The organism is Bradyrhizobium campsiandrae (assembly GCF_014529705.1).
In the GTDB taxonomy this organism is placed as follows: Bacteria; Pseudomonadota; Alphaproteobacteria; order Rhizobiales; family Xanthobacteraceae; genus Bradyrhizobium; species Bradyrhizobium campsiandrae.
The window spans coordinates 1-57,671 of the sequence record NZ_JAANIH010000018.1; the positions used below are offsets into that span (position 1 = coordinate 1).

Sequence of the window (57,671 nt, forward strand, 5' to 3'; positions counted from 1 at the left end):
GGGCGGGGGAGAGGGGTGGCCCGGGAAAAGGTGTTCGTTGTCGCGAAGAAGATCTTTTGCGCGATCGATAGAATCCCCGTGTGGGCCCCTCTCCCTAACCCTCCCCCACAAGGGGGGGAGGGAGCGCAGTGTGCCTCACTGCGCGACCGAATAATCCCTCGCTCCTCACGCCCCCACCCGCACTACCTGCCATGCGCCGGCGTTCATGGACAAATAACCGCTGTGCCCGATAGTTTGCGCTTCCCTGGGAGTGAAACGGAACTGCGATGGTCGACGTTCTCGCCGCACCGCAACAAGGCAAGGCGGACAGCGCGCTGCGCACGCTGACCGGGATCTCGATCGCGCATTGGGTCAGCCATTTTCATCTGCTGGTCCTGCCGATGCTGTTCCCGTTCCTGAAAGTTCAGCTCGGCGTCGGCTATGTCGAGCTCGGCTTTGCGCTGACTGTGTCGGCCGTCGTCTCCGGCCTGACGCAGGCGCCGACCGGCTATCTGGTCGACCATTTTGGCGCGCGCAAGATCCTGCTTGGTGGACTGACGCTCGGCGGACTCGCGCTGATCATGCTCGGCCTGCATCTGAGCTACGCCTCGCTGATCGCCTGCGCCGTGCTGCTCGGCGTCGCCAACAGCGTCTATCATCCCGCCGACTACGCCATTCTCGCCGAGCACATGGACGAGGCGCGGATGGGCCGCGCGTTTTCTGTCCACACCTTCGCCGGCTATTTCGGCGGCGCCGTTGCACCGGCAATCGTCGCCGCGCTGATCACGGTCTCCGGCGGCGTCGGCGCGCTGCTCGCCTCGGGCGCGATCGGCGTGCTGGTGGTGCTGCTGCTGATCGTGATGGCCATTCCCGATGCCGGCGCGCACAAGGCCAAGCCCGGCAACGCGGATGCGCCGAAGCAGGCGGTGATCACGCCGGCGCTGATCACGCTGACCGCGCTGTTCATGCTGCTGAGTCTGTCGGTGGCCGGCATCAACAATTTCGGCGTGGTCGCGCTGATGAGCGGCTATGGCGCCACCTATTCCGTCGCCAATGTCGCGCTGACCGCATTCCTCGGCGCCAGCGCCGCCGGCGTGCTCGCGGGCGGCTTCCTCGCCGATCACACCGAGCGCCACGGCTATGTCGCCGCCGCCTGCTTCGCCGCCAATGCGGCCATCGTGCTGCTGATCGCGCTGGTGACGCTGCCCGGCTGGGCGCTCACCGCCACGATGGCCATCGCGGGCTTCCTCTCCGGCGTGATCGCGCCGTCGCGGGACATGCTGGTGCGCAATGCCGCGCCTCCGGGCGCGGCAGGTCGCGCCTTCGGCATCGTCTCCACCGGCTTCAATCTCGGCGGCATCGTCTCGCCGCTGCTGTTCGGCTGGATCATGGACCAGAGCGCGCCGCACTGGGTGTTCGGCGCTTCGGTGATCTTCATGGTCGCCACGGTGGTGCTGTCGCCGTTTACCGAGCGGAAGACGCAAGCCAGGGCTTGAGGCGCAGGTTAAGCTGTCGTCCCGGCGAAGGCCGGGACACATACTCACGAAGGTAGTCGTGGCGCGAGCTGGTCATTGCCAGTCTTCGCCAAACTAAGAGTTGTGGTTATGGGTCCCGGCCTTCGCCGGGACGACAAGAAACAACAAACCGGGAAGAAACACCATGAGCACCCCTGATCTCGTGATCCGCGGCGGCACTGTCGCGGACGGCAATGGCGGCGAGCTGTTCGAGGCCGACGTTGCCATCACCGGCGGCAAGATCAGCGAAGTGGGCAAGGTCGCAGCCAAAGGCGCCGAGGAGATCGATGCGCGCGGCAAGCTGGTGACGCCGGGCTTTGTCGACGTCCACACCCATTACGACGGACAGGTGACCTGGAGCCAGGACATCACGCCATCCTCGCAGAACGGCGTCACCACCGCGATCATGGGCAATTGCGGCGTCGGCTTTGCACCCTGCAAGCCTTCCGACCACGTCAGGCTGATCCAGCTGATGGAGGGGGTCGAGGACATTCCCGAGCCGGTGCTGAGCGCCGGCATTCCCTGGGCCTGGGAGAGCTTTCCCGACTACATGGACTGGCTGTCGAAGCGCGATTTCGACATCGATGTCGGCGCGCAGCTGCCGCACGCGGCGCTTCGGGTCTACGTCATGGGCGAGCGCGGCGCGCGCCGCGATCCCTCCACCGCCGAGGACAATGCGGCAATGGCAAAGCTGGCGGGCGAAGCGGTGCGATCCGGCGCGCTCGGCTTCTCGACCTCGCGCACGCTCAACCACCGCACCTCGACCGGCGATTTCACCCCGACCCTGAAGGCCGGCGAGGACGAGCTCACCGCAATTGCCGGCGCGATGCACAGCCAGGGCCGCAGCGTGCTGCAATTCGTGCTGGATCTCTCCACCATCCACGAAGACCTGCCGATGATGCTGCGGGTGGCCGACAGCACGAAGTGCCCGATCTCGTTCTCGATCACGCAGAACGACAGATCGCCCAATCGCTGGCGCCAGACGCTGGACGAGATCAACGCGGCGGCCAAGCGTGGACTCTCCATCACCGCGCAGATCGCGGCGCGTCCGGTCGGACTGTTGCTGGGACTCGAGCTGTCGCGCAATCCGTTCCAAACCCATCCGAGCTACAGGAGAATCGCGCATCTGCCGCTGCAAGAGCGGCTGGCGCAGCTGCGTCAGAGCGAGGTGCGCAAGGCGATCCTGAGCGAGACGGCGACGGCAACCGACGATCCGCTGTTCTTCCGTCCGAATTACGACAAGATGTTCCTGCTCGGCGATCCCCCCGATTACGAGCAGCCGCCGGAGAACGCGCTGGGTCCGCAGGCGCGCAGGCATGGACGCCAGCCGGAGGAACTCGCCTACGACGCGATGCTGTCGGACGAAGGCCGCGGCATGCTCTACGTGCCGTTCCTCAATTATTCCGACGGCAATCTGGATGCGACGCGCGAGATGCTGATCGACCCGCAATCGGTGCCGGGCCTGTCCGACGGCGGCGCGCATTGCGGCATCATCTGCGATGCCAGCTTCCCGACCTATCTGCTGACGCACTGGACGCGCGACCGCACGCGCGGCGAGAAGCTGTCGATCCCCTTCGTGGTCGCGGCGCAGTCACGCAAGACCGCGCTGTCGGTGGGGCTGACCGATCGCGGGCTCATTGCTCCCGGCTACAAGGCCGACGTCAACGTGATCGACTACGACCGGCTGCACCTGCATCCGCCGAAAGTGCATTACGACCTGCCGGTCGGCGGTCGCAGGCTGTTGCAGGATGTCGACGGCTATGACGCCACGATCGTGTCGGGCGTGGTGACGCGGCGGCAGGGCGAGGCCACGGGCCGCCGGCCGGGGAAGCTGATTCGCGGCGCGCAGGGGGTGAATTGAGGGGAGCCAGCATATGAGGCGCGAGGGCCGCGCCTCATTCTCGCTGTCGTCCCGGCGAAGGCCGGGGACGACGACTGCAGATGGAGCGGGCAGTTCGCCTCCCTCACGTCGGTGAGACCGCGCGCTTCAGCGCGGCGGCTTCGCGCGGGGCCGCACCCCGCGTCAGCCTCGCCTTTTCCGTGTTGGGCCAGAGCAGCAGCAGGCCGATGACGCCGGAGCCGATCATCACCAGCGCGTTGATGGTGAAGCCGGTCATGTAGCCGTCGAGCATGTTGCCGGCGCGCTGGATCACGGTGCCCATCACGTTCGGCGCAATGATGCCCGAGAGCGTGTAGAGCGCGCCGTAGATCGCGATGACGGCGCCGCGCTGCGATGCCGGCGTGAACTCGCCGAGCATCGGCGGGCAGACGACATAGATCGCACCGCACAGGCCCGAGCCGATCACGAGCAGCGCGATCTGCAGACCGGCGCCCGAGACGTGCGGCATCGACGCCAGGATCAGGCCGCCGATGATCAACGGCACCGAACCAAGCACGCCACGCGAGATGCGCGTGGTGTAGCCGCGCGCCATCATCACCTGCGAGATCCAGCCCGTCAGAATGACGATGGTGGCGCCGAACACCCAGGGCAGGATCGAGATGAAGCCGGCCTGCTGCTGCGAGAAGCCGAGACCCGTGACGATGAACGCGGTGAACCAGGTCAGCCCGAGCGAGAGCGCCCAATAGGCGCCGAAGGTGGCGATCACCGAGCCGAGGAAAGTGCGCGAGGTCAGAAGCTGGACATAGGGTATTTTCGGCTCATTGACAGCGAGCGCCTGGGTGTCCTCGAGCGGACCCTCCTGACCCAGCGCCAGCCAGGCACAAACCCAGATCAGGCCGACCACACCGAGCGCGCCGAAGGCGTAGTGCCAGGAATGATTGACGATGACCCAGTTCAGCGCCGGCACGGCCAGGATCACACCGAAGGCCGAGCCCTGCGACAGAATCGCGGTCGGCAGCGTGCGCTTCTCATCGGGGAACCATTTGTAGATCGCGTGCGCGGCGACCGAGAAAGCAGGTCCCTCGCCCGCCCCAAGCACGATGCGGCAGATCAATAGCGTCGTGAAGGAGACGGTCCCGACCATCGGAAACTGCGCCAGTGCCCAGATCACCGCCAGGGTCAGCAAGACGTAGCGAGTCGCCACCTTGTTGACGATGAAGCCGACCACGATGGCCGAGATCGAAAACAGGAAGAAGAAGGAGGATCCAAGCAGGCCGAATTGCGCAGGCTCGAGCTTCATGTCGGTCATGATCGGCACGCCGGCGAGGCCGACGACGATCTTGTCCGCGAAGTTGACGACCATGAAGAGAAAGAGGAGAAAAGTGACGGTCCAGGCGCCCTTCGGTGTTGCCTTGGGCGTTTCCTTTGAAGCCCCTGCCGTCTTGACTGCCGCGGACGGCGTTCCCTGAGCGCTCATCATTCTCCCCGTATGTTCCTTCGGCACTTCTGATTTGGCCGTCTCGGCAAGCTAACAACGGCTTGAACGGCAACGCAACCCCGGCATTTCCGCAGCAAGTGTGCTACGCAGCATCGAGTAAATTCCGTCCGGCGAATTGATCTTGCTGAGTATCCGAAATCTCTCGAAGACCTTCACCTCGGCCAGCGAGCCGGTCCATGTGCTGCGCGGGGTCGACCTCGACCTCAAGGCCGGCGAACGCGTCGCGCTGACAGGCGAATCCGGCAGCGGCAAGAGCACGCTGCTGCACCTGATCGCGGGGCTGGACGGCGCCGATGGCGGCTCGATCCGGCTGGGGGAGACCGAGATCACGGAGCTTGCGGACGCCGGCCGCGCCGCGCTGCGGCGCGACCGGATCGGCCTGGTGTTTCAGCAATTCAATTTGATCCCGAGCCTGTCGGTTGCCGACAACCTCGCCTTCCAGGCGCGCATCGCCGGCCGGCATGATGCGGCCTGGACCAAGGAGCTGGTCGAACGGCTCGGGCTCGGCGGCCTGCTCAAACGTTATCCAGAGCAATTATCAGGCGGCCAGCAGCAGCGGGTCGCGATCGGGCGGGCGCTGGCGACCAAGCCATCGCTGCTGCTCGCGGACGAGCCGACCGGCAACCTGGACGAGGCCACCGCCGACGACGTGCTGGCGCTGACGCGCGATCTCGTCGCACGCACCGGCTGCGGCTTCCTGATGGTGACGCACAGCCTGCATCTGGCCGGCACGCTCGACCGTCACATCGTCCTCCATGCGGGACGGATCGCATGAAGCGCGCGCTGTGGGTGCTCGCCGTGCTGCTGAGCCATTGGCGGCGACACCGGATGCAGTTCGCCACGCTGCTGATCGGGCTGATCGCCGCGACCGCGCTGTGGAGCGGGGTGCAGGCCATCAACCAGCAGGCCCGCACCGCCTATGACCGCGCGGCGGCGACGTTTGGCGGCGTGCGCACGGCCATGCTGGTCGCGCCCAATGCGGCGACCTTCCCGCAAGGCCTGTTCATCAAGCTGCGCCGCGCAGGCTGGCCGGTCTCCCCGATGCTGGAAGGCCGGGTCCAGATCAATGGGCGCGCGATGCGGCTGCTCGGCATCGAGCCGGTGACGCTGCCTGTCGATGTCGGCAATGCGCCGCGTCTCGGCGCGGCTGATCTCGCGAGCTTCATCGCCGCGCCCGGGCAGACGCTGGTGGCGCATGAGACGCTGGGCGATTTGCAGGACAGCGAAGGCGCGACGCCGTCGATCAGCAGCGGCGCAAAGCTGCCGCCGCTGCGTGTGCTGCCGCAGCTCGTGCCTGACGTGCTGGTAGTCGATATCGGCGTGGCGCAGCGTCTGCTGAACAAGCCGGATCAGGTCTCGCGCCTCCTGATCGGCAAGGCCAAGGGCAAGCCGGCGCCGCTCGCAAGCATCATTGGCGACCAATTGCAGCTGATAGAGCCGACCGCGGAGACCGAGCTGGAACAGCTGACCGACAGTTTCCATCTCAACCTCACCGCCTTCGGCCTGCTGTCGTTCTTCGTCGGCCTGTTCATCGTCAACTCGGCTGTCGGCCTTGCCTTCGAGCAGCGACTGCCGATGCTGCGCACCTTGCGCGCCTGCGGCGCCTCGGCGCGGCTGGTCAATACCGTGCTGGTGGTCGAGCTGGTGCCGCTGGCATTGGTGGCGGGCCTGATCGGGCTCGTCTGCGGCTATGTCATCGCAGCGGCGCTGTTGCCCGATGTGGCGGCGTCGTTGCGCGGGCTCTATGGCGCGCAGATTCCGGGACAGCTCTCCTTGCGTCCGGAGTGGTGGCTCGCCGGCATCGGCATCAGCGTTCTAGGTGCGATCGTGGCCGCCGCGACCAGCCTGATCAAGGCGATCAGGATGCCGGTGCTGGCGACGGCGCAGCCGCGGGCCTGGCAGCAGCGGCAGCGCCGCTGGCTGGTGCTGCAAAGCTGTGCGGCCTGCGCTGTGCTCGCGGTCGCACTGCTGCTGCTGCATTACGGCCAATCGCTGATCGCGGGATTTGGCGTGCTCGCCGCGCTGATGCTCGGAGCGGCGCTGATCCTGCCGGCGCTGCTCGAGATCCTCCTGCTCGCCGGCCAGCGACTTGCGCGCGGGCCGCTGGCGCTGTGGTTCTGGGCGGACAGCCGGCAACAGCTCTCGGGACTGTCGCTGGCGCTGATGGCGCTGCTGCTCGCGCTATCGGTCAATGTCGGCGTCTCGACCATGGTGGAAACGTTCAGCCGCACCTTCGTCGGCTGGCTCGATGGACGGCTCGCCGCCGACGTCTACATCAGTGCGGCCGACAATGCGCAAGCCATTGCGATCCGCGCCTGGCTGAAGGACCGTAGCGAGGTGCAGGCGATCCTGTCGGGCGGGCGCGCGGAGACGCAGGTTCAGGGCCAGCCGGTGGAATTACTCGGCCTGCCCGATCACGCGCTCTACCGCGAGCGCTGGCCGCTGTTGGAGACAGCGCCGCGCGCCTGGACGCAGCTGGTGCCTGGCAATGCCGCCTTCATCAGCGAGCAGCTCAGCCGCCGGCTCAACGTTCGCGTCGGCGACGTCATCGAGGTGCCGGCGCCCGGGGGGACCTGGGAGCTCGACATCGTCGGCATCTATGCCGATTACGGCAATCCCAAGGGACAGCTCGCGGTCAATGTCGCCGCACTGATGCGGCAGTTTCCGCAAACGCCGCAGACGCGTATTGGATTGATCGTCCCGCGCGACAAGATTCCTGGCCTGATCGCAGACTTGCAGAATCAGTTCGCGCTCGACGACCGCGCGGTGGCCGACCAGGCGACGGTGAAGGCGGAATCGGTCCGCATCTTCAACCGTACCTTCGCGGTGACCTCGGCGCTGAATGCGTTCACGCTCGGCGTCGCCGGCATTGCGTTGCTGACCAGTCTCCTGACGCTGGCGAATTCGCGCCTGCCGCAGCTCGCGCCGTTATGGGCAATCGGCCTCACCCGGCCGCGCCTGGCCGCGATCGAGCTGACCAAGACGCTGTCGGTGGCGCTGTTCACCTCGCTGCTGGCCGTGCCGCTCGGGCTGCTGGTGGCGTGGTGCCTGATTGCGATCGTCAACGTGAAGGCATTCGGCTGGCGGCTGCCGTTCCATGTATTTCCACTGCAGCTGGTCGAGCTGGTTGCGGTGGCGCTGATCGCCTCGCTGCTGGCCGCGCTGCTGCCGATGTTGCGGCTGGCGCGGATGCAGCCGGCAAATCTGGTCAAGGTGTTTGCCAATGAGCGCTGACCGGATTTCTCGGCGAACTTTCGCCGGCGGCATCGCCGCACTCGCGCTCGCGCGCCGCGCCGGCGCGCAAGGCTATGCCGGGCTCGGCGAGACCGCCGACGGCTTTGCGAATGTCACGCCCGGTAAGACATTCGCCTTCCCAGCCGACCATGGCCCGCACCCGGATTTTCGCATCGAATGGTGGTATCTGACGGCGAACCTCGTCGACAGCAGCGGCGCGGCCTGCGGACTGCAATGGACGCTGTTCCGCCAGGCCGCAAAACCGGGGCCTCAAGGCGTAGGCTGGGCCAATCAGCAGATCTGGATGGCACATGCCGCGGTGACGCGCGCCGACACCCACCGCTTCAATGAGCTGTTTTCGCGTGGCGGCATCGGGCAGGCCGGCGTCGAGGCGAAACCGTTTGCGGCGTGGATCGACGATTGGGAGATGAAGGGGTCCGAACGCACCGACGATCGCACCCTGTCGCCGGTGACGCTGAAGGCCTCAGGCACGGATTTCCGCTATTCGCTGACGCTGCAAGCCGATCGGCCGGCGGTCCTGCAGGGCGATGGCGGCTACAGCCGCAAGTCCGAGCGCGGCCAGGCGTCGTACTATTACAGCCAGCCGTTCTACCGCGCGCGCGGCATGCTCACCATCGACGATAGACAGGCCGAAGTCTCGGGCCAGGCCTGGATGGACCGGGAATGGAGCAGCCAGCCGCTCGACACTGATCAGACCGGCTGGGATTGGCTGTCGCTGCACCTGTCCTCCGGCGAAAAGCTGATGCTGTACCGGCTGCGCCAAAAGGACGGCAGGGGTTACCCGTTCGGCAACTGGATCGGCGCCGATGGGAGCACGCAGATGATTGCGGGGGCCGCTATCCAGATGAGTCCGAAGGCCACCGCGGACGTGGCGGGCCGCAAGCTGCCGGTGGAATGGCAGATCGCAATTCCGTCGCGCGCGTTTTCGATTGCCTGCAAGCCGCTCAATCCCAAGGCCTGGATGGGCACCGGCTTCTCCTATTGGGAAGGGCCGATCAGCTTCGCAGGCACGCATGACGGCGTTGGCTATCTCGAGCTGACTGGGTATTGAAGCGCAGCTACAATCACCGCGGTCGTCCCGGACAAGCGCGCCCCCAGGCGCGCGCCGATCCGGGACGACAGAGAGTTTGTCGCGCCAGCGTTAGCTTCACTTCGTCAGCGGGCAGCCGCTGTCCTTGGCGGAGAAGAAGGCCTTGTCGCCGGGGACGGTCGCGATCTCCTTGTAATAGTCCCACGGCTTCTTCGATTCGGCGGGCTTCTTGACCTCGAACAGATACATGTCGTGAACCATGCGGCCGTTGTCGAGCACCTTGCCCTTGGCGAAGGCATCGTCGACCGGCAGCTCCTTCAGCTTCTTGGCGACCGCCTCGCTGTCCTTGGTGCCGGCCGCCTTCACCGCCTTCAGATAGCTCAGCGTCGCCGAATAGGTGCCGGCGTGGATCATGCTCGGCATCCGCCCGGTGCGCTTGAAGAAGCGCTCGGAGAAGGCGCGCGTGGTGTCGTCGTGATCCCAATAGAAGCCTTCGGTCAGCACCAGGCCTTGCGCCGCCTGCAAGCCCAGACCATGCACCTCGGCGAGCGTCATCAGGAGGCCCGCAAGCTTCTGACCGCCGGAGACGATACCGAATTCGGCGGCCTGCTTGATCGAATTGGTGGTGTCCTGGCCGGCATTGGCAAGACCGACGATCTTCGCCTTCGAGCTCTGCGCCTGCAGCAGGAAGGAGGAGAAGTCCGAGGAATTCAGCGGCACGCGGACCGAGCCGAGCACCTTGCCGCCACTGGCGGTGACGATCTCGCTGGTGTCCTTTTCCAGCGCATAGCCGAACGCATAGTCAGCCGTGAGGAAGAACCAGCTGTCGCCGCCCGCCTTCGTCAACGCACCGCCAGTGCCGACCGCGAGTGCGTGCGTGTCGAACGCCCAGTGGAAGCCGTAAGGCGAGCATGCAGAACCGGTGATGCTCGACGTGGCCGCACCGACCACGATGTCGATCTTCTTCTTTTCCTTCGACAGATCCTGCACCGCGAGCGCCACCGACGACGTCGTCAGCTCGGTGATCATGTCGACATTGTCGGCATCATACCAGCGCCGTGCGATCGACGTGGCGAGATCGGGCTTGTTCTGGTGATCGGCGGTGATCATCTCGATCTTCTGGCCGAGCACCTCGCCGCCGAAATCCTCGATCGCCATCTTGGCCGCTTCGACCGAATATTTGCCGCCGTAATCGGCATAGACGCCGGACTGATCGTTGAGAATGCCGATCTTGACGCCTTGTCCCGTTGCTTGCGCGAAAGCGGGCGCGGCCAGCAACAGAGCGGACGTCGCGACAGCGGCCAAAAGTGCTGATTTCATCTGTTATCTCCCAGCATTGTTCTGTTTTGAAATCGCGCGGATACTAGTGAAGAAGATCGGCCGTGCCCATGGGTTTTGTGTTGGTCGTTAGTATGGGCAGCCGTTCGTCAAACAACCGCTGTCGTCCCGGCCTTCGCCGGACGACAGCGAGGGTGTGGATACGTTGGTGGTCATTGCCAAAAGCTAAGAAGCCACCATCGTCCCCTTCTCGTTCCGTCCCTCGGCCAGGTTCCGCACCACCACATAGAAGATCGGCGTGAACAGCAGGCCGAACAGCGTGACGCCGAGCATGCCGAAGAAGACGGCAACGCCGACGGCCTGGCGCATCTCGGAACCCGAGCCGGACGAAATCACCAGCGGCAGCACGCCGAGGATGAAGGCGAAAGAGGTCATCAGGATCGGCCGCAGGCGCAGGCGGCAGGCCTCGATCACGGCTTCCAGTCGCGGCTTGCCTTCCTTCTCGATGTCGCGCGCGAACTCGACGATCAGGATGGCGTTCTTCGCCGCGAGCCCCACCAGCACGACGAAGCCGATCTGGGTCAGGATGTTGACGTCCTGGCCCATGATGCGCACGCCGATGGTGGCAGCGAGCAGGCACATCGGCACGATCAGGATCACCGCAAAGGGCAAGGTCCAGCTGCCATATTGCGCGGCGAGCACGAGATAGACGAACAGCACGCAGATCGGAAACACGTAGAGGCCGGCATTGCCGCCGGTGACCTGCTGATAGGACAGATCCGTCCACTCGAAGGTGAAGCCGCTCGGCAAGGTGTCGTCGGCCAGCTTCTTGATGGCGTTGAGCGCGGTGGTCGAGCTCACGCCCGGCGCCGGCTCGCCCTGCAATTCGGATGCCGCATAGAGATTGTAGCGCGCGACGCGGTCAGGACCGGTGACATCCCTGAAGTCGACCACGCTGCCGAGCATCACCGTGTCGCCCGCGGCGTTGCGCGTGCGCAGGCGCGCAAGGTCGGCAGGTTCTTTCCGGAACGGGAAATCAGCCTGCGCGGTGACGTGATAGGTGCGGCCGAACAGGTTGAAGTCGTTGACATAGGTCGATCCGAAATAGGTCTGGATCGTGTCGTTGATGCTCGAGATGGGTACGCCGAGCTTCTGCGCCTTGGTGCGGTCGATGTCGACGAACAGCTGCGGCGTATTGGCCGAGAACGGCGAGAACACCGTGGGGGCAAGGAGCGCGGGCGATTTGCGCGCAGCGGCGACGAGCTCGTCGGTCGCGGACGCCAGCAGTTCCGGCCCGCGGCCCTGCCGATCCTGGATGCGGATGGTGAAGCCGCCACCGGTGCCGATGCCAGGCACGGCCGGTGGCGGAATCACGATGATGAAGGCGTCCTGGATCGCAGCGAGGCGTTTTCGGAGTTCGCCGGTGATCGCGTTGGCGGTCAGGCCCTTTTTCAGACGGACCTCGGGCTCGTCGAACACAGGGAAGAGCGCCGCCGCGTTGCCGGCCTGCGTTCGTGTCGCGCCGGAGAAGCCGGCAAAGGCGGCAACCCGGACGATGCCCGGCGTATCCAGCGAAATCCGTTCGATCTCCCGCACGACCTCAGTGGTTCGCGCCAGCGACGCCGCTCCCGGTAATTGCACCGAGATGATGACATAGCCGCGGTCCTGCGCCGGGATGAAACCCTGCGACGTCGTCCCGATCAGCCAGCCTGCGCTGCCGATCAGCACGACATAGATCAGCAGCATCACCACCGCGTGTCGGATCACGAAATTGGCGAGAGCAGCGTAGCCATGCGAGAGCCGGTCGAACAGGCGGTTGAAGGCCCCCGTGAAGGCGTTCCAGCCCCGCGCGAGCAGATTCCAGGCAGCGGGCGGCCGCTTTTCCTCATGTGGGGTGAGGATCTGCGAAGCCAGCGCCGGCGACAGCGTCAACGAGCAGAAGCAGGAGATCGCGGTCGCAACCGCAATCGTGACCGCGAATTGCTGGAAGAATTGCCCGGAGATACCGCCCAGGAATGCCGTCGGCACGAACACCGCGCACAGCACAAGCGCGATCGAGACCAGCGCGCCGCCGACCTCCTCCATGGTCTTCAGCGCCGCATCCCGGCGGCTGAGACCATGCTCGAGATGCCGTTCGACATTCTCGACCACGACGATGGCGTCGTCGACCACGATGCCGACCGCAAGCACGAGCCCGAACAAAGTGAGATTGTTGATGGAGAAGCCGAGTGCCGCCATCACCGCGAAGGTGCCCACCAATGACACCGGGATCGCGATGATGGGAATGATCGCCGGCCGCCACCCTTGCAGGAACACCAGCACGACGACGACGACAAGCAGCATGGCTTCGTAGATCGTCTTGATCAGCTCGTGGACGGACTGTGCGATGAACTCGGTCGGGTTGTAGCCGATGTTGAAGTCGAGGCCCTTTGGAAAGCTTTCCTTCAGCTTCGCCATGGTGTCCGAGATGCTCTTTGCCGTCGCAAGCGCGTTGGATCCCGGTCGCTGCGTCACCAGCATGGCGACCGCGGATTTGCGCAGCAGGAAGCTGTTGGTCGAATAGGCGAGCGCACCGAGCTCGATGCGCGCGACGTCGCGCAGGCGCACCGTGCGGCCGTCGGAGCCGGCCTTGATCAGGATGTCCTCGAACTGCTTCTGGTCTTTTAGTCGCCCCGTGAACACAAGGTTCGGCTGGAAGGCGCGGTCGGCAATCGGCGGTTCGGCAATCTGGCCGCCGGCGATCTGCACGTTCTGAGCGCGGATCGCGGCCAGCACCTCGGTCGAGGTCAGGCCGAGATTGGCAATACGATCAGGATCGAGCCAGAGCCGCATCGAATAGTCGCGCGCGCCAAACATCTGGATGTCGCCGACGCCGTCGATGCGCAGCAGCTGGTCGCGAACCTGCAGCAGCGCGTAGTTGGAGATGTAGAGCTGGTCGAAGGTGTCGTCGGGCGACAGCATGAACACGACCATCAGGATGTCGGGCGAGTTCTTGCGGGTGACGACGCCGTTGCGCTGCACCTCGTCCGGCAGCTGCGGCTGCGCGATGGCGACGCGGTTCTGCACCAGCACCTGCGCCTTGTCGAGGTCGGTGCCGAGCTTGAAGGTGACGGTGATGGTGAGCTGGCCGTTCGAGGTCGCCTGGCTGTAGAGATAGAGCATGTCCTCGACGCCGTTGATCTGCTGCTCGATCGGAGCAGCCACGGTGTCGGACACGGTCTGGGCAGAGGCGCCCGGATATTGCGTGGTGACGACCACGGTCGGCGGCACCACTTGCGGATATTCGGAGATCGGCAGCGTCGAATAAGCGAGCGCACCGACGATCAGGAGCACGATCGACAGCACCATCGCGAGGATGGGCTGGTTGATGGACAGGCGGCCAAGATTCATGACTTGTCACCAGCCTTCGCACCGGTCTTGGCACCGGCCGGCGCCTGAGCGGGAGACGGGGCGACCTTGGCGCCGACACGGGCGCGCTGGATGCCGTTGACGATGACGCGGTCCTCGGCCTTCAGCCCTTCGCGGATGACGCGGAGGCCGTCGTCGAGCGGCCCGAGCACCACGGGTCGTGCCTCGACGGTGTCGTCGGGCTTCACCACGAACACGATCTTGCGCGACTGGTCGGTGGCGACCGCGACGTCGGGGATCAGCAGCGCCTCATAAGGCGCGCTGCCGATCAGGCGGACGCGGCCGAACTGGCCGGGCAAGATGGAAAGATCGGTGTTCTTGACCACGGCGCGGCTGCGCAGCGTGCCGGTGGAGACATCGAGGCGGTTGTCGAGGAAGTTGACCGAGCCCTCATGCGATGGCTTGGTCTCGCCGGCGAGCGTCACCTGCACGGGGTTCGCGGTGTCGCGCGAACTTGGGCGTTTTCCCTCGAACCACAGCTTGCTGTATTTGATGAAGGTCGTCTCATCCATGTCGAAATAGATGTAGATCGGATCGAGCGAGACGATCGAGGTCAGCAAGGTCGAGGTGCCGGTGTCGCTGCCCTGCACGAGGTTGCCGGGGCTGACGAGATGGCGGCTGACGCGGCCGGTGAGCGGCGCGGTGACATGGGTGAACTCGATGTTGAGCCGGGCGGCCTTCAATGCGCCCTCGGCCTGGGTCTCCGCGGCGTGCGCGGCCTGGAGGGCCTGGCGTCGCTGATCGACGACCTGTTCGGAGACGGCGCTGGTCTGGACCAGGTTCAGGCCGCGGTCGAGCTCGCGCTTGGCGAGCTCCACCTTGGCGCGGGCATCGGAGAGCTGGCCGTCCGCTTGCTCGGCCACCGCCTCGAACGGACGTGGATCCATGACATAGAGCAGATCGCCCTGATGTACGATCGCGCCGTCCTGGAACTCGACGGAGTTGACGAAGCCACCGACGCGCGGGCGCACCTGCACCTCTTCGACCGCCTCGAAGCGACCGGTGTACTCGTCCCAGTCGGTGACGGTGCGCTTCACCGGCTCGGCAACGGTCACAGGCGGGGGCGGCGGCGCGGCCGCTTGCGAGCTCGGCTGTCCGCAACCGCTGAGCGCAAAGGCCGCGGCAAGAAGACCGACGATGGCGTAGGGCCTGATCTGAACGAAATCGTGCGTTTTGGCAAATTGCTCGCTTCCGTCCGATCCACTCATCCCAGGTCCTCGCATGAAAGCCACTGAAAAATGCAGGGTACGCCCGTACCCGCGGGCGGCACAAGATGGGTGGCCATGATGAACTCTTCAAGACGTGCACTTGCGCAAAGCTCGGCTGGATATCCTAGCCTGATGGCGGGTTGACACACGCTCCCTCTCCCCGCTTGCCGGAAGAGGGAGAACAACAGCCAGCGTCTTCACACATGACGAAGGCTGACAGCTCGGCTAGATTAGCCCTTGCAAAACAAGACGAATTGTCCCGGGAGGACAGACGTGCATCAGGGGCGTGTCGTTTACGGCGCGATCGAGGAGGTCGTGTTCGGCCATCCGGCGGCTGGGGCCATCGTCGCGCAAATGGACCGGCTGGGAGCCCGCCGCGCCTTCCTGATGGTATCAGGAACTCTGAATCGCCAGACCAACGAGATCGCAAAAATCCGAGACGCGCTGGGACCGCGCTGCGCCGGGCTGTTCGATGCGATGCCGGCACACACGCCGCGGGAGGCAGTGATCGCGGCCACCAATGCCGCGCGCGATGCCGGCGCTGACTTGATCGTCACCGTGGGCGGCGGTTCGATCACCGACGGCGCCAAGGCGGTGCAGCTCTGTCTTGCCAACGGCATCGATACGATCGACGGCATCAACCGCATCCGCGTGCACAAGGGCGTCGCACCCGAGATGACCGCACCGACCGTGCGGCAGATCAGCGTGCCGACCACGATTGCCGGCGGCGAGTTCTCCTCGATTGCCGGCGTCACCGACCGCAGCACGCATGTGAAGCAGATGCTGCGGCATCCGCTTGCCGTGCCGCGTGCGACCATTCTCGATCCAGCCATCACCGTGCACACGCCGCAATGGCTGTTTCTGTCGACCGGCATCCGCGCCATCGACCATTGCGTCGAGGCGATCTGCTCGCACGAGACCCACCCCTACGCCGACGCGCAGTCGGTGAAGGGCCTTGCCATGCTCGCCGACGCGTTGCCACGCGTGAAGGCGGATCCTGCCGATCTCGATGCGCGGATGGACGCCCAGATCGGCACCTGGCTGTCGATGGGCGCACTCGCGGCCGGCGTGCCGATGGGCGCGAGCCATGGCATCGGCTACGTGCTGGGCGCAGCCTTCGACGTGCCGCACGGCTACACCTCCTGCATCATGCTGCCGGCGGTGATGCGCTGGAATGCGAGCGCCAATGCCGAACGGCAGATGATCGTTGCCGCCGCGATGGGGTTTCCCGGCCACGACGCCGCCGACGTGCTCGACGCCTTCATCCGCGCGCTCGGCATGCCGCGCAGCCTCACCGAGATGCGCATCTCGCCCGAGCATTTCGACGCCATCGCCGAGCAGGCGATGCGCACCAACTGGATCCCCCGCAATCCGCGCAAGATCGAGACTGCTGCGCAGGTGCGCGAGATCCTTGCTCTCGCCGCATGACATTTAGCCCGGAGGACTGATGTACCCAGGTCTGCATGCCCGCCTGCGCCCACTGCAACCCGCCTTCATCATGGCCGCGACGGGCGAGGCCGTTACCTATCGCGAGCTGGACGCACGCAGCAATCGCCTTGCCCATCTGTTCCGCCGGCACGGATTGAAGCGGCTCGATCACTATTCGATCTTCATGGAGAACAATGCCCGCTACCTCGAAGCCTGTGCCGCGGGCGAGCGGTCGGGGCTGTATTACACCTGCATCAATTCCTTCCTGACGCCGGGCGAACTCGCCTATCTCCTCGTCAACAGCCAGTCGAAGATTCTGATCACCTCGGTGGCAAAACTCGACATCGCACGCGAGGCGATCCAGGCCTGCCCCGACATCAAGCTCTGCATCGTCGCCGACGGCCCCGGCGAGAGCGACCGGATCGTCGGGCTCGCGGATGTCACCGCCGACCTGCCGAAGACGCCGATTGCGGATGAATGGCTTGGCACCGCGATGCTCTATTCATCCGGAACGACGGGACGGCCAAAAGGAATCCTGCGGCCACTGCCGGAAGAGCCGCCGAAGCACAATCTGCCGCTGTTCGACTTCCTGACCAAGCTTTGGCACTACCGCGAAGGCATGGTCTATCTGTCGCCGGCCCCGCTCTATCACTCGGCGCCACAGGCCGCGGTCAATCTCACGATCCGTATGGGTGGGACCGTGATCATCATGGAGCATTTCGATCCGGAGCGTTACCTCCAACTCGTCGAGCAATGGGGCATCACCCACAGCCAGCTGGTGCCGACGATGTTCTCGCGGATGCTGAAGCTGCCGGAGGAGGTGCGCAAGCGCTACGACCTCTCCTCGCTCGAGATCGCGATCCATGCCGCAGCGCCTTGCCCGGCGCTGGTCAAGGACGACATCATCAAATGGTGGGGACCGATCGTCCACGAATATTACGGCGCCACCGAAGGGCTCGGCTTCACCGCGTGCAACAGCGAGGAATGGCTGAGCCACCGCGGCACCGTCGGCAAGGTGCTGCTCGGCGATCTCCATATTCTCGATGAGAACATGCGGGAATGCCCGACCGGCACGCCCGGCCAGGTCTGGTTCAAGACGGGCTCGCCATTCGAATATTTCAACGACCCGGAGAAGACGCGCGAGGCGCGCTCGGCCGACGGCAGCATGAGCACGGTCGGCGATGTCGGCTATGTCGACGAGGATCGCTTCCTCTATCTCACTGACCGCGCCACCTTCATGATCATCTCCGGCGGCGTGAACATCTATCCGCAGGAATGCGAGAATTTGCTGATCACCCATCCGAAGGTCGCCGACGCCGCGGTGTTCGGCGTACCCAATGCCGATCTCGGCGAGGAGGTGAAGGCGGTGGTGCAGCCAATGCCAGGCGTGGTGCCGGGGCCCGCGCTTGCCGAGGAGCTGATTGCCTTCTGCAGCCAATCGTTGTCGCGGCAGAAGGTGCCGCGCTCGGTGGATTTCGAGAAGGAGTTGCCGCGGCTGCCGACGGGGAAACTCTACAAGCGGCTGCTAAGGGACCGGTACTGGGGCAACAAGACGTCAAGGATCGTGTGAGGACGAGCCTGCAAACTGCGCTGTCGTCCCGGCGAAGGCCGGATTTGCGGACGCAGCTACGCGCGCCACGCGCAAAGGAACTGCGCGTTCGCACCTGCACTCTCTCGTTGTGAACATGCAAGGCTCCTGCGGCGTTACGTCATCCAAATTACCAAGGCCCCAAAGAGCTTTGGCCGGTTGCCTCCGTCCACACGCCTCGGCTATCGTCGCATCAAACAGGCCGTAAAGGGCCCAAGAGACTAATGTCCGGGGAGGACCGAGGATGTGGAGCGTGCGGGCGCTTGCCGCAACGGCGGCGCTATCTTTGCTGGCGTTTTCGACGACGACCTTCGCGAGCGAACCGAAACAGGGCGGGATCCTGCGGATGTATCACCGCGACAGCCCCGGCAACGCGTCGATCCACGAAGGCGCGACTTACTCGCTCAATGTTCCCTTCATGCCGGTCTTCAACAACCTCGTCATCTACAAGCAGGACGAGGCGCAGAACACGATGGACAATATCGTGCCGGAACTCGCGGAGAGCTGGGCGTGGGTCAATGACAACAAGACGCTGACCTTCAAGCTGCGTCAGGGCGTGAAATGGCACGACGGCAAGCCGTTCACCTCCGCCGATGTGAAGTGCACCTTCGACATGCTGATGGGCAAGTCGCAGCAAAAGTTCCGGCAGAACCCGCGCAAGGCCTGGTACGAGCAGGTCAACGATGTCGCCACCAACGGCGACTTCGAGGTCTCGTTCAACCTGAAGCGACCGCAGCCGTCGCTGCTGGCGCTGCTGGCCTCGGGTTACACGCCGGTCTACCCCTGTCACGTCTCGCCCGGCGACATGCGCACGCATCCGATCGGCACCGGGCCGTTCAAGTTCGTCGAGTTCAGGGCCAATGAATCCATCAAGCTGACCCGCAATACCGACTACTGGCGCAAGGGGCGGCCCTATCTCGACGGCATCGAATTCACCATCATTCCGAACCGCTCGACCGCGATCCTTGCTTTCGTGGCCGGCAATTTCGACATGACCTTCCCGACCGAAGTGAGCATTCCGCTGCTCAAGGACGTGAAATCGCAAGCGCCGAATGCGATCTGCGAGGTCGAGCCGAACAACGTCTCGACCAACATCATCGTCAACTCCTCCGCGCCCCCCTTCGACAATATCGACATCCGCAAGGCGATGGCACTGGCGCTGGACCGCAAGGCGTTCATCTCGATCATGTTCGAGGGCCAGGGCGATGTCGGCGGCACCATGCTGCCGCCGCCAAACGGGCTGTGGGGCATGCCCAAGGAGATGCTGCAGACCATTCCGGGCTACGGTCCGGACGTCAACGCCAACCGCGAGGAAGCCAAGAAGCTGATGCAGAAAGCGGGCTACGGTCCGGAGAAGCACCTCGCAGTCAAGGTCTCGACCCGCAATATTCCGGTCTACCGCGATCCCGCCGTCATCCTGATCGACCAGCTCAAGAGCATCTATATCGACGGCGAGCTCGACGTGGTCGAGACCGCCAACTGGTTCCCGAAGATCGCGCGCAAAGACTACATGCTTGGGCTCAACCTGACCGGCAACGCGGTCGACGATCCCGATCAGTCCTTCTACGAGAACTATTCCTGCGGGTCCGAGCGCAATTACACCAATTACTGCAACAAGGAGATCGAGAAGCTGTTCGATGTGCAGTCGCAGGAGACCGACATCGCAAAACGCAAGAAGCTGGTGTGGGACATCGACAAGAAGCTGCAGGAGGACGTTGCCCGCCCGATCATCTTCCACGCGCGCACCGGCACCTGCTGGCAGCCCTATGTCAAGGGCGTGACGGTCATGACCAACAGCTCCTATAACGGGTACCGGTACGAAGACGTCTGGATGGACAAGTAGCGCGCGAACGGTTCTGCGGAGGGCGGAGGATGTTTGCCTATCTGGTGCGACGCCTGCTCCTGATGCTCGTGACCCTGTTCGGGATCTCGGTCGTCATCTTCTTCCTGTTGCGCATCGTACCCGGCAACATCGTCGACATCCTGTTCGCCGCGGCCGGCTATGTCGATCCCGCCGACAAGGTCGATCTGGAGAAGCAGCTCGGCATCGACCAGCCGCTGGTGGTGCAATATCTGCACTGGATCGGCGGCTTGCTGCATGGTGACCTCGGCTATTCCTATGTCTCGGAAAAGCCGGCGCTGCAGGAGATCCTGCCGCGTATCCCGATCACCGCGCGGCTCGCAGGCCTCGCACTGCTGTTCTCGGCCTCGATCGGCATTCCGCTCGGCGTCATCAGCGCGGTCAAGCAGGGCTCGCGGATCGACTACGCCTTGCGTGTGGTGAGCCTGAGCGGATTGTCGCTGCCCTCGTTCTGGCTTGGCCTGCTGGTTCTGACCGCCTCCGTCGCCATGTTTGGGCAGATGCCGATCTTCAACGCCAATCCGCGGAGTTTCGGCGAGGCATTCGCGACCTATTGCATTCCGGCGATGGTGGTCGGCTTCCGCAGCTCGGCGCTGACCATGCGCATCACGCGCTCATCGATGCTCGAGGTGCTGCGGCAGGACTATATCCGGACCGCCCGCGCCAAGGGCGCATCGGATGCGGCGGTGAACTATCATCATGCGCTGAAGAACGCGATTCTGCCCGTCATCACCGTGATCGGCATCGAGGCTGCCTTCCTGATCGGCGGCCTCATCGTCACCGAGACCGTGTTCAACATCCCTGGCGTCGCCCGCTTCCTGGTCGAGGCGATCCGCTGGCGGGATTATCCGATCGTGCAGAACCTCGTGATGTTCATCGCGGTCGTCGTGGTGTTCGCGAATTTCACCGTCGACATGCTGTACGCGGTGTTCGACCCGCGCATTCGCTACACGGATTAGGAGATCAGCTTGGCCGCGATCGACTTCGACGTTGAACTGAGGCGGGCTGGCGCGCATGCCACCGGCGGCTGGCGGCGCATGCTGTTCATGGCCCAGCGCCATGTGCTCGGCGCGGCAGGGCTGATCATCATGACGCTGTTCGTGCTAACAGCCGTCTTCGCCGACTTCATCGCGCGCTACGATCCTCTCACGGTCGATGCCGCACGCGCTCTGGCGCGTCCGAGCTGGGCGCATTGGATGGGGACGGACTCCTTCGGCCGCGACGTCTTCAGCCGCATCATCCATGGAGCGCGGATCTCGCTCGCGGTCGGCATCGGCTCGACCGCACTCGGCGGCACGATCGGCGTGTTCGTCGGGCTGACATCCGGCTATCTCTCCGGCTGGGTCGATCTCATCTTCCAGCGCGTCTCAGACATCTTGCAGGCGCTGCCGCTGCTGGTGCTGGCGCTGATCATGACGGCTGCCCTCGGCCCATCGCTGCCGAATGTCATTCTCGCCATTGCCATTCCGCTGATCCCGACGGTGTCGCGCGTCACCCGCGCCAACACGCTGGCGCTGCGCGAGCAGCCGTTCGTGGAGGCAGCGAAGTCGATCGGCATGAGCGAGGTGCGGATCGCGCTGCGGCACGTGCTGCCGAACACGCTGGCGCCGCTGATCGTGCTTGCGACCGCCCAGCTCGGCTCGACCATCCTGACCGAAGCCTCGCTCTCCTTCCTCGGCCTCGGCATTCCCGAGCCCTATCCGTCCTGGGGCCGCATGCTGTCGGAATCCGCCGCCGAATATGTCCGCACCGCGCCGTGGCTGGTGATCTTCCCGGGCATTGCGATCAGCCTCGCGGTGTTCGGCGCCAACCTGTTCGGCGACGCGCTGCGCGACATCCTCGATCCCCGGCAGCGCGGCTGATGGCTGATAGATCCGATCTCGTGCTCGACGTGAAGAACCTGAAGACGGTGTTTTTCACCAATTCCGGCCTGTTCAAGGCCGTCGACGACCTCTCTTTTACCGTGAAGCGCGGCGAGACGCTGGCGATCGTCGGCGAGTCCGGCTGCGGCAAGAGCGTCACCGCGCTGTCCTTGATGCGCTTGGTGCCCGACCCGCCCGGCCGTATCGTCGATGGCTCCGTCTTGCTGGAAGGCACCGATCTCTTGGCGCTGAATGAGACCGAGATGCGCAAGATCCGGGGCAATCGCATCTCCATGATCTTCCAGGAGCCGATGACATCGCTCAATCCTGTGATCCGGATCGGCGATCAGATCATCGAGGCGGTGCGGCTGCACCGGAATCTATCCAGCAGGGAAGCGAAGGACATCGCGGTCGAGATGCTGCGGCTGGTGCGCATCCCCGAGCCGGCGCGGCGGGCGAAGGAGTATCCGCATCAGCTCTCCGGCGGCATGCGCCAGCGCGCGATGATTGCGATGGCGCTGGCGTGCCGGCCGGCGCTGCTGATCGCGGACGAGCCGACCACGGCACTCGACGTCACAATCCAGGCGCAGATTCTGGCGCTGATCCTCGATCTGCAGAAGGAGCTCGGCACCGGGCTCGTGCTGATCACGCACGATCTCGGCGTCGTCGCGCAAGCCGCACAGCGCGTCATCGTGATGTATGCGGGACGGAAGGTCGAGGAAGCCGGTGTCGAAGCGCTGTTTGCCGCGCCGAGGCATCCCTATACGCGCGGGCTGATGGCCTCGATTCCCGCCGTGCCCGCGCCAGGCGTTGCCGCGCCGGCGCGGCTCAACGAAATTCCCGGCACCGTGCCGTCGCTGGTGCGGCTGCCGAAGGGCTGCGCCTTCGCGCCGCGTTGCCCGCTCGCGGTCAAGCGCTGCGAGGCCGAATATCCGCCGCTGACCGATTGGGGCGGGGGGCATCTCGCCGCCTGCTGGCGCGCGGCTGACGTGGCGGAGGTGGCATGAGCAAGATGCTGCTCGAAGTCACCGACCTTAGGAAGCATTACCCGGTACGGGCCGGCGTGCTGCGCCGGCAGGTCGGCACCGTGCACTCGGTCGACGGCGTCTCGTTCTCCCTTGGTGCCGGCGAAACGCTCGGCCTTGTCGGCGAATCCGGCTGCGGTAAATCGACCGTGGCGCGCAGCGTGCTACGGCTGGTCGAGCCGACCTCGGGCCAGATTCGCCTGGATGGAGAAGACATCACGCATCTGTCCAAGACGGCGCTGCGGCCGCATCGCCGTTCGATGCAGATCGTCTTCCAAGACCCGTTCGCCTCGCTCAATCCGCGCATGACCGCGGGCGATATCGTCGGCGAACCAATCGCGGTCCACGGGCTCGCGACCGGTCAGGCGCTGGAGGCGCGCGTCGCACAGCTGTTCGAGCAGGTCGGCCTTCGCCCCGACCAGATGCGCAACTTCCCGCATCAATTCTCCGGCGGCCAGCGCCAACGCATCTGCATTGCGCGGGCGCTCGCGCTCGAGCCGCGGCTGATTGTCTGCGATGAGCCGGTCTCGGCACTCGACGTCTCAATCCAGGCGCAGGTCATCAATCTCTTGATCGACCTGCAGAAGCAGCACGGCTTCTCCTATCTCTTCATCGCCCACGACCTCGCCGTGGTCGCCCATATCAGCCACCGTGTCGCAGTGATGTATCTCGGCCGCATCGTCGAGATCGCGGGCAAGGACGAGTTGTTCCGCAATCCCAGGCATCCCTACACGCAGGCCCTGCTCGCCTCGGTGCCGATCGCCAATCCGCTGGCGAAGAAGCTCGCGCCGCTTGTGGACGGCGACGTGCCGAGTCCCGTCAACCCGCCGCGCGGCTGTGCGTTTCATACGCGCTGCCGATTTGCGATGGAGCGGTGCAGGACGGAGCGCCCGGTGCTGAAGGGTAACGAGCACCAGGTCGCGTGCTTGCTCAATGAGGGAACTGGGCGGGGCCAATAGGCCGCAGCGCCCGGATCACCGGCCAGGCCGCCAGCGCGGCGGCAAGATGCTTGAGCGTGTGACCCGAGACAAGGTGCCCCGTCACTTCGAATATGGTCACATCGCCCAGTTCGAACAGCTTGGCCATCACATAGAAGACGATCACGCCGCCGAGCGGCACACCGACCGCGCCCGGCCGCGGCCGTATCGACGCCAATCCCACCGCCAGCGCCATGCCGCCATACTGCACGACCGCCCATGGCGTGAGATTCTCGCGTGCCACCCAGGCCGCGAGCAGGCCTGCAACCATCATCAGCACCAGCATGGCCTCGCCGGCGCGCACGCTGATGCGCTCGCTGGCTGCGATGCCAAGGAAGCCCGCGAACGCCACCGCCATGCCGAGACGGTCGGCGATGAGCCGTTGCGGCATATCGGGGGCGAGATGATAGAAGCCTGAGCCCAGGCAGGTGAGGATCAGTCCCACGAAGAACCAGCTCGTACCCACCGGCGCATCATGGCGCCCGCGCAGCCGCTCCGAGCCCCAGACGCCCATCGCGAGGAAGGCGAGGTTGCTCAGCACATCGCCAGCGTTGGGGATGCCCAGCCAAGCGCGCATGTCGACGAAGTGCGGGATGTGCCACGCCGCGGCGGGCAGCACGGGGGCGAAACAAGCCGCCAGCGCGAGGACCGAGAGCGCGGCGAGCAGGTATTTTTCGCGGACAGTCAGCACGGGCCGACTGGGCATCGACAGCGGCAGGGCATCAGTCGCTTGGGCTTGGTCAGACGGGCGCATGCAGGCCTCCGGATTGAACATTGTTCAATATTAGTAGAGCGAAATTGAACTTTGTTCAATAGCCATTGCACACGCGCCTATTATGAACCTATCTCATTGATATTGTTTATATTTATGAGTATGACGAGGCCGAGTGGCAAAGCAGAGCAGCTCGAAATCGATGGAAAGTCGTGGGCCACGGCGCTTTGCGCCTTCGCTCACTCGACGAGACCGCTTTCGCGGCGCTACGTCCCGATCTCCGCCACGATCCTGCCCGTCGTCACCTGCTCGCCCTCCGCCACATCGATCGCGACGACGACGCCGTCGATGCCAGCCTTGTGGACGTGCTCCATCTTCATCGCCTCCAAGGTCAGCAGCGGCTGGCCAGCGGTGACCAGATCGCCCGGCTTGACCAGGACAGCGACGACCCGGCCATTCATCGCGGCACGGACCTTGCCGTCGCCGCCATTGCTTGCTGCGGCTTTCGGTGCGGCGAGGGTGAGATCGATGATCGCAAGCGGAATGCCACGATGCTGGACATGGAGCCGGTCGCCGTCGCGCAGGAATTTTGCGTTGTCCATCACGCCGTCATGGCGAAAGCGAATGGCGTCGGCCTCAAGCTGCTCGATGTCGAAACTGTCCTGGCGACCATCAGCCGCGACAGTGTAGCTGCCATCGCGCTCGCGGATGATTTCGAGCTCGCGCGTGTGACCGGCAATCTCGATCTTCGCAGGCAGCGGGAACGTTGCCGACAGGCTACGGCCGCTCCGCCAGGCCGGCGCGCGCGGGTTGGTGACGTAGAGCAGCAGGCCCGCCAGCGCCGTATCGAATGCGACATTCGACGACGACGCCAGCAATTGGTCGCGATGCGCGCCGATGAAGGCCGTCGTTGCCTCGCCCCTGGCAAAGCCGGGATGGCGCAGGCACGACAGCAGGAACGCCTGGTTGGTGGTGACGCCGAGCGCTGTGAGCTGCTCCAGGCCGACGATCAGTCGTCCCCTCGCCTCCTCGCGCGTGGCGCCATGGCTGATGATCTTGGCGATCATCGAATCGTAGAATGGCGGGATCTCCGAGCCCGATTGCAGCGCGTGCTCGACTCGAACGCCCTCGGGCACCTGCCAGCGCGCCATGCGGCCGGACTGCGGCATGAAGTCCTGCGCGGCATCTTCCGAGCAGAGCCGTACCTCGATGGCATGGCCCGAAAAGCGGATGTCCTGCTGCTTGACCGGCAACGGCTCGCCGCGCGCGATGCGCAATTGCAGCTCGACGAGATCGAGACCGGTGATCGCCTCGGTGACGGGATGCTCGACCTGGAGGCGCGTGTTCATCTCCATGAAGTAGAATTCGCCGCTGGCATCGAGCAGGAATTCCAGCGTGCCCGCGCCCTCGTAGCGCAGCGCCTTCACCGCCGCGACGGCGACCTCGCCCATTTTCGTCCTCAGCTCCGGCGTCACCGCTGGTGACGGCGCCTCCTCGATCAGCTTCTGATGCCGCCGCTGCACCGAGCAATCGCGCTCGCCGAGATGGATGGCGTTGCCGTTGATATCGCCGAACACCTGGATCTCGATGTGCCGGGGATTCTGGATGGCGCGCTCGAGAATCACGGTGGGATCGCCGAATGCCGCTTTCGCCTCCGAGCGTGCGCTGCGGAGGGCATCGGGAAACGATGCCGCATCGGTCACGAGCCGCATGCCGCGACCACCGCCGCCCGCGACGGCCTTGATCATCACGGGGAAGCCGATCTTTCTCGCTTCAGCGAGCATGACCTCGTCGCCCTGGTCGGCGCCTTGGTAGCCTGGCACGACAGGCACGCCGGCCTTCTTCATGATCTCCTTGGCGCCGGCCTTGTTGCCCATCGCCTCGATCGCCTGCGGCGACGGGCCGATGAAGACGAGGCCGGCATCCTTGCAGGCCCGCGCGAAATCCTCGTTCTCGGCGAGGAAGCCGTAACCGGGATGCACGGCATCCGCGCCGCTGGCCTTGGCGGCGGCAATGATCGCCGACATGTTGAGATAGGATTGCGCCGGCAGCGCTTCGCCGATGCGGACGGCCTGGTCGGCCTGCTTGACGTGGAGCGCATCGCGGTCCGCATCCGAATAGACCGCGACGACGCCGAGGCCGAGCTGCCGCGCGCTGCGCATCACGCGCAGGGCAATCTCGCCGCGATTGGCGACCAGGACCTTGAAGAACGGCCGGTGCTGCACTGATCCGTTCCTCATGGGCGGGCGACCGAGAATTGCATGCGCTGGGGCGTCCGTGCATCGCCCTCGCGGCAGATTGCGAGCGCCTCCGACAGTACCGCGCGGGTGTCGCGCGGATCGATCACGCCGTCATCGAGCACGCGGGCGCTGGTCGAAAACACGTCCATCTGGCCGTCGAACACGCCGATGATCTGGGCCTTCATGGCATCGAGCTTTTCCTTTTCGACCGGCTTGCCGCGGCGGGCGGCAGCAGCTTCGGTCACGATCGCCATGGTCTCTGCGGCCTGCTCGCCGCCCATCACGGCGGTCTTGGCGTTGGGCCAGGAGAAGCAGAAGCGCGGATGGAAGCCGCGGCCGCACATGCCGTAATTGCCGGCGCCGAACGAGGCGCCGCAATAGAGGGTGATCTGCGGCACCATCGCCGAGGTCACCGCCTGGATCATCTTGGAGCCGTGCTTGATCATGCCGGCTTCTTCATAGGCTTTGCCGACCATGTAGCCGGTGGTGTTGTTGAGATAGAGGATCGGCGTGCGGGTCTGGCAGCAGGCTTGGATGAAATGCGTGGCCTTGTTGGCGCCGGCAGGGTCGAGCGGGCCGTTATTGGTGATGATGCCGATGGCCTGGCCCTCGACGCGGGCATGGCCGCAGACGGTGGCAGGGCCGTAATTCGGCGCCATCTCGGTGAAGTCGGAATCATCGACGATGCGCGCGATCACCTGCTTCATGTCGACCGGGCGCTTATGGTCCATCGGCATGATGCCGAGCAGTTCGTCCTGATCGTAGCGCGGCGGCTTGAACTCGGACATCGCCTTGCCAGGCCGCTCCCATTGCAGCGCCGCCATGATCTCGCGCGCGATGCGCAACGCGTCGCGATCGTCTTCGGCGAGGTAGTCGCCGAGGCCGGAGATTTGCGTATGCATCTCGGCGCCGCCGAGCTCTTCCTCCGTCGCGATCTCGCCGGTTGCAGCTTTCAGCAGCGGCGGCCCGGCGAGGAAGGCTCGGGTGCGACCGCGGACCATGACGATGTAGTCGGAGAGACCGGTCTGATAGGCGCCGCCGGCGGTGGACGAGCCATGCGTGACGGTGACGACCGGCAGGCCTGCCGCCGAGAGTCGTGCCAGATTGCGAAAGATATTGCCGCCGCGGATAAAATCCTCGACGCGGTAGCGCAGGAGATTGGCGCCGGCGCTTTCGACGAGCTGGACATAAGGCAGCTTGTTCTCCAGCGCGAGCTCCTGCACCCGCAAGGTCTTGTCGAGGCCATAGGGCTGAAGCGCGCCGGCATCGATGCCGGAATCGCTGGCGCTGACCATGCAGCGGATGCCCGAGACGAAGCCGATGCCGGCGATGACGCCGCCGCCCGGCACGCTCTTGCTCGCATCCGGCACGTCGAACATGTAGCCGGCGAGCGTCGACAGCTCGACGAAGGGCGCGCCGGGATCGAGCACCAGCGCGACGCGCTCGCGCGGCAATAGCTGCCCCCGCTTGTGAAAGCGATCCTTCGCCGCCGCCGACGCTACGCGCGTGCGCTCTTCCAGCGCGCGCATGCGGTCGATCAGGCCAAGCATGCCATCGCGGTTGGCCTGGTAGGCGGCACTGCTGGGGGAAATGGTGTTTTCGAGAATGGACATGACTTTATCCTACCCGTCATTGCGAGGAGCGAAGCGACGAAGCAATCCAGAGATGTATCTGCGGAGACAGTCTGGATTGCTTCGCTTCGCTCGCAATGACGGCTGGGGCTACATTCAGCGATTCGTCCCAAAGATCTTCCGCGCCTCCGATGGGCTCGCGATTTCGCGGCCGGCGCGCCGGGCGCAGGCGGCGATGGCCTCGATCAGCTGGCCGTTCGAGGTCACCTTCCTGCCGTCGGCGAGATAGAAGGCGTCCTCGAGGCCGGTGCGCAAGTGACCCCCGAGCTCGGCGCAGCGCTGGTGCAGCGGCCAAATCTCTTCGCGGCCGATCGCGGTGACCTGCCAATGTGCTTCGGGCCGCTTCAGCTTGAGCAGGATCGGCAGCAACTCGGGATCGGCGGGCATGCCGGAGGCGACGCCCATCACGAAATTATACTCGAGCGGCCCTTTGTACATGCCGACCTGGTGGTACATGCCGACGCAACGCACGATACCGACGTCGAAACATTCGAACTCGGGGATGGTGCCGACCGCGTTCATGACGTCGAGATAGTCCTTCACCTTCTCGACCGCGTTGTCGAACATCATCGGCGGCCAGGCCCAACTGTTGTCGGCCTTCACCTTCAGATAGTTCAGCGAGCCGGCGTTGCAGGCGGCGATCTCCGGCTTGGTCTCGCGGATGCAGTCGAGCGCGCCGCTGTAGTTCGGCCCTGACACGCCGGAGGTGTGGTTGATGATGACGCCGGGGCAGGCTTGCCGGATCGCCTGCTGGATCTCCCTGCTGACCGCGACCTCCCAGGACGGCAAATGCCCCTTGCCCGGCGCCTGCTGACGCAGATGGATGTGCATGATGGACGCGCCGGCATCGAACGCAGCCTTAGCCTCGCGCGCCATCTGCTCGGGCGTAACAGGCACGTTGTGCTGCTTCGGGTCGGTGAGCACGCCGTTCAGCGCGCAGGTGATGACGGCCTTGTCGCTCATGCCAATGATGTCTCGCAACGTTGAGAATTCAACGCTTGGATCATCTGACGCAGGGCATGCGGCTTCTTGCGCGGAGAAGCTGGGAAAAACGACGAATTCGTAGGGTGGGCAAAGGCGCTCTTGCGCCGTGCCCACCATATGCTGCTGATTGAGAGAGATGGTGGGCACGCTTCGCTTTGCCCACCCTACGACACCGAAGCTAGCTCGCCTCCGCCAACCGCACCGTCTCGTTGCTGCGATAGATCGCCAGATCCCGCGAGCCGACGAAGATCGCGCGGGGTTTCAATCCGTAGAAGCGGCGGATCGAATGGCTGAAATGCGTCGAGTCGGGATAGCCAATATCCTGCGCGAGATGGGCGAGGTTGAGGTCCTGGTTGGCAAAGTGCAGCAGATGCCGCGCACGCTTCCAGGCGCGGAAGGAGCGGAAGGAGATGCCGGTCTCCTCCTTGAACAGATGCAGGAAACGCGAGGCGGAGAGGCCTGCTTCCGCCGCGCACGTGTCGGCCGTCACCGGCTCACCCGAAAAGCGCCCGATGCGAGCGACCGCACGCATCACCCGCGGGTCGAGCACGCGGCGCGGCAGCGCCTCGCCAAAGCACATCTCGTCGAACTCGGCCGTGGTGATGTCGCCGTAGCGGCGCTGGCGCAGCAGCGCGTAGGCGGCGAGGATCTTGCGGGCATAGGCGGCGCGGTCCGGTCCCGTCAGCCGCTGGGCCAGGGCCTCGATCACGCCATCCGGCATGCTCTCCGGCTCGAGCGTGACGCTGATCGCAGTGCGGTAATCGCTGGCGATGGAATGCCGCTGGTTCGGCAGGGTGACGAACAATTCGCCGGTGGCGAGAACGTCGTCGATGGTCAGATGCAGGCTGCCCTTCACCGCGACATAGACGTGGCAGCAGCCGGGGGTTCTCTTGCGCGGCCGTCCAAGCAAGCCGGCATAAAACACCCGCTCCGGCGTGATCAGCATCAGATGGTCGGATTCGCGACCGTTATATTCCATGGGGCTCCTCCTCGCGCGGCTCTCTGGCCGCTGCGGATGGAGGTCACCTTAGCGCAAATTTGGGCGCTGTCACGACGCGATAGCGCTGTCATCGCGCGCAAAAGATTACCATTTTCCGGGACGACGATCGGTCGCAACCGGAACCGCGATGAGACCGCAGTCCCATCCTGCGGAATGTTTATGCCCTGACGCGCGGCGCTACATTCTGTTCAATGCCGGCCTTCTGCTCCGCAGCAACGGCGCGCTTGAAACCATCGCGCTGCTGCAGGCGCGCCCAATAGGCTGCGACACCAGGCCCGAAATCCTTGGCGAGACCGATGCTGCTGGCCAGCCGAAGCGCATAGCCGATCACGATGTCGGCGGCGGTGAAGCGGCCGGCGCACAAGGTTTCGGCATTCGCCGTCGCTGCTTCGACCGCGCGCAGCCGTCCCAGAAACCACTTCGCATAGTCGGTGGCGACCTGCGGATTACGGCGCTCCTCCGGCTCGAGCTGGGTGTAGCGGAGCACCAGCGTTTGCGGGAAGGTTAACGTCGCGTCGCTGAAATACATCCAGTTCAGGAACGCGCCATAGGCGGGATCCTCAGGACCGACCATCAGCGGGCTCGGGCCGTATTTGATGCCGAGATAGTGGCAGATGCCCGAGGACTCCGTCATTCTGGTCTCGCCGTCGACCATAAAGGGAATCGTGCCGAGCGGATTGAGCGCGAGGTACTCCTTGGCGAACACCCGCGGCGGGAACGGCAGCATCTTCAGCTCATAGGCCAGCCCCATCTCCTCCAGCATCCAGAGCGGGCGGAACGAGCGCGCGGCGTCGCAGTGATAGAGCGTGATCATCAGGCATTTCCCTTATTCCCCGGCAGCGTGCCCATCATCTTGCACAGCACCATCAGCATGACCTCGTCGGCGCCGCCGCCGATCGAGGTCAGGCGGCTGTCGCGATAGGCGCGGCTGACCGGCGTCTCGTTGGTAAAGCCCATTCCGCCCCAATATTGCAAGCAGGCGTCGGTGAGCTCGCGGCCGAGCCGGCCGGCCTTGAGCTTGGCCATGGTCGCAAGCCTCGTGACGTCCTCGCCGGCAACCAGCTGTTCGGCGGCGCGATAGATCAGCGCGCGCAACAGCTCGACCTCGGTCTGCATCTCCGCGAGCTTGAAGTGGACGACCTGGTTGTCGAGGATCGACTTGCCGAATGCCTTGCGATCGCGCGTGTATGCGATGGTCTCGTTGATGATGTATTCATGCGCCTTGAGGCAGGCGGCCGCCCCCCAGAGCCGCTCTTCCTGAAACTGGATCATCTGGTAGGTGAAGCCCTGGCCCTCCTCGCCGATCCGGTTGCGCTTGGGCACGCGGACATTGTCGAAGAAGATCTGGGCGGTGTCCGACGAGCGCATGCCCATCTTGTCGAGCTTTCGCGCAACCGTGACGCCCTTGCTCTTCATGGGCACGCAGATCAGCGATTTGTTGCGGTGGACGGGACCATCGCCGGTGTTGGCGAGCAGGCAGATCCAGTCGGCCTGGGTGCCGTTGGTGATCCACATCTTGCCGCCGGTGATGAGATAGTCGTCGCCGTCCGAGCGCGCCTGGGTCTTGATCGATGCGACGTCCGAACCCGCGCCGGGCTCGGAGACGCCGATGCAGGCGACGTAATCGCCCGAAATCGAGGGGCTGAGGAATTCGCGCCGCACCTCGTCCGAGCCGAAACGCGCCAGCGCGGGCGTTGCCATATCGGTCTGCACCCCGATCGCCATCGGCACGCCGCCGCAGGTGATCGCACCCAGCTCCTCCGCCATCATCAGGGCATAGGAATAATCGAGGCCGGAGCCGCCGTATGCGACCGGCTTGTTCAGGCCGAGAAAGCCGAGGCCGCCCATTTTCTTGAACAGCGCGTGTGCCGGGAAGATGTCGGCCTTCTCCCAGTCATCGACGTGAGGATTGATCTCATTGGCGATGAATTTCTGCAGGGAGCGGCGGATGTCGTCGTGGTCGGCGGTGAACAGCATTTTGTCCTCTTGTCACAACCCCATCTGCCGCGACGCCAGATCCTTCATGATCTCCTCGGTGCCGCCGCCGATGGCGTTGACCTTGACCTCGCGGTAGATGCGCTCGGCCTTGATGCCGCGCATGAAGCCGGCGCCGCCGAAGATCTGCACGGCTTCCGAGGCGCAGAACGCCATGGTCTGGGTCGCCTGGTTCTTCATCATGCAGATTTCGGCAACCGGGCTCTCGCCCTGCTCCAGCCGCCAGGCCAGCAGTTCCAGCATCGCCTGCGAGGCCGCGACCTTCTGCGCCATGTCGACGATCTTGTGCCTGATGACCTGGTGCTGCGCCAGCGGCTTGCCGAAGGTCTGGCGCTCCTTGGCGTAGGCGATCGCCTCATCGAGGCAGACGCGCGCGAACGCGGTGCAGCCGGCCGCCATGCCCATCCGCTCGCTGTTGAAATTCTGCATGATGATCTTGAAGCCCTGGCCTTCCTCGCCGATCAGGTTCTCGGCCGGCACGCGGCACTCGTCGAAATGCAGCGTTGCTGTGTCGGAGGCCCACCAGCCCATCTTCTTCAGTTTTGTCCTGGACAGGCCGGGCGTATCGCCCTCGATCAGGAGCAGGCTGACGCCGCCGGCGCCCTCGCCGCCGGTACGCACCGCAACGGTCAGATAATCGGCGCGGACCCCTGATGTGATAAAGGTCTTCTCGCCGCTCACGACGTAGTGATTGCCGTCGCGGCGTGCCCGGGTACGGAGGCTCGCGACATCAGACCCGCCGCCGGGCTCGGTAATCGCGAGCGCGGAAATCTTCTCGCCTGAGAGCACCTGAGGCAGCACGCGTGCCTTTACCTCGGGCCGCGCCGCGCGTGCGATCGGCGGCGAACCGATGGTGTGGCTCATCAGGCTGGCGCTGACGCCGCCGGCGCCGGCGCGCGCGAGCTCCTGGCTCGCCACGATCTTCATGAACTGGTCGGCGGCGATCCCGCCATATTCTTCCGGAAATCCGAGCCCCAATAGCCCGATCTCGGCCGCCTTGCGATAGAGCGCGCGCGGAAATTCGCCGGCCTCGTCCCATTCGTGGGCGAACGGCGCAATCTCCTTGTCGACGAATCGGCGCATCACGTCGCGAAAGGCGTCGTGCTCGGCGGTATAGAACGGGCTCTTCATGGCGTGCGCGCCTTGGACGAAACTCTTCTCGTTCCACCATGGCTGGAACATCGGCGCCTCACTTGCGCCGAGTAGCTGGCTGGGGAGCCGCCAACGCGCCGCCGTGTTCTAGCAACTCAACGCAAGACGATTTTCACCCCGCGCAGGCCAACTCCAAACCAAAAAAGACTGCTGCACAAAACTCCGGCTGGCCTCCCAGGGCCATGCCGGGCATGGTGCACAGCAATAAAATTCAGGTGGCTCGAGACCGCCGTGGGAGGGAGTGTTGGCCGTTCGTTATTACGACTGGATCGCTCATCATGCCCGCCGCGCACCTGCCAAGGTCGCGGCCGTGGATCTCGCCAGCGAGCGGCGTTTCACCTATGCAGAGCTCGACTCCCGCGTCTCGCGCCTCGCCTCGTTCTTTCGCCATACGCTGAGAGTTTCGCGCGGCGACCGCGTCGCGGTGCTGGCGCTGAACACGACGGATACGCTGGAGGTGCAGTTCGCCTGCGGACGCCTGGGTGCCGTCTTCGTGCCGCTGAACACCCGCCTCGCCGTTCCCGAGCTCCAATTCATCACCGGCGATTGCGCGCCAAAGGTGATGATCCACGACGCCGATCTGGCCGAGACGGCGCTTGGCGTCGCGAAGCTTTGCAATGTCGCCACCAGCCTGTTGCTCGGCCCCGGCGGCGCCTATGAGGCCGGCATCGCCGCGGCAAAGCCGCTGGAGCGTGCCGAAGACGTCACGCTCGATGATATCTCGACCATCATGTACACGTCGGGCACGACGGGGCATCCGAAGGGCGCGACCATCACCCATGGCATGACGTTCTGGAACTGCGTCAATCTCGGCGGTCCCGCCTGCATCGGCCCATCCTCCGTGCTGCTCACCGTGCTGCCGCTGTTCCATACCGGCGGGCTGAATTGCTACACCAATCCGGTGCTGCATGCCGGCGGCACTGTCATGATCATGCGCGCCTTCGATCCCGGCATTGCGCTCGGCCTGATCGGCGATCCCGCACAAGGAATCAACGTATTCTTCGGCGTGCCCGCGATCTACCAGTTCATGGCGCAACATCCCGCCTTCGCGACCACGGACCTGACCCGGCTGATCGTTTGCGGCGTCGGCGGCGCACCGATGCCGGTACCGCTGTTGAAAGTGTGGGAGGCGCGCGGCGTCGCGCTTCAGCAGGGCTACGGCATGACCGAGACTTCGCCGGCCGTTCTGGTGCTCGATCGCGAGGACGCGGCGCGCAAGGCCGGCTCCGCCGGCAAGCCGGTGCTGCACACCGAGGTGCGCATCGTCCGCCCCGACGGCAGCGATGCCGATGTCGGCGAGCTCGGTGAGCTCTGGGTCAAGGGGCCGAACATCACGCCGGGCTACTGGAATCGGCCGGAGGCGAACAAGACTGCATTCACCGACGGTTGGCTGCACACCGGCGATGCGACGCGCGTCGACGAGGAAGGCTTCTACTACATCGTGGACCGCTGGAAGGACATGTACATTTCCGGCGGCGAGAACGTCTATCCCGCCGAGGTCGAAAACGTCCTGCACCAGCTCAGCGCGATCGCCGAGGCTGCGGTGATCGGCATTCCCGACGCGCAGTGGGGCGAGGTCGGGCTTGCCATCGTCGCGGTCAAGCAAGGCCAGCGGCTGACCGAGGTCGATGTCTTCACGCATTGCGCGGCCAATCTGGCGCGCTTCAAATGTCCGCGCCAGATTCGCTTCGTCGACGCGCTGCCGCGCAACGCGACCGGCAAGATCCACAAGCCGACCTTGCGGAAGGAGTTCTCGATGGCTTCCGAGATCGACAAGAAAGTCGCCAACGCCTGATCAAAGCGTCCCTGTCGCGGGCGCTTTTTGTTTTCGACGTGCGTATTTCACCCCAGAAGAACCGCAAGGAAATTTCATGAACAAGAAACTCTGCCTGCTTGCCGCGGCAACGGCGCTGACACTGCTTTCAACCGAGGGCGTCTATGCGCAGAAGGCTTACGACACCGGGGTCACCGACACCGAGATCAAGATCGGCAATGTCGAGGCCTATTCGGGCCCCGCGTCCGCCTACGGCATCATCGGCAAGACCGAGGAAGCCTATTTCAAGATGATCAACGACCAGGGCGGCATCAACGGCCGCAAGATCAATTTCATCTCCTACGACGACGGCTATTCGCCGCCGAAGACCGTGGAGCAGATCCGCAAGCTGGTCGAGAGCGACGAGGTCTTCCTGGTGTTCAACGCGCTGGGCACGCCGACCCAGACCGCCGTGCAGAAATATCATAACTCCAAGAAGGTGCCGCAGCTGTTCCTCGCCACCGGCGCCAGCAAATGGAACGACCCGAAGAACTTCCCCTGGACCATGGGCTTCCAGCCCAGCTACCGGGTCGAGGCCCGGATCTTCGCAAAATACATTCTGAAGGAGAAGCCGGACGCCAAGGTCGCGATCTTCTATGCCAATGACGATTTCGGCAAGGACTACCTCGCCGGCATCAAGGACATTTTCGGCGACAAGGCCTCGAAGCTGATCGTGGCCGAGGAGAGCTATGAGACCTCGGAGCCCTCGATCGACGCCCACATCGTCAAGCTCAAGGACACCGGCGCCGACGTGTTCGTGAACATCTCGACCCCGAAATTCGCTGCGCAAGCGATCAAGAAGATCGCCGAGCTCGGCTGGAAGCCGATGCATCTGATGACCGACGTCTCCGTGTCGATCGGCGCGGTGATGAAGCCGGCCGGCCTCGAGGCCTCCGAAGGCGTGCTCTCGGCCGGCTATCTCATGGATGCGTCTGATCCGCAGTGGAAGGACAACGAGGGCATGAAGAAGTTCATGGCCTTCATCGAGAAGTACATGCCCGGCGCGAACATATCGGACGCCAATCTGGTCTATGGCTACGCGGCGGCCCAGACCATGGTGCAGGTGCTGAAGCAGGCGGGCGACAACCTCACCCGTGAGAACGTGATGAAGCAGGCCGCCAGCCTGAAGGATTTTGCGCCCGATACGCTGATCCCCGGAATCACGATCAACACCTCGGCCAGCGACTTCGCGCCGATCGAGCAGCTCAAGATGTGGCGGTTCAAGAGCGGCCAATGGGAGCTGTTTGGTCCCATCATCAGCGCCGAGCCGAGCGGCTAGCTCGAGGCGGGCGAGCACGTCCCGAGGCGATAGCGGCCGCAAGGCCGCTATTTTCCTGGCGGCCGAGACGAACTATCCCGGCAGGAAGAGCGCGAACGATTCATCGATCGTGCGGCGCAAATGATCGCGATAGAGCGCGTGGTTTGCATCGCCCGGCGCGACCCGCCCCAGCGACGGCGTCGGGACGTTCTTCAGCGGCACATAGGCGATCGGCGCCGCGACCGGCGTCAATTGCGAGCCGGCACCGGCGCGCAGCGTCGAGATGATGCCATACATCGCGCCGGTCACGGTCGGCCGCGACACCGTGATCACCCGGTGCTGGCCGTGCTTGTTGATGACGAGATAGATGAAGCCGGACTGATGCGGCACGGCGACTTCGCCGGTATGTTCATAGGCCGCATCGGTCCGCTCGCCCTCCCGGAAGACCAGCGAGGAGACCTTCGGCTCCCAGACGATCTCGGTGCGATAGGCGAAGATCGCGTCCTTGTCGCCAAAGGACGGCCGCAGCGTCACATAGACACCCTCGATCCATGTCACCGCACGATGCGAATAGGCGCCGAGGCTGTCTGGGGCGACGTCGTTGCCGGCCGGCGGCGCCGGTGCGACGGGGCTCCTGCGCAAGGACACGCCCAGCGCCTGCTCGAGCCGGACCGTCGTCGCCAGCGTGAACGGGCGGCGGCCGCCCAAAGCCTTCTCCAGCGTCGACAGGCTGAGCTTGGCCTGCTCGGCCAGCGCCTGCCGCGAGATCCGGCGTCTGGCGATCTCCTCGCGGATCGTCTCCGCCACCTGGCGGCTCTGCTCGTCCGAAAGCTGCCCGTCGTTGAGTTTATCCGGCGTCTGCATCGTTAACCCTGCTCCACGGCGGCCATTCTAGCAGGGCGGACAAATCAGCACAAAACCGGACATGGCCACCGAAGCGGCCGCCGGGCAAGGCCATCGGCGGCGGAACATTGCCGATCATTCTGCTCGCGACATCAGGCCCTCCCGACCGATGCTCGGGCCGTCAAACAGCTTTCGGGAGCAGGCCAAATGGACAGTTACGACACGATCGACAGCCACCAACATCCTGACGAGCACCCTTGGCTCGACAGGCTCATCAAGGTCGGGCTGTTCCTTCTGGCGCAAAGCATTGCCGTGCTCCTGGTCAGCTTCGTGGCCCTGCTGGTGAGCTTCGAAACCTCCTGGTCGGCCACGACGGAGCAGGCCAGCCTGCTCCAGCCCGGCGACGCCAGATCCGGCAGCCTGCTGCTGAAGGACGACGGCGCCACGACCGAAGCCATCCGTCTCGGCACCGATGTCGACATCACGGTCTCGGGTCCGACGCTGCGCACGCGCGTCACGCAAATATTCCGCAACCCGACCAGGGATTGGGTCGAGGCGATCTATGTCTATCCGCTGGCGAGTGAGGGTGCGGTCGATACGTTGAAGATGGTGGTCGGCGACCGCGTCATCGTCGGCGCCATCAAGGAGCGTCAGCAGGCACGCGTAATCTACGAGCAGGCGCGCCGCGCCGGACAGAAGGCCGCGCTGACCGAGCAGGAGCGGCCCAACATCTTCACCAACTCGGTCGCCAATATCGGTCCCGGCGAAACCGTGCTGGTGCAGATCGAATATCAGGAGCCGGTGCATCAATCCGGCAACGAATATTCACTGCGCGTGCCGCTCGTCGTCGGACCACGCTACAATCCGGCGCCGATCGTGCAGAGCGTCGACTTCCGCAAGGACGGCTCAGGCTGGGGCACGACCAATTCGGATCCAGTGCCCAATCGCGATCGCATTTCACCGCCGGTGCTCGACCCCGCCAAGAACGCGCCGGTCAATCCGACCCGCATCACGGTGCATCTGACAGCCGGCTTCGCGCTCGGCGAGGTCAAGAGCCATCACCACAATGTCAGGATCGAGAGTCCGGACAGCACGACGCGCGTCGTGACGCTCGCCGACGGCACCGTGCCCGCCGACCGCGACTTTGAGCTAAGCTGGAGGCCAGCCGCTGCTAAGGCGCCGTCTGTCGGCCTGTTCCACGAGCACGTCGGTGATGCCGACTACCTGCTCGCCTTCGTTACGCCGCCGGCCTCTGAGCAAGCCACGCAGAAGCCGCTGCCGCGCGAAGTGGTGTTCGTGATCGACAATTCCGGATCGATGGGCGGCACATCGATCGAGCAGGCCAAGGCAAGCCTCCTCTACGCGCTTGGCCGTCTCCAGCCCGGCGACCGCTTCAACGTGATCCGTTTCGACGACACCATGGACGTGTTGTTTCCGACTTCCGTTCCGGCCGATGCCGCGCACCTCGGTGAAGCGACCTCTTTCGTCAGCGCGTTGCAGGCCCGCGGCGGCACCGAGATGGTGCCCGCGATGCGTGCGGCGCTCACCGACAAGATCGCCGACACCAACATGGTTCGCCAGATCGTGTTCCTGACCGACGGCGCGATCGGCAACGAGCAGCAATTGTTCGAGACCATCGCCGCGATGCGGGGCCGCTCGCGCATCTTCATGGTCGGCATCGGCTCCGCCCCCAACACCTATCTGATGACGCGCGCCGCCGAGCTCGGCCGTGGCGCCTTCACCCATATCGGCTCCGTCGAGCAGGTCGAGGAACGCATGCGCGGCCTGTTCGCCAAGCTGGAGAACCCTGCCGTGACCGGCCTGAGCGCACAATTCAGCGAAGCCAAGGCGGACGTGACGCCCGCAATCATTCCCGACGTCTATCGCGACGAACCACTGGTGCTTGCGGCAAAGCTCGACAGGCTTGCCGGCTCACTGCAGATCAAAGGGCGCGTCGGCGACCGCCCTTGGTCGGTTACGCTGCCACTGCAAAGCGCCGCCGAGGGCAAAGGCCTGTCGAAGCTCTGGGCGAGGCGCAAGATCGGCGATGCCGAGGTGGCGCGGACGCTTCGCGAGACGACGCCGGAGGAGACCGACAAGACCATCCTTGCACTCGCGCTCGACCATCAGATCGTCACACGGCTGACCAGTCTCGTTGCGGTCGACAAGACGCCTGATCGCCCCGAAGGCGAACCGCTCAAGCTCAGCGCGCTGCCGATCAACCTGCCGGCCGGCTGGGACTTCGAGAAGATCTTCGGCGAACGGCCGCAACAGGCGCCGACACAGCTGCGCGAGCGCCGCGCCGATGCGGGCCAGCCTGCGACAAGGCGGCCGGCTCCCGTCGCGCCCGATGCGATCCGCCTGCCAAAGACCGGCACCTCTTCCGAGCTGAAGATGATCGCGGGCCTGATCATGATCGTGCTCGCCCTGTTCCTGTTCGTGTTCAACCGGCGTCAGACCTTGCTCACTGACGCCGCTTGAGGGAGGAGGCCCCCGAACTCCTCTTGCTTGGCGCGCGCGGCTGCCCGTCCCGAAACCAACGGCCGCGCGCGTCTTTTTCTTCCGTCATTGTAGAACATGCCCCGCTTCATCTCTCCCTTTGCTCTTGCGCTCATCGGCGTCGTCCTGTTCGGCGACGGCGCCTATATCCACGCCAAGGCGTGGCTCGCGCAGGTGTTGCTCGAGCGTGCATTCGACCGGAGCATCGCGACCGGCCGGCCGGTCAAGCCGTGGTCCTGGGCCGATACCTGGCCGGTAGCGCGAATCGAGGTGAAGCGGATCGGCGCCAGCGCCATCGTGCTGGACGGCACGAGCGGTCAAGCGCTCGCCTTCGGACCCGGTCATCTCGACCGAACTGCCGATGCGGGCGAGCGCGGCGTTGCCGTCTATGCCGCACATCGCGACACGCATTTTCGCTTCTTGCGCAACGTCTCGATCGGTGACGTCATCGAGATCACCCGCGCGGACGGCAAGCATTTTCGCTATCGCGCGGATGCCTCAAGCGTGGTGCGTTTCGATGCATCCGGCATCGACCCTGCAACGCAAGACCATGAACTGGTGCTGACGACCTGCTGGCCATTCGATGCCGTCACGTCCGGTCCCGAGCGCTATATCCTTCATGCGACGCTGATCGAAGCGCTCGGCTAGGCTTCGAGACACGACCCGTTGCACATTCCGCCATGCGGCATGCAGCGCTGCTGGTTGCCACTCCATGCAACTCGCCATACAACGAAGTGACGCGCCACCAAGAAAAACAACGGGTGAGGTCACACCATGGAAGCTCAGGTCTCTGCTGCATCGGTTCCTGCCCGCCCATGGTCGCCGCCGCCCGATGCCAGTGACGTCGTCAAGGGCATCCATGCCATGCTCCACCCCCACAACATCGTGCTGGTGGGCGCGACCGACAAGCCGGGCAATTACGCCGAGCGCATCTGGAACAATCTGGTCAAATATGGTTTCGAGGGCGGGCTCTATCCCGTCAACGCCAAGCGCGAAAGCATCTGGGGCGTACCCTGCTACAAGGATTTCGCAAGCCTGCCCGAAAAGCCGGATCACGTGCTGGTGCTGGTCCCTGCGCGCTTTGCCGTGCAGGTGATCCGCGACGCGGCTGCCGCCGGCGCACGATCGGCCACCATCGTCACCTCCGGATTCAGCGAGCTGCAGGATGAGGAGAGCCAGAGGCTCGCGGCCGAGTTGCAACGGGCCGTGCGCGAGACCGGCCTTGCCGTCACCGGCCCGAACTGCCTCGGCAATTTGAGCGCCGGCGAAAAGCTGTTCACCAATATCGACGACCGCATCGTCACCATGGAACAGGGCGCGGTGGCGGTCGCCGGGCAATCCGGCGCCATCGTCATGGCGATCCGTCAGGCGCTGGAGGACCGCGGCGTCGGTGTCGGCTACATGGTGACGACAGGCAACGAGGCCGGGCTCGAGACGCCGGACCTGATGCGCTATTTCGCCGAGGATCCCAGCGTCAAGGTGATCGTGGTCTATCTCGAAGGCGTGCGCAACACCAAGGCGTTTCGCGACGCCTGCAAGGCCGCGCGTGCCGCGAGCAAGCCGGTGATCGCACTCAAGCTCGGATCGTCGGAGGGCGGCCGCGCCGCCGCGATGGCGCATACCGGCGCGCTGGCGGGCTCGATCGAGACATTCGATGCGATTGCAACCCGCGAGGGCGTGATCCGCGTGGGCGGCCTCGACGAACTGATCGAGACCACCGAATGCTTCGTCCACGCCGCCGTTCCCAGGGGCGACCGGCTCGCGGCGGTGACGCTTTCAGGCGGCAAGCGCGGCATGCTGATCGACGCCTTCTACGCACAAGACCTGAACTTCGCGCCGCTGAGCCCGCATGTCAGCAGTGAGCTGGGCAAGATGCTCGGGCCGGGTTCGATCGTCGGCAATCCGCTCGACGCCGGTTTTGCCGCGGTGGTCGATCCCTCCGTCTACATGAAGTCGATCAAGCTGATGATCGACGATCCCGAGATCGACATCGTCATCATCGATGCCGAGATGCCGAAAGCGCCGCACGAGCAGCGCGAGCGGAACTTGCGCATCGTCAACGAGATGGCGGGCCGGGCCGCAAAGCCCGTGATCTATATCAGCGCGATGTCGATCGGCTTCACCGAGTTCACCAAGAGCTTGCGCAAGTCGCTGCCGCATCTGGCGGTGATGCAGGGCATGGACCGCGCGGTGACCGCGATCAAATCGCTGCTCGCTTATGCCAGGCTGCGCAAGGAAGTGCCCGACATCGTCTCGAGCTCGAAGCCTGCGGCCCGGGCCGTGCTGGAGAAGACGCTGAAATCGGCGAACGGCGCCGCGCTTGACGAAGTCGCCTCGAAGAAGCTGCTGAAGGCCTACGGCATTCCGACCTCCAAGGAAGCAATCGCGCAGACGGCCGCCGAGGCGATGAAGATCGCCAAGCAGATCGGCTTTCCGGTCGTGGCCAAAGTCGTCAGCGCCGAGATCCTGCACAAATCCGATATCGGGGGCGTGGTGCTGAACCTCAACAGCGCGGCCGAGGTGAAGAAAGCGTTTTCCGACATCACCGCGCGGGTGGCGAAACTGAAGGGCAAGCCGAAGCTCGACGGCATCCTGATCGCGCAGCAGGTCAAGGCGGATCTCGAGCTCGTGGTCGGCGCCTCGCTCGACGCCGAGATGGGACCGGTCGTGCTGTTCGGCACCGGCGGCATCGACATCGAGCTGATGAAGGATGTCGCGCTCGCGGGCGCGCCGCTAGACGAGGCGGAGGCAAAGCTCCTGATCGGCCGCACCAAGGCCGGCATCAAGATGCGCGGCTATCGCGGCAAGCCGGCGCTGCACGAAGCCTCCGCCGTGAAGGCGCTGGTCGGCCTGTCCAACCTGATTGCGGATGCGGGCGACCGAATCGCCTCGATCGACGTCAATCCGTTCCTGATCAATGCCAAGACGGGCGTGGCGGTCGATGCGTTGATCGTCTTGAACAACGCCGCGGCAAAACGCGCAGCTGGCCATTGAGGTCGCGCAAGGCGTATGAACGAAGCGTCGTCCGCCAAGTTTCGCGCGGGCGACGGCAAACGGAGCTGGTTACGCTTCCCTAACCTGCCCTTGCGTACCATTGCGGCTCCTTCCAAATTCGCCGCTTTGGTCGTAAAATCGCATCTATATGGCACGCGCGAGCAATCTGGTGATCGGGACGGCGACGCTGGCGGTGATCGCCGTGGCGTTCGGTGGCGTGCTCGGCGTGCAGAAGTGGCGCACCGTGCAGAGCCGCAGCCAGTTGCGCGTCGTGTTCGAAGGCGGTTCCGCGAGCGGCCTGCGCCGCGGCGGCCCGGTCAATTTCGACGGCGTGCCCGCCGGCCAGATTTTGTCGATCAAGCTGGAGAGCCCGCGCAAGGTCGTGGTCCTGGTGGCGCTCGACAACGCCGCGCCGATCCGCAGGGACACGGTGGCCGGCATCGAGTTTCAGGGCCTCACCGGTGTTGCTGCGGTCTCCCTGATCGGCGGCGCCCCCTCGGCACCGCCGGTGCCGCTGGATGCGGACGGCGTCCCCATCCTGACCGCAGATCTCAGCGATGCAGAATCCATCGTCGACACCCTACATAGCGTCGATCGCACCATCGTCAGCAACGCGCCCGCGATCAAAGAGGGCCTGCGCACATTCGAGGACTACACCGACGACCTCAGGGACAAGGGCGACGAGATCGACGCGGTGATGCTCAAGGTCGACAACGCGTTTGCGGGTTTCGACAATGCCGTCACCAAGATCGAGGGCGTGGTGCCGGGCTTCGTCGACGGCAAGGCCGACGAGCTGTTCGAGAAGGTGAAGGGGCTGCACGAACTCGCCGACAGCATGAAGAAGAAATCGGCAAGCTTCCTTGAGGACACCCGCCGCTCGCTGCTCGATGTCAGCGAAGCCGCCAACAAGATGAGCGGAATACCCACGCCCGCCGCCGCCCCGCGCCCGCCGCGCAAGCCGCCGCAGCCGAAGCGGTAGAACTTACCACGTGTAACGCACCAGGCCCTTGCCGGCGTAGGAGCGCGTGACGTTCGAGAACTCGCCTTCGAAGGTTGCCGAGGCGGACCAGCCATTCATCCAGTTCATCTGCACCGACGCCGTGGTCAGCGCGGAATCGCGCGCCAAGGCCGCGCCGTTCACGACGAAGGCCGAACCCGGCAGCGCCTGGAGCACCGCGCCGACCGTGCGATCCGGGTTGAAATCATGCGCCCAGGCCGCGCGGCCCCGCAGCGTCACCACGCCGCCGACGGCGGCAAAGGACCTGTCGGCACGCAGGCCGAGCTCGGTGCGGGTGCTGGTCACGTCGTTGGCGGCATAGTTGAGCGCGAAGGTGTTGTTGCCGACTACGGCGAATTCGGAATAGCTCGGCAGGCTGAACAGCGTGGCCTGAAGCGCGGCATAGGGTGTCAGCGCAATCCACGGCGTTGCCTGGCGATAGCCGCCTTCAATCCGGCCCGTCACGGCATTGGCATTGAACTGTGCACGCAGCTGATCGGAGCCGGCCGCGGTGACGATGCGGTTGGTGGTGACATCCTGCCAGCCATAAGCGAGCGTCGCGGTGATATAGGCGGGGCCGGCGTTGTGGCGGACGAAGGCGCCGGCCTGAAACAGGTCGGAGTGGCCCCAACCAAGTCCGTTGACGCCAAAGCCGGTGCCGCCACCAGCGAGCGCGAAGCCCGCAACCGTCGACGGCGAGAAGCGATAATCGAGGCCGACCGCCGTGCCATAGACGCTGCTGTTGGTGCTGTTCGAGCCAAGTGCCGCACGACCGTCGGTGGTCTGCGAGCCACCGAAGCCGGCGGCCCACACATCCCAGCGCTGCGCGAACGTCTCCGCAGGCGCCTTTCGATAGATCGACGCAAAGGCATCGCTGGGCCGCTTGCCGACGGCGGCATAGCCGTTCGCGCTCGCCTCTTCGCCATAGGGCATCGCCCCCGCAGTGCCACTGCGTTCCGCGCCGAAGACGTCGGTCAACAGGCTCATGAACAGGTTCATGGCGTTGAACGTCGTCTGCTGCGATCCCGTTGCCGATTCACCCGAGGCCTGCGTCAGCCCGGCGGGCGACAGGTTGGCGAACGCGACCGGAAGGCTGCCGGCGCTGTTGAAATAGCCCGTCAGCACGTTGGCGACGGCCTGCTGGTTGATGTTGAGGCCACCGCCATAGCCGAGCGCAATGTCGAGGTCGACATTGTGGAGGCCATAGCCGAGCGTCGCGTGCAGGTTTGGCGAGAGGCCTGCGACCACGGAATTGAACGTACCGACTCGCGTGCCTGTGGTGAGGATGGTGTAGTGCTTCGCGATCGAGCCGGTCGCCACGACCACGACGGTGGCGCCGCCCAGCGTCGAAGTGCCGGCGACAGCCGCCAGTCCATTGGCGCCGCCGGAGACCTGCACCTGGTAGCTCGACGCCGACGTGAACGAGAGATTACCGGACACGCTGAGCGTTCCTGCCGGATTGCCCGCCGCCAGCGTGCCGCCGTTGACTGCAATCGCACCGACACTGCCGATGCCGCCGAAGGTGCCGCCGGCTGCGACGGTCACGTTGCCGTTGATCGTCCCGGCCAACAGCAGCGTGCCGTCAAGCACGCTCCAGTTCTGATTGCCGGTGCCGGTGATGGTCCAGACTGAGCTGCCGACCTTATTGAAGGTCGAGAAGCCGTCGTACTGCAGGCCGTTGCCGATCCGGTCGAGGTTGAAACTGTCGCTGCCGATGCCGCCGAGCTGGAACGTGTCGCCGCTGGAGGCCATCACTTTGCCGTTGATGACGCTGCCGGGACCGAGCGTGAGGGTGCTGGAACCGCAACTGCAGAGGTCGATGGCCACGGCGCCCGGCGCGCTGGCGTTGATCGTACCCGAGTTGAAGACCCTCGCATCGCCGTTGACACTGATGCCGACACCGCCCGACCCGACGTTGATGGTGCCCGTGTTGACGATCCGATTGGTCGTGCTCAGCGTGTTCACGGCGATGCCCGTGCCGGATGCGCCGACATTGATCGAGCCGCTGTTGGTCACAACGTTGTTGTCGCCGAACACGAACAGGCCCTGGGCGAAATCGGTGCCGGTGATCCGTCCGTTGTTGGTGATCGTGGAGGACTGGCCGCCGAAGGAGATGCCCACTCCGCCCAGCCCGACATCGATGGTCCCGTTCTGGGTGATGGCAGCCCGCACACCCTGCAGCGAAATGCCCGCCGACCCGTTGTTGCCGGTCGTGATCGAACCGCCATTGGTCACCCTGGCATCGTCGCCCTGCACGACAATGCCGACGCCGAAGTCCGCGGCCGTGATGGCGCCGAAATTGCTGACGGTCTGGAATTGCCCCTGCATGAAGATGCCGGCCGAATTCTGCCCGACCGAGATCGTCCCAGTCGCCGCATTGGTGACGGTGTTGGCGTCGTTGATCGCAACGATGCCGCCGGAGGGGCCGGTGGAATTACCGACCGTGATCGAGCCCGCATTGGTCACAATGGCCCCGCCGGCGGCATAGATGCCGGTCGAATTGTCGGCGCCGGTGATCGTGCCGGTTGCGGCATTGGTGATCGTGTCGTTCTGGCCTGCGAAAATGCCCGTGTGCGACGCGCCGGCCGACAGAGCGCCGGCGTTGGTGACGGTGCTGGAATCATTGACGCCGATCGCCGTCACACCGTTGTCGTTGACGGTCGCGCCGGCGAGCACATTGACGGTGAGGCTATTGATGCCGCCGCCGGCCTGAAAGCCGTTCGGGTCGCTGCCACTGCACACGACAGTCTGGCCACTCGAGGCCGGGTCGGGGATACAGGCCGCGCTGGCCGAGGATGCGAAAAGGCTGGCGCCGAGAACGAGCGCGGGAACGCCGGCGAACGCCATGCTGCCGCGCCGGCGTGGTTGACCCTGCCGCCTCGCTAGACCGCCCCTCACGCAAAACTCCCCATTCCCATTCCGCCGGGGAACTTAGGCCATGAGGGGCCCCTGTAGAACTACGGTGCTGCCGAAATCTATCCAACCGGCACGCGAAAAGGGCCGAATCTCGACGTGATGTTGCAACCGAGCCACGGTGGGCCGGGGCGAAAACCTCCTTCGCCGCGTCAACTTCGGCCGGTCAGTAGTTGCTCGGCGCGCCTTCGTTCGGGATGCCATCGATCGGGCATTCGGCGGTGCCAGGCGTCGACCGCGTCATCGCCTCGACCATGTCGCGCGTGCCTTCGGGATCCCTAATCCAGTTCTTGTAGAAATCATATGGGCAGGCCGCGACGCCGCGCGGGCTGTCGCCGGAATTGATCATGCCGGTGTAGCCGCGGTGAACCAGCTTGTAGAGATGGTTCTGCGACTGGCCGTTGCGCCTTGCATCGCGGATCAGGTTTTTCGAAAGCTGGGCGTATTGAATGCCGTAATCCTCTTCGCCGCATTCGCCGAGCGTCCGGCCATCGAAACCGATGATGGCGGAGTGACCGAAGTATGAGTAGACGCCGTCGAAGCCCGCCGCATTGGCGACCGCGACATAGACATTGTTGGCCCACGCCATCGCCTTGGAGATCATGACCTGCTGCTCCTTGGCCGGATACATGTAGCCCTGGCAGCGCACGATCAGTTCGGCGCCCTTCATGGCGCAATCACGCCAGATCTCCGGATAATTGCCGTCGTCGCAGATGATCAGGCTGACCTTGAGGCCCTTCGGCCCTTCGGAGACATAAGTGCAATTGCCGGGATACCAGCCTTCGATCGGCACCCACGGCATGATCTTACGATATTTCTGGACGATCTCGCCCTTGTCGTTCATCAGGATCAAAGTGTTGTAGGGCGCCTTGTGCGGGTGCTCCTCATGGCGTTCGCCGGTCAGCGAGAACACACCCCACACTTTCGCCTTGCGGCAGGCCTCGGCGAAGATCGCGGTCTCCTCGCCCGGCACCATGGACGCCGTCTCGTACATCTCCTTGGAGTCGTACATGATGCCTTGCGTCGAATATTCCGGAAAGATCACGAGGTCCATGCCTGGAAGCCCGACCTTCATGCCGACGATCATCTCGGCGATCTTGCGGGCGTTGTCGAGCACCTCGGCCTTGGTGTGCAGGCGGGGCATCTTGTAGTTGACGACGGCGACGCCGACCGTGTCGTTGCTGCTGGAAATATCGCCGTGAAGCATGGTGAGCGCTCCTGTACTTTGTTTGATTGATGCTGGCGCGTGGAGTTAGTGGCTGATCATCCAGGGCCGCGCGGTGGGAAAGCCCTTGGCGCCGCTTTTTGACTTGGTCATCAGCCGCGTGGGCTTTTTCTTGTCGGCCCCGCTCTTGTCCTTCACGGTCTTGCCCGATGAGCAGCAGCCGCAACCGGGGCCGTGCGAGGCCTTGTATTGCGCCAGCGTCTGCGGCGCGTGCGAGCTGCGCTCGTTGACGGCGTGGGCCTTGCGCTTGTCCGCCGGCATGCAGAAGAAATTCGGCGCGGTCAGGATGACGCGCGGCGCCATCGTCTCGCAGTGCGGACAGCTTTGCGGATCGTCGCATTCCGCCATCGGGCGGAGATCCGTAAACGGACCGCAATCATCACAGAGATATTCATAGACTGGCATCGTGTTGTCCTTCGTGTTCTTAATCCGTCATCCTGAGGCGCTCTAGATGGGGCGCGTGCGCCTCATCTAGAGCCTCGAAGGATGTACGGCCGAGATGCAGCCGGGCCATCGTCCTTCGAGGCTCGCCTTGCCTTGCAAGGCGAGCACCTCAGGATGACGGGGATAGAAAGCACGATCATTTGTCCGGCGAGATCGGCATCTGGATATCGCCGGTGATGTGCTTGATCGGCCCGGCCGCCGACGGCATCACGTCGAAATCGAAGATCTCGGTCGGCAGCCACAGCGTGGCGCAGGCGTTGGGCACGTCGACCACGCCGGAGATGTGGCCCTGGCACGGCGCGGTGCCGAGGATCGAATAGGCCTGGGCGCCGGAATAGCCGAACTTCTTCAGATACTCGATCGCGTTCAAGCAGGCCTGGCGGTAGGCGATGTGGACGTCGAGATAGTGCTGCTTGCCGGCCTCGTCGACCGAGATGCCCTCGAAGATCAGATAGTCCTTGTAGTTCGGCGTGATCGGCGACGGCTTGAAGATCGGGTTCTTGATGCCGTATTTCGACATGCCGTCCTTGATCACCTCGACCTTCAGATGCAGCCAGCCGGCCATCTCGATCGCGCCGCAGAAGGTGATCTCGCCGTCGCCCTGGCTGAAGTGCAGATCGCCCATGGAGAGACCGGCGCCTGGGACGTAGACTGGGAAGTAGATCTTCGAGCCGCGGGAGAGATCCTTGATGTCGCAATTGCCGCCATGCTCGCGCGGCGGCACGGTGCGCGCGCCCTCCGCACCGATCTTGGCCTTGACGTCGCCCTTGGCGCGGCCGCCATGGGCGGTCGCAGCGAACGGCGGATTGGCAAGGCCAGGTACGCGGGTCGGGTTGGTCGAGATCAGCTCGGCCTCGCGCTTATTCCAGGTCTCCAGCATCTTCGGATCGGGCAGACAGCCGATCAGGCCGGGATGGATCAGGCCGGCGAAATTGACGCCGGGCACGTGGCGCGACGAGGTGTAGAGGCCCTTGATGTCCCAGATCGACTTCTGCGCCAGCGGGAAGTGGTCGGTCAGGAAGCCGCCGCCATTCTGCTTTGAGAAGAAGCCGTTGAAACCCCACAGACTCTCCTTCAGCGGGCCGACGTCGAGCAGGTCGACGACGAGCAGATCGCCGGGCTCGGCGCCCTTGACGCCGATCGGGCCGGAGAGGAAGTGCACGATCGAGAGGTCGATGTCACGCACGTCGTCGGCAGAATCGTTGTTCTTGATGAAGCCGCCGGTCCAGTCATAGGTCTCGATGATGAAATCGTCGCCGGGATTGACCCACGCCACGATCGGGATATCGGGGTGCCAGCGGTTGTGCACCATGTCATTTTCGTAAGCCGACTTGGTGAGATCGACCTTGATCAGTGTCTCTGGCATTTAAGAAGCTCCCCTTACTGATGGTTAGACGGACAGATATTTCGAGACCTGCGCGGCATCGACGGCGTCCCGCGGGTCATCGCGCACGATCGCGCCGTTCTCGATGACCAGCACGCGGTCGGCGATATCGAGCGCGAAGCTCAGGACCTGCTCGGACACGACGATCGAGAGGCCCTTTTCATCGCGGATGCGCTTCAGCGTCCGCGCCATGTCCTTGATGATCGATGGCTGGATGCCTTCGGTCGGCTCGTCCAGCAGCAATACCTTCGGCTTGGTCGCAAGCGCGCGGGCGATCGCGAGCTGCTGCTGCTGACCGCCGGAAAGATTGCCGCCACGGCGGCCCTTCATCTCCAGCAACACCGGAAACAGCTCATAAATGTCGCTAGGCACTTCCGATCCGCCGGAGACGACGAGCCCGGTCTCGATGTTCTCCTTCACCGTCATGGTGGAGAAGATCATGCGGCCCTGCGGCACGTAGGCGAGCCCCTTGGCGACGCGCTCATAGCTGGGCAGGCCGACCAGCTCCGATCCGTCCATGTTCACCGAGCCGCTCTTCGTCGGCAGGATGCCCATGAGCGATTTCATCAGCGTGGTCTTGCCCATGCCGTTGCGGCCCATGATCGCAACGATCTCGTTGGGTGCGACCTTGACGTTGAGACCGTGCAGCACCTCGCTTTGGCCGTAGGCGACGTGAAGATCGGAAATTGCCAGCATCGTCACGCCTCCTTAGTGGCCGAGATAGACTTCGATGACCTTGGGATCGTTCTGCACTTTCTCCATCGTCCCCTCGGAGAGGATCTGGCCCTGGTGCAGCACAGTGACCTTGTGCGCGATGTCCTCGACGAACTTCATGTCGTGCTCGATCACCAGCACCGACCGGTTCTTGATGATACGATTGAGGAGTTCGGCGGTCTTGGCGCGCTCGGAGACGCTCATGCCGGCGACCGGCTCGTCCAGCATCAGCAGATCCGGGTCCTGGATCAGCAGCATGCCGATCTCGAGCCACTGCTTCTGGCCGTGGCTGAGCAGATCGGCGCTCATGTTCAGCTTGTCCTTCAGGAAGATCATCTCGGCGACTTCGTGCACGCGGTCGCGCACGGCGGCATCGCGGGTGAAGGTCAGCGCGCCGAACACCGAGCGACCGCGGGGATAGGAAATCTCCAGGTTCTCGAACACCGTGAGATCGTCGTAGATCGACGGGTTCTGGAATTTGCGGCCGACACCGGTCTTGACGATCTCGTTCTCCCTCATCCGCGTCAGCTCCTTGCCGCGGAACTGGATCGATCCCGACGTCGCTTTCGTCTTGCCGCAGATCAGGTCGAGCACGGTGGTCTTGCCGGCGCCATTCGGGCCGATGATGACGCGGATCTCGTTCTCGTCGACGTAGAAGGAGAGATCGTTGACCGCCTTGAACCCATCGAACGACACCGTCAGTCCTTCGACCGCAAGCAGGAATTCCTTGGGCTGATGACCGATGAGCATGATCTATCTCCTCATTGCCAGCGCGGCATCGGCATCGTGATGACCTACGAGCATGATGATCTCCTCACTCCGCCGGGGCGCCGTCGGCCACCGAGCTGTCGGTCCAGCCTTCTGGTTTTGGTTTGCGCGAGACGATCAGGCGATCGATGCGCGGCTGCACATAGTCGCCCCAGATCCCGGCAAGGCCGTTCGGGAATGCGAGCACCACGGCGATGAACAGACCACCGAGACCGAACAGCCACAATTCGGGGAAGGTCTCCGACAGGCTGGTCTTGGCGAAGTTCACGAGCAGCGTGCCGTAGATGGCCCCCAGGATCGACAGCCGGCCGCCGACCGCGGTGTAGATCACCATTTCGATCGACGGCACGATGCCGACGAAGGACGGCGACATAAAGCCGACATTGAGCGCGAACATCGCGCCTCCGATTGCGGCGAACACCGCGGCGATGCAGAAGGCGAAGATCTTGAAGTTGGCAACGCTGTAGCCGGAGAAGCGGACCCGGTCCTCCTTCTCGCGCATCGCGACCAGGATGCGCCCGAGCTTGGAGTGCCGGACGAACTGCGCGATCATGATGCAGACGAACAGGCAGCCGACCTCGAAGAAGTACAGCACGATCTTGGCGTGATCGGGCCTGATGTCCCATCCCTTCAGCGTGCGCAGGTCGGTCATGCCGTTGATGCCGCCGGTGTAGCCCTGCTGGCCCACGATCAGGATGGTGAGGATGGCCGCGACCGCCTGGGTGATGATCGCGAAGTAGGTGCCGCCGACGCGGCGTTTGAACATGGCGGTGCCGATGATCAGGGCGAAGATGCCGGGCACCAGGATGATGGCCGCGATGGTGAAGGTGAGGCTGTGAAACGGCTTCCAGAAGAACGGCAGCGCTGTGATCTGATTCCAGTCCATGAAATCAGGAATGCCGGGGGTCGACTGGATCTTGGTGTTCTCCACGCTCGATGCCTCGAGCTTGAGGAACATTGCCATGCAGTAGCCGCCGAGCCCGAAGAAAACGCCCTGGCCGAGGCTGAGGATGCCGCCATAGCCCCAGCAGATGACGAGGCCGAGCGCGACGAAGGCATAGGTCAGATATTTCGCGACCAGATTGAGCCTGAAGACGTCGAGCGTGAGCGGTAGCACCACGACCAGGAAGACCGCGAGCACGAGAATTCCGATCAGCTCCGATCGATTGACGAACCTGTTGTCGGTCATTGCATGAGCCTCACATTCTCACTTGCGGACCTTGAGGGCGAACAGCCCCTGCGGCCGCAGCATCAGGATTCCGACAACGGCGAGCAGCGTCAGCACCTTGGCCATCGAGCCCGACATGAAGAATTCGAGGGTCGATTGCGTCTGCGAGATCGAGAAGGCCGACGCGATGGTGCCGAGCAGGCTGGCGGCGCCGCCGAACACGACGACGAGGAAGGTGTCGACGATGTAGAGCTGGCCCGAGGTCGGCCCGGTCGAGCCGATCATGGTGAAGGCGCTGCCGGCGACGCCGGCGATGCCGCAACCGAGGCCGAATGTGTAGCGGTCGACCTTCTCGGTGTTGATGCCGACCGCGCCGGCCATGATGCGGTTCTGCACGACGGCGCGCACCTGGCGGCCCCAGCGCGATTTGAACATGACGTAGGCGACCGCGATCGTGATCAGAACGGTGAGGCCCATCACGAAGACGCCGTTGATCGGCACTTCGATGCTGCTCGTGACCTGCAGCGATCCCAGCATCCATTGCGGCAGCTCGACGCCGACCTCGCGCGCGCCGAACACGGAGCGATAGGCCTGCTGCAACATCAGGCTGAGGCCCCAGGTCGCGAGCAGCGTGTCGAGCGGACGCTTGTAGAGGTGACGTATCAGGGCCCATTCCACCAGCATTCCGAGCGCACCGGAGGCGAGGAAGGCGAGGATCATGGCGAGGAAGAAGTAGCCGCCGAACAGACCAGGCATGTAGGTCTGGAACAGATTGGAGGTCATCCAGGTGACGTAGGCCCCGAGGATCATGAACTCGCCATGGGCCATGTTGATGACGCCCATCTGGCCAAAGATGATCGCAAGACCGAGCGCCATCAGCACGTAGACAGAGAACAGGATCAGTCCTGCAAAACCCTGCATGACGAAAATGGAGCCAAGGTCACCAAGCGAATAGTCGCCGAACATCGATGTCCTCCGTCAGGGAATAGGGTCCCGCGTCGCGAACCAGTTCGCGACGCGGGGGTCGTGGGCATGGACTTGCAATCCACGCCAGGGAGCGGCTTGTTGTTGAGGGAGACGGCGAGAGTCGCCGCGTCTCTTACTGGTAGCCCTTCGGGAACGGATCCGGCTCGACGAGATCGGCGGTCTCGTAGATCAGCTCGAACTGGCCATCGAGCTTGGCGCGTCCGACGCGGGTCTTCGACCAGAGGTGATGGTTCTCGTGGATCCGCACGTAACCTTCCGGCGCGCCCTTGAACTCGACGCCCGGGGAAGCCGCCGCGATCTTGTCGACGTCGAAGGAGCCGGCCTTCTCGACCGTCAACTTCCACAGCCAGGGGCCGAGATAGGCAGCCTGGGTGACGTCTCCGATCACCGTCTTCTCGCCCCACATCTTCTTGAACGCGGGCACGAAGGCCTTGTTGTTGGGATTGTCGAGCGACTGGAAGTACTTCATGCAGGCATAGGCGCCCGCGATGTTCTCGCCGCCGATGCCGTCGATTTCGTCCTCGGTCACCGAGATGGTCAGCAGCGGCTGCTTGGCGAGGTCGATGCCGGCGGCCTTGAGCTGCTTGTAGAAGGCGACGTTGGAGCCGCCGACGACGTCGGTGAAGATCACGTCAGGCTTGGTCAGCTTGATCTTGTTGATGACCGAGTTGAACTGGGTGTTGCCGAGCGGATAATACTCCTCGCCGACGACCTTGCCCTTCAGCACGTTCTCGACGTGCTTGCGCGCGATCTTGTTCGAGGTGCGCGGCCAGATGTAGTCGGATCCGATGAAGAAGAAGGTTTTCGCGCCCTTCTCCTTGGCGATCCAGTTCAGGCCGGCGAGAATCTGCTGGGTCGCTTCCTGGCCGGTGTAGATGACGTTCTTGGACTGCTCGAGGCCTTCATAGAAGGTCGGATAGTAGAGCATGCCGTTGTACTGCTCGACCACAGGCAGCACCGCCTTGCGCGAGGCCGAGGTCCAGCAGCCCATGATGGCCGCAACCTTGTCGTTCACGAGCAGCTTCTTCGCCTTCTCCGCGAAGGTCGGCCAGTCGCTGGCGCCGTCTTCCTGGATGAACTTGATCTTGCGGCCGAGCACGCCGCCGGCGGCGTTGATCTGCTCGATGGCGAGCTTTTCGGCCTCGATCGAGCCGGTTTCGGAGATCGCCATGGTGCCGGTCGCCGAGTGCAGGATGCCAACGGTCACTTCGGTATCGGTGACCGCGAGACCGGTGGTGTTGACCGCCGAGGTCGCCGGGGTCTGGGCAAACGAATTCCGCGGCAGCATCGTGATGGCCGGCACGGCCGCCATTCCCATCAATAGTTTGCGCCGAAGCGGCGACAACAAGCCCTTGTTGGTTTCGTCTGACATGAGCACCCCACTGTTTGTTCGAGGACACGCGATTGGTGCCGTGAGGATGGCTCGGATTTGTGCAGCGCAAGCATACGCAAGATCGCGTATACTGCACCGCAAAATACCGACGTAGGCTTTTGGTACGGGATTTGCGAGGGCTCCGGGTCCGTATCGGGAGTGGGGTAAAGCGTGGCAGGGCGGCAGCGAATAGACCGCGTCAGGCGCCAGTACAACCAATGGGTTGCCAACCAGACGCTGGAAGACTACGCGCTGCGCTTCACCGCCAAGAGCGCGCGCCGCTGGTCCGCAGCGCGCGTCGCCAACACCGCGATCGGCGCAATCTCTTTCCTGGTGCTGGAGGCGATCGGCGGCACCATCACCCTCAATTACGGCGTCACCAACGCCGCCAGCGCGATCCTCGTCGTCTCCGTCATCATCTTCTGCTGCGGCGTGCCGATTGCCTATTATGCCGCCAAATGCGGCATCGACATTGACCTGCTCACGCGCGGCGCCGGCTTCGGCTATATCGGCTCGACCGTCACCTCGCTGATCTACGCTTCGTTCACCTTCATCTTTTTCGCGATCGAGGCCGTGATCCTGGCCACCGCGCTGGAGATGTGCCTCGGCATTCCCCGGCCGATCGGCTACCTCATCAGCGCGATCGCGATCATCCCGCTGGTGACCTATGGCATCACGCTGATCAGCCGCTTCCAGCTCTGGACGCAACCGCTCTGGATCGTGCTGCATATCCTGCCATTTGCGGCGATTGCCTGGGCCAGTCCGCACTCTTTCACCGAATGGCACAAATTCGCCGGCGAGCACGGCGACCTCGGCGGCCATTTCGATCTGTTGCTGTTCGGCGTCGCCTCCTCCGTCGTGTTCTCGCTGGTGGCGCAGATCGGCGAGCAGGTCGACTTCCTGCGATTTCTGCCGCGCGATCGCCGCACCTCCAAGGCGTCGTGGTGGATCGCGCTGATGTGCGCGGGGCCGGGCTGGATCGTGCTCGGCGCGCTGAAGCTGCTGGCGGGCTCGTTCCTCGCCTTCTTTGCGTTGAGCCACGGCGTGCCGCCCGAGGAGGCCGCCGAGCCCGCGCACATGTACCTCGTGGCCTTTCGCTACGTGCTGTCGGACCCGGACCTCGCGCTGGCCCTGACCGGCTTCTTCGTGGTGCTGTCGCAGATCAAGATCAACGTCACCAACGCCTATGCCGGCTCGATCGCCTGGTCGAATTTCTTTTCCCGTTTGACCCATAGTCATCCCGGACGCGTGGTGTGGCTGGTGTTCAACGTGATGGTGGCGCTGCTGCTGATGGAGATCGGCGTCTACAAGGCGCTGGAGCAGACGCTGGCGCTCTACTCCAACGTGGCGATTGCCTGGGTCGGCGCGCTGGTGTCGGACCTCGTCATCAACAAGCCGCTGGGCCTGCGTCCGCCGCAGATGGAGTTCAAGCGGGCGCATCTCTACGACATCAATCCGGTCGGCGTCGGCGCGATGACGCTGGCGATCGTCGTCTCAATCGCGGCGTTCTACGGCCTGTTCGGCCCGACCATGAAGGCGCTCGCCGCTTTCGTCGCGCTGACGGTGGCCTTCGTCACCGCGCCGGTGATCGCCTGGCTGACGGGCGGAAAATTCTATATCGCGCGCAAGCCGAAGCGGAGCTGGGCCAATATCGAGGCGATCCAGTGCTGTATCTGCGAACACAGCTTCGAGCCTGAAGACACCACCTCCTGCCCGGCCTATGCCGGCCCGATCTGCTCACTCTGCTGCTCGCTCGATGCGCGCTGCCACGATCTCTGCAAGCCCCATGGACGCGCACAGGTGCAATTCTCCGAGGCGCTCGGCAAAATCCTGCCGCAGCCGATCTATCAACGCATCAACTCGCAGTTCGGTCACTATATCGGCGTCTTCGTCGTCTCCGCAGGCCTCGTCGCGCTGGTGCTCGGGCTGATCTATCTGCAGACCTCGGCGAGCGTGCATGGCGAAAACGCGCTGGTCTCCAACGTGCTCTGGAAGGTGTTCTTCTCGCTCAGCATCATCATCGGCGTGGTGGCCTGGCTGTTCGTGCTGGCGCAGCAGAGCCGCCGCGCCGCCGAGGCTGAGACGCGGCGGCAGACCGCGCTGCTGATCCAGGAGATCGACGCGCACAAGCGTACCGACGCCGAGCTCCAGCGCGCCAAGGAGGTCGCAGAATCCGCCAACCTCGCCAAGAGCCGCTATGTGGTGGGACTGAGCCATGAGCTGCGTTCGCCGCTGAACGCGATCAGCGGCTACGCGCAGCTGCTGGAGCAGGATACGACGCTCAGCACCAAGCCGCGCGACCAGGTTCGCGTCGTTCGCCGCAGCGCCGATCACCTCTCCGGCCTGATCGACGGCATCTTGGACATTTCCAAGATCGAGGCTGGCAGGCTTTATCTGTCCCGCGACGAAGTCCGCTTGAGCGAATTTCTCGACCAGCTCGTCGGCATGTTCCGCCTTCAGGCCGGCGCCAAGGGCATCGACTTCGTATTCCGCCGGCCGGCGACATTGCCGACCGTGGTCTATGCCGACGAGAAGCGGCTGCGTCAGGTGTTGATCAACCTGCTCTCCAACGCCATCAAGTTCACCCAGACCGGCAGCGTGCAGTTCGTCGTTCACTATCGCAGCCCCGTCGCCGAGTTCGAGATCATCGACACCGGACCCGGCATCCAGGGCGACGATCTCGAACGCATCTTCGCGCCGTTCGAGCGCGGCGCGCTCGGGGTTTCACAGCCGCAGACGGGCACGGGGCTGGGGCTCACCATCAGCCGGCTGCTCGCCGGCGTGATGGGCGGTGACATCAAGGTCACCAGCACCGTCGGCCGCGGCA

The 57,671-nt window shown here is 64.4% G+C and carries 41 protein-coding genes (1 of these 41 running past the window's edge); 19 read left to right on the forward strand and 22 right to left on the reverse strand.

Translation table 11 applies throughout. The features are described 5' to 3' along the window. The first annotated feature begins 266 nt into the window (after window positions 1-266). Together G8O24_RS15395 and G8O24_RS15400 are read left to right on the forward strand one after the other, a co-directional pair. On the forward strand, window positions 267-1,475 hold the full coding sequence (locus G8O24_RS15395; RefSeq protein ID WP_188100611.1) for an MFS transporter: 1,209 nt from the start codon (window positions 267-269) through the stop codon (window positions 1,473-1,475). A 163-nt stretch (window positions 1,476-1,638) separates the two neighbouring features. Continuing rightward, window positions 1,639-3,354 (forward strand): N-acyl-D-amino-acid deacylase family protein, encoded by a 1,716-nt coding sequence (locus tag G8O24_RS15400; protein WP_188100613.1) that lies wholly within the window; start codon window positions 1,639-1,641, stop codon window positions 3,352-3,354. A 103-nt stretch (window positions 3,355-3,457) separates the two neighbouring features. On the opposite strand, the gene G8O24_RS15405 is transcribed toward G8O24_RS15400, so the two are convergent. Further along, window positions 3,458-4,810, reverse strand: a complete 1,353-nt coding sequence (locus G8O24_RS15405; RefSeq protein ID WP_188100615.1) for an MFS transporter — start codon at window positions 4,808-4,810, stop codon at window positions 3,458-3,460. A 142-nt stretch (window positions 4,811-4,952) separates the two neighbouring features. Between G8O24_RS15405 and G8O24_RS15410 the strand changes: the two genes are divergently transcribed. The 3 genes from G8O24_RS15410 to G8O24_RS15420 are packed head-to-tail and all read left to right on the forward strand — an operon-like array spanning window position 4,953 to window position 9,137. Then, window positions 4,953-5,606, forward strand: a complete 654-nt coding sequence (locus G8O24_RS15410; RefSeq protein ID WP_188100617.1) for an ABC transporter ATP-binding protein — start codon at window positions 4,953-4,955, stop codon at window positions 5,604-5,606. Further along, window positions 5,603-8,065: an ABC transporter permease gene (locus G8O24_RS15415; RefSeq protein WP_188100618.1), complete on the forward strand. Its 2,463-nt coding sequence runs from the start codon at window positions 5,603-5,605 to the stop codon at window positions 8,063-8,065. The genes G8O24_RS15410 and G8O24_RS15415 overlap by 4 nt, the downstream gene beginning before the upstream one ends. Beyond that, complete coding sequence (locus tag G8O24_RS15420) at window positions 8,055-9,137, forward strand: lipocalin-like domain-containing protein (RefSeq protein WP_188100620.1); 1,083 nt, start codon at window positions 8,055-8,057, stop codon at window positions 9,135-9,137. Before G8O24_RS15415 ends, G8O24_RS15420 begins: the two co-directional genes overlap by 11 nt. A gap of 96 nt (window positions 9,138-9,233) precedes the next feature. Here G8O24_RS15420 and G8O24_RS15425 read toward each other — a convergent pair whose 3' ends face one another. The 3 genes from G8O24_RS15425 to G8O24_RS15435 all read right to left on the reverse strand — a co-directional run bounded on the left by G8O24_RS15425 (window position 9,234) and on the right by G8O24_RS15435 (window position 15,010). Beyond that, complete coding sequence (locus G8O24_RS15425; protein ID WP_188100622.1) at window positions 9,234-10,436, reverse strand: ABC transporter substrate-binding protein; 1,203 nt, start codon at window positions 10,434-10,436, stop codon at window positions 9,234-9,236. Window positions 10,437-10,619: 183 nt separating this feature from the next. Further along, the gene (locus tag G8O24_RS15430; protein ID WP_188100623.1) at window positions 10,620-13,784 is read right to left on the reverse strand and encodes an efflux RND transporter permease subunit; all 3,165 of its coding nucleotides are present in this window, start codon (window positions 13,782-13,784) and stop codon (window positions 10,620-10,622) included. Next, entirely contained in the window at window positions 13,781-15,010 is a 1,230-nt protein-coding gene (locus G8O24_RS15435; RefSeq protein ID WP_188100625.1) for an efflux RND transporter periplasmic adaptor subunit, read from the reverse strand. Before G8O24_RS15435 ends, G8O24_RS15430 begins: the two co-directional genes overlap by 4 nt. Window positions 15,011-15,283: 273 nt before the next feature. Here G8O24_RS15435 and G8O24_RS15440 point away from each other — a divergent pair, with 273 nt between their 5' ends. The 7 genes from G8O24_RS15440 (at window position 15,284) to G8O24_RS15470 (ending at window position 23,733) form a co-directional block, all read left to right on the forward strand. Continuing rightward, window positions 15,284-16,438: an iron-containing alcohol dehydrogenase gene (locus G8O24_RS15440; protein ID WP_188100627.1), complete on the forward strand. Its 1,155-nt coding sequence runs from the start codon at window positions 15,284-15,286 to the stop codon at window positions 16,436-16,438. A gap of 19 nt (window positions 16,439-16,457) precedes the next feature. Continuing rightward, window positions 16,458-18,008 (forward strand): AMP-binding protein, encoded by a 1,551-nt coding sequence (locus G8O24_RS15445; RefSeq protein ID WP_188100629.1) that lies wholly within the window; start codon window positions 16,458-16,460, stop codon window positions 18,006-18,008. 262 nt (window positions 18,009-18,270) lie between these two features. Further along, window positions 18,271-19,869 (forward strand): ABC transporter substrate-binding protein, encoded by a 1,599-nt coding sequence (locus G8O24_RS15450; protein ID WP_188100631.1) that lies wholly within the window; start codon window positions 18,271-18,273, stop codon window positions 19,867-19,869. A 29-nt stretch (window positions 19,870-19,898) separates the two neighbouring features. Continuing rightward, window positions 19,899-20,846, forward strand: a complete 948-nt coding sequence (locus G8O24_RS15455; RefSeq protein WP_188100634.1) for an ABC transporter permease — start codon at window positions 19,899-19,901, stop codon at window positions 20,844-20,846. 9 nt (window positions 20,847-20,855) lie between these two features. Next, on the forward strand, window positions 20,856-21,749 hold the full coding sequence (locus G8O24_RS15460) for an ABC transporter permease (RefSeq protein ID WP_188100635.1): 894 nt from the start codon (window positions 20,856-20,858) through the stop codon (window positions 21,747-21,749). Next, window positions 21,749-22,756 carry an ABC transporter ATP-binding protein gene (locus G8O24_RS15465; RefSeq protein WP_188100637.1) on the forward strand — a complete coding sequence of 336 codons (1,008 nt, stop codon included), beginning with the start codon at window positions 21,749-21,751 and terminating at the stop codon, window positions 22,754-22,756. Before G8O24_RS15460 ends, G8O24_RS15465 begins: the two co-directional genes overlap by 1 nt. Beyond that, window positions 22,753-23,733 (forward strand): ABC transporter ATP-binding protein, encoded by a 981-nt coding sequence (locus G8O24_RS15470; RefSeq protein ID WP_188100639.1) that lies wholly within the window; start codon window positions 22,753-22,755, stop codon window positions 23,731-23,733. Before G8O24_RS15465 ends, G8O24_RS15470 begins: the two co-directional genes overlap by 4 nt. Here G8O24_RS15470 and G8O24_RS15475 read toward each other — a convergent pair. The 8 genes from G8O24_RS15475 to G8O24_RS15510 all read right to left on the reverse strand — a co-directional run bounded on the left by G8O24_RS15475 (window position 23,705) and on the right by G8O24_RS15510 (window position 33,444). Further along, the gene (locus tag G8O24_RS15475) at window positions 23,705-24,505 is read right to left on the reverse strand and encodes a hypothetical protein (RefSeq protein ID WP_244645867.1); all 801 of its coding nucleotides are present in this window, start codon (window positions 24,503-24,505) and stop codon (window positions 23,705-23,707) included. The genes G8O24_RS15470 and G8O24_RS15475 overlap by 29 nt on opposite strands. A gap of 224 nt (window positions 24,506-24,729) precedes the next feature. Then, window positions 24,730-26,703 carry an acetyl/propionyl/methylcrotonyl-CoA carboxylase subunit alpha gene (locus tag G8O24_RS45165; protein ID WP_188100641.1) on the reverse strand — a complete coding sequence of 658 codons (1,974 nt, stop codon included), beginning with the start codon at window positions 26,701-26,703 and terminating at the stop codon, window positions 24,730-24,732. Then, the gene (locus tag G8O24_RS15485; protein WP_188100643.1) at window positions 26,700-28,316 is read right to left on the reverse strand and encodes an acyl-CoA carboxylase subunit beta; all 1,617 of its coding nucleotides are present in this window, start codon (window positions 28,314-28,316) and stop codon (window positions 26,700-26,702) included. Before G8O24_RS15485 ends, G8O24_RS45165 begins: the two co-directional genes overlap by 4 nt. A 114-nt stretch (window positions 28,317-28,430) precedes the next feature. After that, on the reverse strand, window positions 28,431-29,297 hold the full coding sequence (locus G8O24_RS15490; protein ID WP_188100645.1) for a beta-keto acid cleavage family enzyme: 867 nt from the start codon (window positions 29,295-29,297) through the stop codon (window positions 28,431-28,433). Between the two features lie 199 nt (window positions 29,298-29,496). Then, a complete protein-coding gene (locus G8O24_RS15495) occupies window positions 29,497-30,297 on the reverse strand; it encodes a helix-turn-helix domain-containing protein (RefSeq protein ID WP_188100647.1) in 801 nt (266 codons plus the stop codon). Window positions 30,298-30,475: 178 nt separating this feature from the next. Then, the gene (locus G8O24_RS15500; RefSeq protein ID WP_188100648.1) at window positions 30,476-31,132 is read right to left on the reverse strand and encodes a glutathione S-transferase family protein; all 657 of its coding nucleotides are present in this window, start codon (window positions 31,130-31,132) and stop codon (window positions 30,476-30,478) included. Continuing rightward, window positions 31,132-32,295 (reverse strand): acyl-CoA dehydrogenase family protein, encoded by a 1,164-nt coding sequence (locus tag G8O24_RS15505; protein WP_188100650.1) that lies wholly within the window; start codon window positions 32,293-32,295, stop codon window positions 31,132-31,134. The genes G8O24_RS15500 and G8O24_RS15505 overlap by 1 nt, the downstream gene beginning before the upstream one ends. 12 nt (window positions 32,296-32,307) lie before the next feature. Continuing rightward, window positions 32,308-33,444: an acyl-CoA dehydrogenase family protein gene (locus G8O24_RS15510; RefSeq protein ID WP_188100789.1), complete on the reverse strand. Its 1,137-nt coding sequence runs from the start codon at window positions 33,442-33,444 to the stop codon at window positions 32,308-32,310. A gap of 265 nt (window positions 33,445-33,709) precedes the next feature. On the opposite strand from G8O24_RS15510, the gene G8O24_RS15515 reads away from it, so the two are divergent. Together G8O24_RS15515 and G8O24_RS15520 are read left to right on the forward strand one after the other, a co-directional pair. Next, window positions 33,710-35,260: an acyl-CoA synthetase gene (locus tag G8O24_RS15515; protein WP_188100652.1), complete on the forward strand. Its 1,551-nt coding sequence runs from the start codon at window positions 33,710-33,712 to the stop codon at window positions 35,258-35,260. A 76-nt stretch (window positions 35,261-35,336) separates the two neighbouring features. Further along, on the forward strand, window positions 35,337-36,557 hold the full coding sequence (locus G8O24_RS15520; protein WP_188100654.1) for an ABC transporter substrate-binding protein: 1,221 nt from the start codon (window positions 35,337-35,339) through the stop codon (window positions 36,555-36,557). A gap of 72 nt (window positions 36,558-36,629) precedes the next feature. Here G8O24_RS15520 and G8O24_RS15525 read toward each other — a convergent pair whose 3' ends face one another. Further along, entirely contained in the window at window positions 36,630-37,400 is a 771-nt protein-coding gene (locus tag G8O24_RS15525; RefSeq protein ID WP_188100656.1) for a helix-turn-helix domain-containing protein, read from the reverse strand. Window positions 37,401-37,586: 186 nt separating this feature from the next. Here G8O24_RS15525 and G8O24_RS15530 point away from each other — a divergent pair, with 186 nt between their 5' ends. The 4 genes from G8O24_RS15530 (at window position 37,587) to G8O24_RS15545 (ending at window position 43,851) form a co-directional block, all read left to right on the forward strand. After that, on the forward strand, window positions 37,587-39,860 hold the full coding sequence (locus tag G8O24_RS15530; protein ID WP_188100658.1) for a marine proteobacterial sortase target protein: 2,274 nt from the start codon (window positions 37,587-37,589) through the stop codon (window positions 39,858-39,860). 96 nt (window positions 39,861-39,956) lie between these two features. Then, complete coding sequence (locus G8O24_RS15535) at window positions 39,957-40,526, forward strand: class GN sortase (protein WP_188100660.1); 570 nt, start codon at window positions 39,957-39,959, stop codon at window positions 40,524-40,526. Window positions 40,527-40,652: 126 nt separating this feature from the next. Beyond that, window positions 40,653-42,872, forward strand: coding sequence for an acetate--CoA ligase family protein (locus G8O24_RS15540; protein WP_188100662.1), 2,220 nt, complete (start codon window positions 40,653-40,655; stop codon window positions 42,870-42,872). A 148-nt stretch (window positions 42,873-43,020) separates the two neighbouring features. Further along, on the forward strand, window positions 43,021-43,851 hold the full coding sequence (locus G8O24_RS15545; protein ID WP_188100664.1) for an MlaD family protein: 831 nt from the start codon (window positions 43,021-43,023) through the stop codon (window positions 43,849-43,851). Between the two features lie 3 nt (window positions 43,852-43,854). On the opposite strand, the gene G8O24_RS15550 is transcribed toward G8O24_RS15545, so the two are convergent. The 9 genes from G8O24_RS15550 to urtA form a co-directional block, all read right to left on the reverse strand. Further along, window positions 43,855-46,716 carry an autotransporter outer membrane beta-barrel domain-containing protein gene (locus G8O24_RS15550; protein WP_191093210.1) on the reverse strand — a complete coding sequence of 954 codons (2,862 nt, stop codon included), beginning with the start codon at window positions 46,714-46,716 and terminating at the stop codon, window positions 43,855-43,857. Between the two features lie 232 nt (window positions 46,717-46,948). After that, a complete protein-coding gene (locus tag G8O24_RS15555) occupies window positions 46,949-47,989 on the reverse strand; it encodes an aliphatic amidase (RefSeq protein WP_188100668.1) in 1,041 nt (346 codons plus the stop codon). Window positions 47,990-48,034: 45 nt separating this feature from the next. After that, window positions 48,035-48,412 carry an FmdB family zinc ribbon protein gene (locus tag G8O24_RS15560; RefSeq protein WP_188100670.1) on the reverse strand — a complete coding sequence of 126 codons (378 nt, stop codon included), beginning with the start codon at window positions 48,410-48,412 and terminating at the stop codon, window positions 48,035-48,037. Window positions 48,413-48,587: 175 nt separating this feature from the next. Next, window positions 48,588-49,817 carry a formamidase gene (fmdA, locus tag G8O24_RS15565; protein ID WP_024336981.1) on the reverse strand — a complete coding sequence of 410 codons (1,230 nt, stop codon included), beginning with the start codon at window positions 49,815-49,817 and terminating at the stop codon, window positions 48,588-48,590. 24 nt (window positions 49,818-49,841) lie between these two features. After that, entirely contained in the window at window positions 49,842-50,531 is a 690-nt protein-coding gene (urtE, locus tag G8O24_RS15570; RefSeq protein ID WP_188100672.1) for an urea ABC transporter ATP-binding subunit UrtE, read from the reverse strand. Between the two features lie 12 nt (window positions 50,532-50,543). After that, window positions 50,544-51,299, reverse strand: coding sequence for an urea ABC transporter ATP-binding protein UrtD (urtD, locus tag G8O24_RS15575; RefSeq protein WP_188100674.1), 756 nt, complete (start codon window positions 51,297-51,299; stop codon window positions 50,544-50,546). A gap of 64 nt (window positions 51,300-51,363) precedes the next feature. After that, complete coding sequence (urtC, locus tag G8O24_RS15580; protein ID WP_188100675.1) at window positions 51,364-52,506, reverse strand: urea ABC transporter permease subunit UrtC; 1,143 nt, start codon at window positions 52,504-52,506, stop codon at window positions 51,364-51,366. Window positions 52,507-52,524: 18 nt separating this feature from the next. Beyond that, a complete protein-coding gene (gene urtB / locus G8O24_RS15585) occupies window positions 52,525-53,451 on the reverse strand; it encodes an urea ABC transporter permease subunit UrtB (RefSeq protein ID WP_188100677.1) in 927 nt (308 codons plus the stop codon). Window positions 53,452-53,584: 133 nt separating this feature from the next. Beyond that, window positions 53,585-54,844 carry an urea ABC transporter substrate-binding protein gene (urtA, locus tag G8O24_RS15590; RefSeq protein WP_188100679.1) on the reverse strand — a complete coding sequence of 420 codons (1,260 nt, stop codon included), beginning with the start codon at window positions 54,842-54,844 and terminating at the stop codon, window positions 53,585-53,587. Window positions 54,845-55,015: 171 nt separating this feature from the next. Here urtA and G8O24_RS15595 point away from each other — a divergent pair, with 171 nt between their 5' ends. Further along, window positions 55,016-57,671 carry the 5' portion of a hybrid sensor histidine kinase/response regulator gene (locus G8O24_RS15595; RefSeq protein ID WP_188100681.1) on the forward strand. The gene runs 716 nt beyond the window's last position, so only the first 2,656 of its 3,372 coding nucleotides appear in the window; its start codon is at window positions 55,016-55,018; the stop codon falls past the right edge of the window.

Bases quoted from the DNA above. Each gene is read 5' to 3' on its own strand.
- G8O24_RS15395 (WP_188100611.1), top strand. From the start codon at position 267: ATGGTCGACGTTCTCGCCGCACCGCAACAAGGCAAGGCGGACAGCGCG.
- G8O24_RS15400 (WP_188100613.1), top strand. From the start codon at position 1,639: ATGAGCACCCCTGATCTCGTGATCCGCGGCGGCACTGTCGCGGACGGC.
- G8O24_RS15405 (WP_188100615.1), bottom strand. From the start codon at position 4,810: ATGAGCGCTCAGGGAACGCCGTCCGCGGCAGTCAAGACGGCAGGGGCT.
- G8O24_RS15415 (WP_188100618.1), top strand. From the start codon at position 5,603: ATGAAGCGCGCGCTGTGGGTGCTCGCCGTGCTGCTGAGCCATTGGCGG.
- G8O24_RS15420 (WP_188100620.1), top strand. From the start codon at position 8,055: ATGAGCGCTGACCGGATTTCTCGGCGAACTTTCGCCGGCGGCATCGCC.
- G8O24_RS15425 (WP_188100622.1), bottom strand. From the start codon at position 10,436: ATGAAATCAGCACTTTTGGCCGCTGTCGCGACGTCCGCTCTGTTGCTG.
- G8O24_RS15430 (WP_188100623.1), bottom strand. From the start codon at position 13,784: ATGAATCTTGGCCGCCTGTCCATCAACCAGCCCATCCTCGCGATGGTG.
- G8O24_RS15435 (WP_188100625.1), bottom strand. From the start codon at position 15,010: ATGAGTGGATCGGACGGAAGCGAGCAATTTGCCAAAACGCACGATTTC.
- G8O24_RS15445 (WP_188100629.1), top strand. From the start codon at position 16,458: ATGTACCCAGGTCTGCATGCCCGCCTGCGCCCACTGCAACCCGCCTTC.
- G8O24_RS15450 (WP_188100631.1), top strand. From the start codon at position 18,271: ATGTGGAGCGTGCGGGCGCTTGCCGCAACGGCGGCGCTATCTTTGCTG.
- G8O24_RS15455 (WP_188100634.1), top strand. From the start codon at position 19,899: ATGTTTGCCTATCTGGTGCGACGCCTGCTCCTGATGCTCGTGACCCTG.
- G8O24_RS15465 (WP_188100637.1), top strand. From the start codon at position 21,749: ATGGCTGATAGATCCGATCTCGTGCTCGACGTGAAGAACCTGAAGACG.
- G8O24_RS15470 (WP_188100639.1), top strand. From the start codon at position 22,753: ATGAGCAAGATGCTGCTCGAAGTCACCGACCTTAGGAAGCATTACCCG.
- G8O24_RS15475 (WP_244645867.1), bottom strand. From the start codon at position 24,505: ATGCGCCCGTCTGACCAAGCCCAAGCGACTGATGCCCTGCCGCTGTCG.
- G8O24_RS45165 (WP_188100641.1), bottom strand. From the start codon at position 26,703: ATGAGGAACGGATCAGTGCAGCACCGGCCGTTCTTCAAGGTCCTGGTC.
- G8O24_RS15485 (WP_188100643.1), bottom strand. From the start codon at position 28,316: ATGTCCATTCTCGAAAACACCATTTCCCCCAGCAGTGCCGCCTACCAG.
- G8O24_RS15490 (WP_188100645.1), bottom strand. From the start codon at position 29,297: ATGAGCGACAAGGCCGTCATCACCTGCGCGCTGAACGGCGTGCTCACC.
- G8O24_RS15495 (WP_188100647.1), bottom strand. From the start codon at position 30,297: ATGGAATATAACGGTCGCGAATCCGACCATCTGATGCTGATCACGCCG.
- G8O24_RS15500 (WP_188100648.1), bottom strand. From the start codon at position 31,132: ATGATCACGCTCTATCACTGCGACGCCGCGCGCTCGTTCCGCCCGCTC.
- G8O24_RS15505 (WP_188100650.1), bottom strand. From the start codon at position 32,295: ATGCTGTTCACCGCCGACCACGACGACATCCGCCGCTCCCTGCAGAAA.
- G8O24_RS15510 (WP_188100789.1), bottom strand. From the start codon at position 33,444: ATGAAGAGCCCGTTCTATACCGCCGAGCACGACGCCTTTCGCGACGTG.
- G8O24_RS15520 (WP_188100654.1), top strand. From the start codon at position 35,337: ATGAACAAGAAACTCTGCCTGCTTGCCGCGGCAACGGCGCTGACACTG.
- G8O24_RS15525 (WP_188100656.1), bottom strand. From the start codon at position 37,400: ATGCAGACGCCGGATAAACTCAACGACGGGCAGCTTTCGGACGAGCAG.
- G8O24_RS15530 (WP_188100658.1), top strand. From the start codon at position 37,587: ATGGACAGTTACGACACGATCGACAGCCACCAACATCCTGACGAGCAC.
- G8O24_RS15535 (WP_188100660.1), top strand. From the start codon at position 39,957: ATGCCCCGCTTCATCTCTCCCTTTGCTCTTGCGCTCATCGGCGTCGTC.
- G8O24_RS15540 (WP_188100662.1), top strand. From the start codon at position 40,653: ATGGAAGCTCAGGTCTCTGCTGCATCGGTTCCTGCCCGCCCATGGTCG.
- G8O24_RS15545 (WP_188100664.1), top strand. From the start codon at position 43,021: ATGGCACGCGCGAGCAATCTGGTGATCGGGACGGCGACGCTGGCGGTG.
- G8O24_RS15550 (WP_191093210.1), bottom strand. From the start codon at position 46,716: ATGGCGTTCGCCGGCGTTCCCGCGCTCGTTCTCGGCGCCAGCCTTTTC.
- G8O24_RS15555 (WP_188100668.1), bottom strand. From the start codon at position 47,989: ATGCTTCACGGCGATATTTCCAGCAGCAACGACACGGTCGGCGTCGCC.
- G8O24_RS15560 (WP_188100670.1), bottom strand. From the start codon at position 48,412: ATGCCAGTCTATGAATATCTCTGTGATGATTGCGGTCCGTTTACGGAT.
- fmdA (WP_024336981.1), bottom strand. From the start codon at position 49,817: ATGCCAGAGACACTGATCAAGGTCGATCTCACCAAGTCGGCTTACGAA.
- urtE (WP_188100672.1), bottom strand. From the start codon at position 50,531: ATGCTGGCAATTTCCGATCTTCACGTCGCCTACGGCCAAAGCGAGGTG.
- urtD (WP_188100674.1), bottom strand. From the start codon at position 51,299: ATGCTCATCGGTCATCAGCCCAAGGAATTCCTGCTTGCGGTCGAAGGA.
- urtC (WP_188100675.1), bottom strand. From the start codon at position 52,506: ATGACCGACAACAGGTTCGTCAATCGATCGGAGCTGATCGGAATTCTC.
- urtB (WP_188100677.1), bottom strand. From the start codon at position 53,451: ATGTTCGGCGACTATTCGCTTGGTGACCTTGGCTCCATTTTCGTCATG.
- urtA (WP_188100679.1), bottom strand. From the start codon at position 54,844: ATGTCAGACGAAACCAACAAGGGCTTGTTGTCGCCGCTTCGGCGCAAA.